The 54,508-nt window shown below is 74.5% G+C and carries 60 protein-coding genes, 1 pseudogene and 1 riboswitch (2 of these 62 running past the window's edge); of the genes and pseudogenes, 23 read left to right on the top strand and 38 right to left on the bottom strand.

Annotated elements, in window-relative coordinates; genetic code table 11:
- Positions 1-79: the 3' portion of a Ppx/GppA phosphatase family protein gene (locus EMA09_RS16035; RefSeq protein ID WP_129841707.1), read on the top strand. Its footprint begins 860 nt before the window's first position; the window shows 79 of its 939 coding nt (coding positions 861-939); the start codon falls outside the window, past its left edge; the stop codon is at positions 77-79.
- Positions 80-102: 23 nt separating this feature from the next.
- On the opposite strand, the gene EMA09_RS16030 is transcribed toward EMA09_RS16035, so the two are convergent.
- The gene (locus EMA09_RS16030; RefSeq protein ID WP_129841706.1) at positions 103-840 is read right to left on the bottom strand and encodes an ABC transporter permease; all 738 of its coding nucleotides are present in this window, start codon (positions 838-840) and stop codon (positions 103-105) included.
- Entirely contained in the window at positions 837-1,607 is a 771-nt protein-coding gene (locus tag EMA09_RS16025; protein ID WP_129841705.1) for an ABC transporter ATP-binding protein, read from the bottom strand. The genes EMA09_RS16030 and EMA09_RS16025 overlap by 4 nt, the downstream gene beginning before the upstream one ends.
- 71 nt (positions 1,608-1,678) lie before the next feature.
- On the opposite strand from EMA09_RS16025, the gene EMA09_RS16020 reads away from it, so the two are divergent.
- Together EMA09_RS16020 and EMA09_RS16015 are read left to right on the top strand one after the other, a co-directional pair.
- Positions 1,679-2,512, top strand: a complete 834-nt coding sequence (locus tag EMA09_RS16020; protein ID WP_129841704.1) for a sugar phosphate isomerase/epimerase — start codon at positions 1,679-1,681, stop codon at positions 2,510-2,512.
- A complete protein-coding gene (locus EMA09_RS16015; RefSeq protein ID WP_129841703.1) occupies positions 2,509-3,147 on the top strand; it encodes a TetR family transcriptional regulator in 639 nt (212 codons plus the stop codon). The genes EMA09_RS16020 and EMA09_RS16015 overlap by 4 nt, the downstream gene beginning before the upstream one ends.
- A 721-nt stretch (positions 3,148-3,868) precedes the next feature.
- Here the strand turns inward: EMA09_RS16015 and EMA09_RS16010 are convergent.
- Positions 3,869-5,509 (bottom strand): BACON domain-containing protein, encoded by a 1,641-nt coding sequence (locus EMA09_RS16010; protein WP_129841702.1) that lies wholly within the window; start codon positions 5,507-5,509, stop codon positions 3,869-3,871.
- A gap of 183 nt (positions 5,510-5,692) precedes the next feature.
- Here EMA09_RS16010 and radA point away from each other — a divergent pair, with 183 nt between their 5' ends.
- Together radA and disA are read left to right on the top strand one after the other, a co-directional pair.
- A complete protein-coding gene (radA, locus tag EMA09_RS16005; protein WP_129841701.1) occupies positions 5,693-7,105 on the top strand; it encodes a DNA repair protein RadA in 1,413 nt (470 codons plus the stop codon).
- Positions 7,106-7,150: 45 nt separating this feature from the next.
- Positions 7,151-8,263, top strand: coding sequence for a DNA integrity scanning diadenylate cyclase DisA (gene disA, locus EMA09_RS16000; protein WP_129841700.1), 1,113 nt, complete (start codon positions 7,151-7,153; stop codon positions 8,261-8,263).
- Between the two features lie 30 nt (positions 8,264-8,293).
- Here disA and EMA09_RS28395 read toward each other — a convergent pair whose 3' ends face one another.
- Positions 8,294-9,157, bottom strand: a complete 864-nt coding sequence (locus EMA09_RS28395; protein ID WP_168220736.1) for a hypothetical protein — start codon at positions 9,155-9,157, stop codon at positions 8,294-8,296.
- 122 nt (positions 9,158-9,279) lie between these two features.
- Between EMA09_RS28395 and EMA09_RS15985 the strand changes: the two genes are divergently transcribed.
- Positions 9,280-10,236, top strand: a complete 957-nt coding sequence (locus EMA09_RS15985) for an A/G-specific adenine glycosylase (RefSeq protein ID WP_129841698.1) — start codon at positions 9,280-9,282, stop codon at positions 10,234-10,236.
- Here EMA09_RS15985 and EMA09_RS15980 read toward each other — a convergent pair.
- Complete coding sequence (locus tag EMA09_RS15980; RefSeq protein ID WP_129841697.1) at positions 10,212-10,880, bottom strand: NAD(P)-binding domain-containing protein; 669 nt, start codon at positions 10,878-10,880, stop codon at positions 10,212-10,214. The genes EMA09_RS15985 and EMA09_RS15980 overlap by 25 nt on opposite strands.
- A gap of 149 nt (positions 10,881-11,029) precedes the next feature.
- On the opposite strand from EMA09_RS15980, the gene EMA09_RS15975 reads away from it, so the two are divergent.
- A complete protein-coding gene (locus EMA09_RS15975) occupies positions 11,030-11,455 on the top strand; it encodes a helix-turn-helix domain-containing protein (RefSeq protein WP_129841696.1) in 426 nt (141 codons plus the stop codon).
- Here EMA09_RS15975 and EMA09_RS15970 read toward each other — a convergent pair.
- The 18 genes and pseudogenes from EMA09_RS15970 to EMA09_RS15880 all read right to left on the bottom strand — a co-directional run bounded on the left by EMA09_RS15970 (position 11,379) and on the right by EMA09_RS15880 (position 27,079).
- Entirely contained in the window at positions 11,379-11,804 is a 426-nt protein-coding gene (locus tag EMA09_RS15970; RefSeq protein WP_129841695.1) for an ATP-binding protein, read from the bottom strand. The two genes, EMA09_RS15975 and EMA09_RS15970, sit on opposite strands and share 77 nt — an antisense overlap.
- Before the next feature lie 209 nt (positions 11,805-12,013).
- Complete coding sequence (locus EMA09_RS15965; RefSeq protein WP_129841694.1) at positions 12,014-12,808, bottom strand: NAD(P)H-binding protein; 795 nt, start codon at positions 12,806-12,808, stop codon at positions 12,014-12,016.
- Between the two features lie 77 nt (positions 12,809-12,885).
- The gene (locus EMA09_RS15960) at positions 12,886-13,377 is read right to left on the bottom strand and encodes a tetratricopeptide repeat protein (protein ID WP_240796426.1); all 492 of its coding nucleotides are present in this window, start codon (positions 13,375-13,377) and stop codon (positions 12,886-12,888) included.
- A 31-nt stretch (positions 13,378-13,408) separates the two neighbouring features.
- A complete protein-coding gene (locus EMA09_RS15955) occupies positions 13,409-13,999 on the bottom strand; it encodes a DNA-3-methyladenine glycosylase I (RefSeq protein ID WP_129841693.1) in 591 nt (196 codons plus the stop codon).
- A gap of 60 nt (positions 14,000-14,059) precedes the next feature.
- A complete protein-coding gene (locus tag EMA09_RS15950; protein ID WP_129841692.1) occupies positions 14,060-14,284 on the bottom strand; it encodes a hypothetical protein in 225 nt (74 codons plus the stop codon).
- Positions 14,285-14,422: 138 nt separating this feature from the next.
- On the bottom strand, positions 14,423-16,942 hold the full coding sequence (locus tag EMA09_RS15945; protein ID WP_129841691.1) for an ATP-dependent Clp protease ATP-binding subunit: 2,520 nt from the start codon (positions 16,940-16,942) through the stop codon (positions 14,423-14,425).
- Positions 16,943-17,479: 537 nt separating this feature from the next.
- Positions 17,480-17,818, bottom strand: a complete 339-nt coding sequence (locus EMA09_RS15935; protein ID WP_129841690.1) for an Lsr2 family protein — start codon at positions 17,816-17,818, stop codon at positions 17,480-17,482.
- Between the two features lie 162 nt (positions 17,819-17,980).
- Positions 17,981-18,450 (bottom strand): annotated as a pseudogene (locus EMA09_RS15930) (amino-acid N-acetyltransferase).
- A 60-nt stretch (positions 18,451-18,510) separates the two neighbouring features.
- On the bottom strand, positions 18,511-18,909 hold the full coding sequence (locus EMA09_RS15925) for a BlaI/MecI/CopY family transcriptional regulator (RefSeq protein WP_129841689.1): 399 nt from the start codon (positions 18,907-18,909) through the stop codon (positions 18,511-18,513).
- Positions 18,910-19,021: 112 nt separating this feature from the next.
- Entirely contained in the window at positions 19,022-19,201 is a 180-nt protein-coding gene (locus tag EMA09_RS15920; RefSeq protein WP_129841688.1) for a hypothetical protein, read from the bottom strand.
- A gap of 58 nt (positions 19,202-19,259) precedes the next feature.
- Positions 19,260-19,499, bottom strand: coding sequence for a hypothetical protein (locus tag EMA09_RS15915; protein ID WP_129841687.1), 240 nt, complete (start codon positions 19,497-19,499; stop codon positions 19,260-19,262).
- Between the two features lie 90 nt (positions 19,500-19,589).
- A complete protein-coding gene (locus tag EMA09_RS15910; protein ID WP_129841686.1) occupies positions 19,590-20,387 on the bottom strand; it encodes a type III pantothenate kinase in 798 nt (265 codons plus the stop codon).
- A gap of 2 nt (positions 20,388-20,389) precedes the next feature.
- The gene (gene nadC / locus EMA09_RS15905) at positions 20,390-21,412 is read right to left on the bottom strand and encodes a carboxylating nicotinate-nucleotide diphosphorylase (RefSeq protein ID WP_240796672.1); all 1,023 of its coding nucleotides are present in this window, start codon (positions 21,410-21,412) and stop codon (positions 20,390-20,392) included.
- A gap of 118 nt (positions 21,413-21,530) precedes the next feature.
- On the bottom strand, positions 21,531-23,228 hold the full coding sequence (locus tag EMA09_RS15900; protein ID WP_240796425.1) for an L-aspartate oxidase: 1,698 nt from the start codon (positions 23,226-23,228) through the stop codon (positions 21,531-21,533).
- Positions 23,225-24,091 carry a pantoate--beta-alanine ligase gene (gene panC, locus EMA09_RS15895; protein ID WP_129841684.1) on the bottom strand — a complete coding sequence of 289 codons (867 nt, stop codon included), beginning with the start codon at positions 24,089-24,091 and terminating at the stop codon, positions 23,225-23,227. The genes EMA09_RS15900 and panC overlap by 4 nt, the downstream gene beginning before the upstream one ends.
- Complete coding sequence (locus tag EMA09_RS15890; protein WP_129841683.1) at positions 24,088-25,023, bottom strand: DUF2520 domain-containing protein; 936 nt, start codon at positions 25,021-25,023, stop codon at positions 24,088-24,090. The genes panC and EMA09_RS15890 overlap by 4 nt, the downstream gene beginning before the upstream one ends.
- 105 nt (positions 25,024-25,128) lie before the next feature.
- Positions 25,129-25,806, bottom strand: a complete 678-nt coding sequence (locus EMA09_RS15885) for a response regulator transcription factor (protein ID WP_129841682.1) — start codon at positions 25,804-25,806, stop codon at positions 25,129-25,131.
- Positions 25,807-25,870: 64 nt separating this feature from the next.
- A complete protein-coding gene (locus EMA09_RS15880; RefSeq protein WP_129841681.1) occupies positions 25,871-27,079 on the bottom strand; it encodes a histidine kinase in 1,209 nt (402 codons plus the stop codon).
- A gap of 145 nt (positions 27,080-27,224) precedes the next feature.
- Between EMA09_RS15880 and EMA09_RS15875 the strand changes: the two genes are divergently transcribed.
- Complete coding sequence (locus tag EMA09_RS15875; protein WP_129844067.1) at positions 27,225-28,163, top strand: SAM-dependent methyltransferase; 939 nt, start codon at positions 27,225-27,227, stop codon at positions 28,161-28,163.
- Positions 28,164-28,175: 12 nt separating this feature from the next.
- Here the strand turns inward: EMA09_RS15875 and EMA09_RS15870 are convergent, their stop codons facing one another.
- Complete coding sequence (locus EMA09_RS15870; protein ID WP_129844066.1) at positions 28,176-29,339, bottom strand: NADH-quinone oxidoreductase subunit D; 1,164 nt, start codon at positions 29,337-29,339, stop codon at positions 28,176-28,178.
- A 73-nt stretch (positions 29,340-29,412) separates the two neighbouring features.
- Here EMA09_RS15870 and EMA09_RS15865 point away from each other — a divergent pair, with 73 nt between their 5' ends.
- From EMA09_RS15865 to EMA09_RS15855, 3 genes are all read left to right on the top strand, one after another.
- Complete coding sequence (locus EMA09_RS15865) at positions 29,413-29,880, top strand: PH domain-containing protein (RefSeq protein WP_240796424.1); 468 nt, start codon at positions 29,413-29,415, stop codon at positions 29,878-29,880.
- A gap of 7 nt (positions 29,881-29,887) precedes the next feature.
- Positions 29,888-31,240 carry a PH domain-containing protein gene (locus EMA09_RS15860; protein ID WP_129841679.1) on the top strand — a complete coding sequence of 451 codons (1,353 nt, stop codon included), beginning with the start codon at positions 29,888-29,890 and terminating at the stop codon, positions 31,238-31,240.
- Between the two features lie 76 nt (positions 31,241-31,316).
- Positions 31,317-31,580, top strand: a complete 264-nt coding sequence (locus tag EMA09_RS15855; protein ID WP_129841678.1) for a hypothetical protein — start codon at positions 31,317-31,319, stop codon at positions 31,578-31,580.
- A 36-nt stretch (positions 31,581-31,616) separates the two neighbouring features.
- Here EMA09_RS15855 and EMA09_RS15850 read toward each other — a convergent pair whose 3' ends face one another.
- Complete coding sequence (locus EMA09_RS15850; protein WP_129841677.1) at positions 31,617-32,153, bottom strand: nuclear transport factor 2 family protein; 537 nt, start codon at positions 32,151-32,153, stop codon at positions 31,617-31,619.
- Entirely contained in the window at positions 32,150-33,007 is an 858-nt protein-coding gene (gene folP / locus EMA09_RS15845) for a dihydropteroate synthase (protein WP_129841676.1), read from the bottom strand. Before folP ends, EMA09_RS15850 begins: the two co-directional genes overlap by 4 nt.
- Before the next feature lie 183 nt (positions 33,008-33,190).
- Here folP and folB point away from each other — a divergent pair, with 183 nt between their 5' ends.
- From folB to EMA09_RS15830, 3 genes are read left to right on the top strand one after another with little or no spacing between them, the layout of a single operon-like run.
- Positions 33,191-33,550 carry a dihydroneopterin aldolase gene (folB, locus tag EMA09_RS15840; RefSeq protein ID WP_129841675.1) on the top strand — a complete coding sequence of 120 codons (360 nt, stop codon included), beginning with the start codon at positions 33,191-33,193 and terminating at the stop codon, positions 33,548-33,550.
- A complete protein-coding gene (gene folK, locus EMA09_RS15835; RefSeq protein WP_129841674.1) occupies positions 33,547-34,158 on the top strand; it encodes a 2-amino-4-hydroxy-6-hydroxymethyldihydropteridine diphosphokinase in 612 nt (203 codons plus the stop codon). Before folB ends, folK begins: the two co-directional genes overlap by 4 nt.
- A 53-nt stretch (positions 34,159-34,211) precedes the next feature.
- Positions 34,212-34,715, top strand: coding sequence for a DUF3180 domain-containing protein (locus tag EMA09_RS15830; RefSeq protein WP_129841673.1), 504 nt, complete (start codon positions 34,212-34,214; stop codon positions 34,713-34,715).
- 12 nt (positions 34,716-34,727) lie between these two features.
- On the opposite strand, the gene EMA09_RS15825 is transcribed toward EMA09_RS15830, so the two are convergent.
- Positions 34,728-35,903: an ATP-binding cassette domain-containing protein gene (locus EMA09_RS15825; protein WP_129841672.1), complete on the bottom strand. Its 1,176-nt coding sequence runs from the start codon at positions 35,901-35,903 to the stop codon at positions 34,728-34,730.
- 41 nt (positions 35,904-35,944) lie between these two features.
- On the opposite strand from EMA09_RS15825, the gene EMA09_RS15820 reads away from it, so the two are divergent.
- The 4 genes from EMA09_RS15820 to EMA09_RS15805 all read left to right on the top strand — a co-directional run bounded on the left by EMA09_RS15820 (position 35,945) and on the right by EMA09_RS15805 (position 39,223).
- Positions 35,945-36,694: an ABC transporter permease gene (locus EMA09_RS15820; RefSeq protein WP_129841671.1), complete on the top strand. Its 750-nt coding sequence runs from the start codon at positions 35,945-35,947 to the stop codon at positions 36,692-36,694.
- Between the two features lies 1 nt (position 36,695).
- Positions 36,696-37,397 (top strand): ABC transporter permease subunit, encoded by a 702-nt coding sequence (locus tag EMA09_RS15815; RefSeq protein ID WP_129841670.1) that lies wholly within the window; start codon positions 36,696-36,698, stop codon positions 37,395-37,397.
- A 3-nt stretch (positions 37,398-37,400) separates the two neighbouring features.
- Entirely contained in the window at positions 37,401-38,387 is a 987-nt protein-coding gene (locus EMA09_RS15810) for an ABC transporter substrate-binding protein (RefSeq protein WP_240796423.1), read from the top strand.
- Between the two features lie 104 nt (positions 38,388-38,491).
- On the top strand, positions 38,492-39,223 hold the full coding sequence (locus tag EMA09_RS15805; RefSeq protein WP_129841669.1) for a hypothetical protein: 732 nt from the start codon (positions 38,492-38,494) through the stop codon (positions 39,221-39,223).
- Positions 39,224-39,283: 60 nt separating this feature from the next.
- Here EMA09_RS15805 and folE read toward each other — a convergent pair whose 3' ends face one another.
- The 6 genes from folE to dacB form a co-directional block, all read right to left on the bottom strand.
- Complete coding sequence (folE, locus tag EMA09_RS15800; protein WP_240796422.1) at positions 39,284-39,925, bottom strand: GTP cyclohydrolase I FolE; 642 nt, start codon at positions 39,923-39,925, stop codon at positions 39,284-39,286.
- A 135-nt stretch (positions 39,926-40,060) separates the two neighbouring features.
- On the bottom strand, positions 40,061-42,064 hold the full coding sequence (gene ftsH / locus EMA09_RS15795) for an ATP-dependent zinc metalloprotease FtsH (RefSeq protein WP_129844063.1): 2,004 nt from the start codon (positions 42,062-42,064) through the stop codon (positions 40,061-40,063).
- 122 nt (positions 42,065-42,186) lie between these two features.
- Positions 42,187-42,741, bottom strand: a complete 555-nt coding sequence (gene hpt, locus EMA09_RS15790) for a hypoxanthine phosphoribosyltransferase (RefSeq protein ID WP_129841668.1) — start codon at positions 42,739-42,741, stop codon at positions 42,187-42,189.
- A 61-nt stretch (positions 42,742-42,802) separates the two neighbouring features.
- Positions 42,803-43,879 (bottom strand): tRNA lysidine(34) synthetase TilS, encoded by a 1,077-nt coding sequence (gene tilS, locus EMA09_RS15785; RefSeq protein ID WP_129841667.1) that lies wholly within the window; start codon positions 43,877-43,879, stop codon positions 42,803-42,805.
- Positions 43,880-44,039: 160 nt separating this feature from the next.
- On the bottom strand, positions 44,040-45,164 hold the full coding sequence (locus EMA09_RS15780; protein WP_129841666.1) for a zinc-dependent metalloprotease: 1,125 nt from the start codon (positions 45,162-45,164) through the stop codon (positions 44,040-44,042).
- 56 nt (positions 45,165-45,220) lie between these two features.
- The gene (gene dacB, locus EMA09_RS15775) at positions 45,221-46,624 is read right to left on the bottom strand and encodes a D-alanyl-D-alanine carboxypeptidase/D-alanyl-D-alanine-endopeptidase (RefSeq protein WP_129844062.1); all 1,404 of its coding nucleotides are present in this window, start codon (positions 46,622-46,624) and stop codon (positions 45,221-45,223) included.
- A gap of 108 nt (positions 46,625-46,732) precedes the next feature.
- On the opposite strand from dacB, the gene EMA09_RS15770 reads away from it, so the two are divergent.
- Together EMA09_RS15770 and EMA09_RS15765 are read left to right on the top strand one after the other, a co-directional pair.
- Entirely contained in the window at positions 46,733-47,227 is a 495-nt protein-coding gene (locus tag EMA09_RS15770) for an inorganic diphosphatase (protein WP_129841665.1), read from the top strand.
- Between the two features lie 32 nt (positions 47,228-47,259).
- A riboswitch (guanidine-III (ykkC-III) riboswitch) is annotated at positions 47,260-47,321 on the top strand.
- Between the two features lie 14 nt (positions 47,322-47,335).
- Complete coding sequence (locus tag EMA09_RS15765; RefSeq protein ID WP_129841664.1) at positions 47,336-47,650, top strand: multidrug efflux SMR transporter; 315 nt, start codon at positions 47,336-47,338, stop codon at positions 47,648-47,650.
- Between the two features lie 15 nt (positions 47,651-47,665).
- Here the strand turns inward: EMA09_RS15765 and EMA09_RS15760 are convergent, their stop codons facing one another.
- Positions 47,666-49,279: a threonine/serine exporter family protein gene (locus tag EMA09_RS15760; protein ID WP_240796421.1), complete on the bottom strand. Its 1,614-nt coding sequence runs from the start codon at positions 49,277-49,279 to the stop codon at positions 47,666-47,668.
- Between the two features lie 146 nt (positions 49,280-49,425).
- Between EMA09_RS15760 and EMA09_RS15755 the strand changes: the two genes are divergently transcribed.
- Complete coding sequence (locus EMA09_RS15755; protein ID WP_129841662.1) at positions 49,426-50,028, top strand: PadR family transcriptional regulator; 603 nt, start codon at positions 49,426-49,428, stop codon at positions 50,026-50,028.
- An 85-nt stretch (positions 50,029-50,113) separates the two neighbouring features.
- Here EMA09_RS15755 and EMA09_RS15750 read toward each other — a convergent pair whose 3' ends face one another.
- Positions 50,114-50,953 (bottom strand): helix-turn-helix transcriptional regulator, encoded by an 840-nt coding sequence (locus EMA09_RS15750; protein WP_129844061.1) that lies wholly within the window; start codon positions 50,951-50,953, stop codon positions 50,114-50,116.
- A 368-nt stretch (positions 50,954-51,321) separates the two neighbouring features.
- On the opposite strand from EMA09_RS15750, the gene EMA09_RS15745 reads away from it, so the two are divergent.
- Positions 51,322-51,837 carry an ATP-binding protein gene (locus tag EMA09_RS15745; RefSeq protein WP_129841661.1) on the top strand — a complete coding sequence of 172 codons (516 nt, stop codon included), beginning with the start codon at positions 51,322-51,324 and terminating at the stop codon, positions 51,835-51,837.
- Positions 51,838-51,862: 25 nt separating this feature from the next.
- Here the strand turns inward: EMA09_RS15745 and EMA09_RS15740 are convergent, their stop codons facing one another.
- The 3 genes from EMA09_RS15740 to EMA09_RS15730 form a co-directional block, all read right to left on the bottom strand.
- Positions 51,863-52,099 (bottom strand): DUF397 domain-containing protein, encoded by a 237-nt coding sequence (locus EMA09_RS15740; protein WP_129841660.1) that lies wholly within the window; start codon positions 52,097-52,099, stop codon positions 51,863-51,865.
- A gap of 245 nt (positions 52,100-52,344) precedes the next feature.
- Positions 52,345-53,496 (bottom strand): GTP-binding protein, encoded by a 1,152-nt coding sequence (locus tag EMA09_RS15735; RefSeq protein WP_129841659.1) that lies wholly within the window; start codon positions 53,494-53,496, stop codon positions 52,345-52,347.
- The gene (locus EMA09_RS15730) at positions 53,496-53,750 is read right to left on the bottom strand and encodes a type B 50S ribosomal protein L31 (RefSeq protein ID WP_129841658.1); all 255 of its coding nucleotides are present in this window, start codon (positions 53,748-53,750) and stop codon (positions 53,496-53,498) included. Before EMA09_RS15730 ends, EMA09_RS15735 begins: the two co-directional genes overlap by 1 nt.
- A gap of 292 nt (positions 53,751-54,042) precedes the next feature.
- Here EMA09_RS15730 and EMA09_RS15725 point away from each other — a divergent pair, with 292 nt between their 5' ends.
- Positions 54,043-54,508, top strand: partial view of a rod shape-determining protein gene (locus tag EMA09_RS15725; protein WP_129841657.1) — the 5' portion only. It continues 719 nt past the right edge of the window; only the first 466 of its 1,185 coding nucleotides appear in the window; the start codon lies at positions 54,043-54,045; the stop codon falls past the right edge of the window.

Genomic DNA, 54,508 nt, shown 5'->3' with positions numbered 1-54,508 from the left:
GCTCGACGTGTGCCCGTGGGCGCTGCGGGAGGGCGTGATCCTGCGGCGGCTCGACGGGATGCGGACGGCGGAGGGCTGACGCCGGCGCCGCCCGCGGCGCGGTCAGGCGGTGCGGCGGCGCAGCGTCGCGGCACCGAGCGCGAGGAGCCCGGCGGCGAAGGCGGCGACGACGAGGGCGTCACGCACCCAGTCGCCGGTGAGGTCGGTGTGGCGCAGGACCTGCTCCATGCCGTCGACCGAGTACGACATCGGCAGCACGTCGGAGGCGTACTCCAGGACCGGCTGCATGGAGTCGCGCGGCGCGAACAGCCCGCACAGCAGGATCTGCGGGAAGAGCACGGCGGGCATGAACTGCACGGCCTGGAACTCCGATGCCGCGAACGCGGAGACGAACAGCCCGAGCGCGGTGCCCAGCAGGGCGTTCAGCAGCGCGACGACGAGCAGCAGCCACGGCGAGCCGGCGACGTCCAGGTCGAGGAACCACAGCGCGACCCCCGTGGCGACACCGGCCTGGACGGCGGCGAGCGCGCCGAACGCGAGGGCGTAGCCGAGGATCAGGTCGCCCTTGCCCAGCGGCATGGCGAGGAGCCGTTCCAGCGTGCCGGAGGTGCGCTCCCGCAGTGTGGCGATGGAGGTGACGAGGAACATCGTCACCATCGGGAAGATGCCCAGCAGGGATGATCCGATGCGGTCGAAGGCACCGGGGTCGGAGTCGAAGACGTAGTACAGGAGCACCAGCAGCAGCACCGGGATGAGGAGCAGCAGCGCGATGGTGCGGGGGTCGTGGCGGAGCTGGCGCAGTACGCGCTGCGCGGTGGCGAGGGTACGGGTGGCGTTCACCGGTGGTCTCCGTCCTTGGCCCTGTCCTGGTCCACGAGGTGCAGGAACGCGTCCTCGATGGTGTCGGCGCGGGTGCGTTCCCGCAGGTCGTCGGGTGTCCCCTCGGCGAGGAGGCGTCCGTCGCGCAGGAGCAGGAGGCGTCCGCAGCGGTCGGCCTCGTCCATGACGTGCGACGAGACGAGGAGGGTGGCGCCCCGCTCGTCGGCGAGGCGGTGGAAGAGGTTCCACAGGTCGCGGCGCAGCACCGGGTCGAGACCGACGGTCGGCTCGTCCAGGACGAGCAGGTCCGGCGTGCCGAGCAGCGCGACGGCCAGGGAGACGCGCGAGCGCTGGCCGCCGGAGAGCGCGGTGGTGAGGGCGTCGCCGTGCCGGGTGAGGTCCACGTCGGCGAGGGCGCGCTCGACCCTGTCGCGGCGGGCGGCGCGGTGCACCCCGAGGACGGCGGCGAAGTAGTCGAGGTTCTGCCGGACGGTCAGGTCGAGGTAGACGGACGGCGCCTGGGTGACGTACCCGATCCGGACGCGCAGCCCGGCGCTGCCCGCCGGGGCGCCCAGCACGTCGAGGGTGCCGGTGACCCGCGCCTGGGCGCCGACGATCGCGCGCATGAGGGTCGTCTTGCCGCAGCCGGACGGGCCGAGCAGCCCGGTGACACTGCCGGCCGGGACGGTGAAGTCGAGCCCCTTCAGGACGGACACGACACCGCGCCGTACCGCGAGACCGCGCGCGACGACGGCGCCGGGCGGCGCGCCCGATGATTTATTAATCATGCGTTTAATTAAGCACCGGCCGGACCGCGCGTCAAGCCGCGCTGCGCACGCGGAGCCGTAGGCTTGGCGCCGTGGCACATCAGGTACGCGTCCCGGAGGCGAAGGTGGCGCTCTCGACCGCCTCCGTGTATCCGGAGAACACGGCGGCGGCCTTCGAGATAGCCGGCCGGCTCGGCTACGACGGCGTCGAGGTGATGGTCTGGACCGACCCGGTGAGCCAGGACCTCGACGCGCTGCGGCGCCTGTCCGACGAGCACGGCGTCCCCGTGCTGGCCGTGCACGCGCCCTGCCTGCTGGTGACGCAGCGGGTGTGGTCGACCGACCCCTGGCGCAAGCTGACCTTGGCCCGTGCCGCCGCCGAACGGCTCGGCGCCTCCACCGTGGTGGTGCACCCGCCGTTCCGCTGGCAGCGCTCCTACGTCCGGGACTTCGTCACGGGCATCCACCGGCTCGCCGAGGAGACGGACGTCCGCTTCGCCGTGGAGAACATGTACCCCTGGCGCTACCGGGACCGCGAGATGCAGGCGTACGCCCCCGGCTGGGACCCGACCGACGAGGACTTCCCCCACTACACCCTCGACCTCTCCCACACGGCGACCGCGCGGACCGACACCCTCGCCATGGCCCGCCGCATGGGCGACCGCCTCGGCCATGTGCACATCGCGGACGGCAGCGGCTCGGGGAAGGACGAGCACCTCGTGCCGGGGCGCGGGTCGCAGCCGTGCGCCGAACTGCTGGAGGGGCTCGCCGCCGCCGGCTACACCGGGCACGTCGTCGCCGAGATCAACACGCGCCGCGCCACCTCGTCGGCGCAGCGCGAGGCGGACCTCGCCGAGGCCCTGGCGTTCACCCGGCTGCACCTGGCCACGCCGGCGGGCACGCCGCGCGGGGACAGCCGGCCGTGACGGCCGCCCCCGGGCACGGCGGGCGCCCGCGGCGCGGCCCCGGCCGCCCGCCGCGCGCCGCGGCGGCGGACGGCACGCCGGACACGCGGCAGCGCATCCTGGCCTCGGCGCGCGCCGCGTTCGGGGAGCACGGGTACGACAAGGCGTCGATCCGCGCCATCGCGCGCGGCGCCGACGTCAACCCGGCGCTCGTCCACCACTACTTCGGCACCAAGGAGGGCGTCTTCGCCGCGGCGGTCGCGGCGGCCGCCGAGCCGGCGGTCCGGCGGCTGCCGGAGGAGGCGCGGTTCCCGGTGGCGGAGTTCGGACTGCGGTTCACGCGGCTGTTCTTCCGCGTGTGGGAGGACCCGGTGACCCGCAGTCCGCTGCTCGCGGTGGTCCGCTCGGCGGTGGTGAACGAGACGGCGGCGCGCATCTTCCGCGCCTACGTCGGCACGGAGCTGCTGGGCCGGATCGCCGGCGGCCTCGACGCCCCGGACGCCCGGCTGCGCGCCGAGCTGGCGGCCGGGCAGCTCGTGGGCGTCGTCCTGCTGCGCTACGTGCTCCAGGTGGAGCCCCTGGCCGGCGCCGACGTGGAGGACCTGATCCGCCGCCTGGCCCCGGTCGTCCAGCAGCACCTCACCGGCACGCCCTGACACGGCGGACGGACCGGACGGCGGCTGCCGTTCCGGCCTCCCGGACCCGCACACCGGCGGCACGGTGGCCGGCTTCCCGGCCGACAGCGCCGCCGGAGCGCCGGACGACGGTCCTCGTGTTCGCGCCCGACCGCCTCGGCCTGCCGGGCGACGCGCACGGCCGCCTTGCCGAGCCGCCGGGCGACCGGGTGCGGCAGCCGGGGCACCCGCCCGCGTCCCGGGGTGGCCGCGGTTGTGCGGGCCTCGGCCGGCCGGTCGGACGGCCCGAACGATCGGGTACTCCGTGTGCCCGGGGCCGGCAGGCGGTACGCGGAGCGGCGCACCGGATGCCTGCCGTGTCGCGCGCGGCCCGATGCCGAGGTTCCGGGGGCCACCGGCCAGGGCGTGATGGTCGCGCGGCGGTGCCTTTGGGAAGCGGTCCCGGGAACACGGTGTCGCGGACGCGCGCCGGGCGCTGACCGGGCCGAACCGCCGGTGACTGCGGAGCCGACAGGCCGGCAGAGCCGCAGCGACGGGACGCGCACGAGCACGGGCGGCAGGCACCCGTACAACCGGCCCGCCGCCCCGAGCGGCGGACCACGGCGCCCCCGAGGCGGAAACGGCCTGCGCCTGACGGGGACGCGCGGGGAGCAGCGGGCTCCCCGCGCGTCCGGTCCGACGCCCCTGTCGGCCTCGGCACCGGCACGACCCGGCCGCCGGGGAACCGGGCGGCCGGTCCCGGTCAGGACTCGGGCGGTGCCTCCTCCGTGGCCGGGTCGTCGGTCGGCGCCGGCGGGTCCGGCGTCTCCTCCGGCGGGGCCGGCGGATCCGTCGGTTCCGGGTCCGTGCCGGCCGGCTCGCCCGAGCCCTCGACGGTGATGACGGCCGCCGCCGGCTGCACCGAGATCCGGCCCTGCCACGGCCCCTCCGGCTCCCGGGACGCGTCGACCGTGACCGTGATGACCTCGCTCTCGCCCGGCGCGAGCGTGCCCGAGGTGCTGCTGAGCAGGAGCCAGTCGGCGTCGGACACGGCGCTCCAGGTCACCGGCCCGCCGCCCGACGCGGTGAGCGTGACGGTCGTCCCCGCGTCCGTGACGACGGCGTCCGCGGTGAGCGACCCGGGTCCCGCGTCGGCGCCGCCGTCCGCTCCCCCGTCGGCCCCCTCCGTGCCGTCCGCCGCCTCGCCGGTCTCCTCGTCGGAGGACGGGTCCGACCGCTCATCGGTGCCAGGACCCGCGTCGGCGCCGGTACGGTCCCCCGGCCCGGCGGTGCCATCCTGCGGCTCGGTGCCCGCGCCGCCGTCCGTCGTGTACGCGACGCCGCCGTCCGCCGCGCCGGCGCCGTCGAGCGACCTGTCCTGGGCCGTCGCGGCCGTGTCCTCGGTACGGCCGGCGTCGCCGGTGTCGGGCGCGCCCTCGTACGCCGCCCACAGCGCGAGGACCGGCGCCGCGACCACGGCGGCCACGGCCGACGCCGTCAGCGCACGGCCGCGCAGCCGCTCCCGGCGCGCGGCCCGGTCCCCGTCCGCCAGCGGGAACCCGGCCCGGTCGAACCGCGGCGCCTGCCGCCCCCCGGCCCGCCGGGCCGCCAGCCGCGCCGCCGCCACGGCCGTCCGGGGCGCGGGCAGCACCGTCAGCCGCGTCCCCACGGCCGGGCCGCCGTCCGGCCGCGGCACCGCGGCCAGCGCCCGCTGCGCCACGAGGCGGCAGGACGCGCACGCGTCGACGTGGCGGAGGAGTTCGCGGCGCAGCCCGGGACCGAGGAGCAGCCCCGGGTCGTCCCCGGCGAGCGCGGCCGTGGCCGGACAGCCGGCCGACTCGACGGCGGCCAGGGCGGCACGGGTCCGCTCGACCTCGCGGGCGCCCGTCGTCACGAGGGTGTGGGCGGCGCTCTCCGTCAGCCGCAGGACCCGCGCCGTCTCGCGCACGCCGAGCTGGTGGCGGACGGCGAGTTCGAGTGCCTCGCGCTGCGCGCGCGACGCGCCCGCCGCCTCGGGCCACGACAGGGCGGCCAGGTCGCGGCGGCGCCGCCGGTCCTCGGTCTCGTCGCCGGTCGGACGGGGCGCGGTCGCCGGGCCGGCCGCGCCGCCGTCGGCCGCGAGCCGCCGCGCGCACGCCCAGCGGGCGAGGGCGTAGAACCAGGACCGGAGCTGCGCGGGGTCCCCCGGGGCGCGACCGCGCTCCGTGCGCCGCTCGGCGAGGGCGAGCGCCTCGCCGAGCGCGGCCGTCGCGCCGTCGTGCTCGCAGACGAGGGACAGGCAGTACGTGAACAGGCCGTCGAGGTGCGCCTCGCCGTCCGCGCCTGAGCCGGCGTCGGGCACCGGTCCGCCGGGGAGGGTGCGGGGGATGGTGTGCGCCGTTCGGTCACGACTGCTGGTGCTCACCCGCCGACCGTAGGCACCCGGCGGAGCAGCGGCGTGCCCGCTGCCGGGAGGTTCCCTCGAACGGGTGAGGCCAGGGGGAAACGGGGGAAGCGCGCCGTGTACGGTACGCGCGCCGGCGGGTCCCGAAGGGCGCGAACGGCCGCGCCGGAGGGGATGTCAGTGGCCGGCGGTAGCGTTCCCGTCATGGCCTCCCGCAAAGCAGATCGACCCGCGTACCGGTGCACGGAGTGCGGCTGGTCCACGGCCAAGTGGCTCGGCCGCTGTCCCGAGTGCCACGCGTGGGGCACCGTCGAGGAGGTCGGCGGCGCGCCCGCCGTCCGCACGGCGGCCGTCACCCGTGTTGCGTCGCCCGCCGTGCCGATCGCCCAGGTGGACGGCCTGTCCGTGAGCGCCAGGGGCACGGGAGTGCCGGAGCTCGACCGGGTGCTCGGCGGCGGCCTGGTGCCGGGCGCCGTCGTGCTGCTCGCGGGCGAGCCGGGCGTCGGGAAGTCCACGCTCCTCCTCGACGTGGCGGCCAAGGCGGCGTCCGCCGAGCGGCCGACGCTGTACGTCACCGGCGAGGAGTCGGCGGGTCAGGTCCGGATGCGGGCGGACCGCATCGGCGCCCTCCACGACCACCTGTACCTGGCCGCGGAGACGGATCTCGGCTCGGTCCTCGGCCAGCTCGACGCGGTGAAGCCGGCGCTCCTCGTCCTGGACTCGGTGCAGACCGTCGCGTCCGCGGAGATCGACGGGGCGCCGGGCGGGATGGCGCAGGTCAGGGAGGTCGCGGGGGCGCTGATCCGGGCGTCCAAGGAGCGCGGCATGTCGACGATCCTCGTCGGCCACGTCACGAAGGACGGCGCGATCGCGGGCCCGCGCCTGCTGGAGCACCTCGTCGACGTCGTCCTCCACTTCGAGGGCGACCGGCACGCGCGCCTGCGCATGGTCCGCGGCGTCAAGAACCGGTACGGCGCCACCGACGAGGTGGGCTGCTTCGAGCTGCACGACGAGGGCATCACGGGTTTGGCCGACCCGTCCGGCCTGTTCCTGACGCGGCGCGACGAGCCGGTGCCCGGCACCTGCCTCACGGTCACGCTGGAGGGGCGGCGCCCGCTGGTCGCCGAGGTGCAGTCGCTGACGGTGGCCAGCCAGATCCCGTCGCCGCGCCGCACCACCTCGGGCCTGGAGACGTCCCGGGTGTCGATGATGCTGGCCGTCCTGGAGCAGCGCGGCCGCATCTCCGCGCTCGGGAAGAACGACATCTACACCGCGACGGTCGGCGGCGTCCGCCTGTCGGAGCCGGCGGCCGACCTGGCCGTGGCCCTCGCCCTCGCGAGCGCGGCGAGCGACACCCCGCTGCCGAAGAACCTCGTGGCCATCGGCGAGGTCGGGCTCGCGGGCGAGGTGCGGCGCGTCACCGGTGTGCAGCGGCGGCTCGCGGAGGCGTCACGGCTCGGTTTCACGCACGCCCTGGTGCCGTCCGACCCGGGGCGGACGCCGGCGGGGATGCGGGTGCTGGAGGTCGGCGACATCGGGGAGGCCCTGCGCGTCCTGCCCGCGCGGGCGTCCGGGCGGGGCGCCGACGACAGCGGGCGCCAGGAGGCGCGCCGGTAGACTCGTGCGCGACGTAAGCGCCGATCCGTCCTCCGGAGGGTTCCCATGGCAGCCAGCGACCGGCCGGCGGGCCCCGGCAGGCCGGGGGGCGAGGGCCTGGTGCGGGCGGCGCTCAGCGCGGTCGCGCCCGGCACCGCGCTGCGCGACGGCCTGGAGCGCATCCTCCGCGGCAACACGGGCGGCCTCATCGTCCTCGGCGTGGACCGCACCGTGGAGTCGCTGTGCACGGGCGGTTTCGTGCTGGACGTCGAGTTCACGGCCACCCGGCTGCGGGAGCTGTGCAAGCTGGACGGCGCGGTCGTCGTCGACCGGGACATCTCCCGCATCGTGCGCGCGGGCGTGCAACTGGTGCCCGACCCGAGCATCCCGACCGAGGAGACGGGCACCCGCCACCGCACGGCGCAGCGCGTGTCCATCCAGACGGGGTTTCCCGTGGTGTCGGTCAGCCAGTCGATGCGCCTGGTGGCGCTCTACCTGGACGGGCAGCGGCGCGTCGTGGAGGACTCCGGCGCGATCCTGTCGCGGGCCAACCAGGCGCTGGCCACCCTGGAGCGGTACAAGCTGCGGCTCGACGAGGTCACCGGCACGCTGTCCGCGCTGGAGATCGAGGACCTCGTCACGGTCAGGGACGTCGCGGCCGTCGCACAGCGCCTGGAGATGGTGCGCAGGATCGCCGCCGAGATCGCCGAGTACGTGGTGGAGCTCGGCACGGACGGGCGGCTGCTGTCGCTCCAGCTCGACGAGCTGATCGCCGGCGTCGAGCCGGAGCGGCACCTCGTCGTCCGCGACTACCTGCCCGAGGCGGCCGGCAAGCGGTCCCGGAAGGTCGGCACGGCCCTGGCCGAGCTGGACGGCCTCGGCCACACCGATCTGCTGGAGCTGCCGGCCGTCGCCCGCGCCCTCGGGTACGGCGCGGCGCCCGAGGCCCTGGACACGACGGTCTCGCCGCGCGGCTTCCGCCTGCTGGCGAAGGTGCCGCGGCTGCCCGGCCTGGTCATCGACCGGCTGGTGGACCACTTCGGCGGGCTGCAGAAGCTGCTCGCGGCGAGCGTGGACGACCTCCAGCAGGTCGACGGCGTCGGCGAGACGCGTGCCCGCTCGGTGCGGGAGGGCCTGTCGCGGCTCGCGGAGTCCTCGATCCTCGAACGGTACGTCTGACCCGGCGCGGCACCGGGCCGCGCGCGGCCGTCAGTCGTCGTCGAGGCGGAACGACGTCTGCACCACCGGGTAGTCCCCGAGAGTGGCCTCGGCGAGGTACGTCCCGGCCGGGGCGAGCGGTCCTGGTTCCGCGTCGCAGTCGTCGGCCGAGCGGTGCCGGTCCCAGGTCAGCGAGTGGATGACGGTGCCCCCCGGCGCGATGCCGACCGGGGCGCTCGCCGGATCCGTCGAGCACTCGTCCGTCCAGACCCGGTCGTCGGCGGCGTCGGCGAGGGTGACGGCCAGGGCGTCGGTGCCGAAGTCGACGGCGCACGCGGCGCCCGACTCGTTCCGCACGCTGAGGCGGAGTTCGGGTTCCTCGTCGGCAGCGTAGTCGTTGGCGTCGCTGCGCAGGGACAGGGTGACGGCCTGGGGGAGGCAGACGGGCAGCCCCGACGCGTCCACGGCGCCGTCGCTGCCGCCGTCCGTGCCGGCGGCACCGCTGTCCGCGCCGATCTCCCCGGCGCCACCGCCGCCGGCCCCGGACGTGCCGCCGGACGTGCCGCCGCTCCCGGCGCTCCCCCCGCCACCGGTGTCAGCGCTGTCGTCCGCGCCGCCGTCACCGGCCTCGTCACCGGCCTCGTCGCCGGCTTCGTCGTCGGACGACTCCTCGCGCCCGCCGGGGCGTTCGTCGATCAGCGACTCCGATGGGGTGGGGCCCGGCGTGATCTCCTCGGCCGGTCCCTCGGTGTCCTGGCCGTGGCCGGCCGTGTCCGACCCGCCGCCCCCGCCGCCGGACCGCACGGCCCACAGCACGAGCAGCGCGACGATCGCGAGCAGCAGGAACACAACTGCCCTGCGCCGCCAGTAAATGGCGGACGGCAGCGGCCCGACCGGAGTGCGCAGAGATCCCACGCGGAAACCTTACGAGACTTCCGTCACGTGCCCGCGCCCCACCCTTCGCTTCGGTCCTCCCCAACACGCGCGGCGCGGACCGCTTTGTGCCGTGCTTCCGACATGCCAGGATCGCCTTTGCCATGACTGCGACGACTGCGACGACAGCCACCACGCCGGCGACGACCGTGCCGGCCACGACATCCGAGGGGCCCGCCCCCGATCACACGGCCCTGCACCTGCCGGTCATCGACTGGTTCGACAAGCACGCCCGCGACCTTCCGTGGCGCCGCCCGGAGGCGGGCGCCTGGGGGGTCATGGTCAGCGAGTTCATGCTCCAGCAGACCCCTGTCAGCCGTGTGCTGCCGGTCTACGAGGAATGGCTGAAACGCTGGCCCCGCCCCGCCGACCTCGCGGCCGAGGCGCCCGGTGAGGCGGTCAGGGCCTGGGGCCGGCTGGGCTACCCGCGCCGTGCCCTCCGTCTCCACAATGCCGCCGCCGCCATAGCGGAACGGCACGGCGGCGAGGTCCCGACCGACCACCACCAGCTCCTCGCGCTGCCCGGGGTCGGCGAGTACACGGCGGCGGCGGTGGCGTCGTTCGCCTACGGGCAGCGGCACGCCGTCCTCGACACGAACGTGCGGCGCGTCTTCGCCCGCGCCGTCACCGGTACGCAGTACCCGCCGAACGCCACGACCGCGGCCGAGCGCAAGCTCGCCCGGATGCTGCTGCCCGCCGAGGCCGCGACGGCCGCGCGCTGGGCCGCCGCCACGATGGAGCTGGGCGCACTGCTGTGCACGGCGCGCGCGCCGGAGTGCGCCCGGTGCCCGATCGCCGAACTGTGCGCCTGGCGGGGCGCCGGCTCCCCCGCGCACGAGGGTCCGCCCCGGCGCGGGCAGACGTATGCGGGGACGGACCGGCAGGTGCGCGGGAAGCTGCTCGCCGTGCTGCGGGAGGCAGTCGGGCCGGTGCCGAGGCCGGTCCTCGACCGCGTGTGGCACGAGCCCGAGCAGCGCGCCCGCGCGCTGAACGGGCTGGTCGCCGACGGCCTCGCCGAGCGCCTCCCGGACGGCCGCTACCGGCTGCCCGGCGCCGACTGAGCCGGCCGGCGGCCGAGCGTGGGCCGCGCCGCGCCCGTCCCCGCGGTGCGCGGCAGGGCCGTACGGGCGTCGGCGCCGGTCGCCCACAGCCCGATCAGGAACGCGGCGGTCGCCTCGGCGAGGCCGGCCCGCTCCAGGCCGCCGGCGGGCAGCGGGACGGCCCCGAGGTCGGTGACGAGGCGCCCGGCCGTCGCGAGGGCCGCCGGGTCGTCACCGCACAGGGGGACGCCCAGCGGGTCGCCGTCGAAGACCGGCGTATCGAGGGTCCACACGTCGGCCGGGGCGAACGTGAACGCCTTGACGACCCCGGCGCCCGGCGCGGCGGCGGCGATCCGCTCCGCCATGGAGGGGCCGCCGGCCGTGGAGAGGGTCACCGTGCCGGGGACGAGCGGGACGGTGCAGTCGATGACGGCCCGGCCGCGCAGCGCGCCGTCCCCGGCGCCCGCCTCGGCGAGAACGGCGAGGGCCGCGTGGTCGGGGACGGCGACGACCACGGCGTCGGTGCCGTGGGCCGCGGCGGCGGCGAACCCGTGGCCGGTCCGCGCGGGGGTGCGTCCGCCGGCGACGACATCGTGCCCGGCCGTCCGCCACCGTGCGGCGAGGGCGGTGGACAGGGAGCCGGCGCCGAGTATGCCGATGCGCATGGGGTGGGATCCTCTCGTGTCGCGGAGCCGCGCCCGGGGCGCGGGGGCCGTGCGGCAGGCCCGTGGCGACGGTAGAGAATCCGTTGCACACCGGACGGTGCCCTTCGGACCGTTCCGGGGGGGGACGACGAGCGGAGGGGGTGCGGCGGATGCCGGAGTTCCTGGCCGACTGCCGCGCGCGGCTGGCGTTCGACCTGCTCGCGCACACCTGGGACGGCGTGGTGCTGTGGGCGCTGCGCGACGGGCCGTGCCGCCCGCGGGAACTGCGCCGCCGCGTCGGCGGCATCAGCCCCAAGGTTTTGACCGGGACGCTGCACCGGCTGCGCGACAGCGGCCTCGTGTCGAGCCGCCGCCACCGCGAGGCGCCGCCCCGCGTCGAGTACGCCCTGACGCCGCTCGGGCGCTCGCTCCTCGGCCCCCTGGAGGCGCTCGGCGCGTGGGCGGCTGAGCACGGCGACGAGGTGGCGCGTGCCAGGGAGGACGCGTGCGCCGCCCGGCTCAGAGCTGGAACGACACCCGCTTCCCCGGCCCCGGGGCGTGCCGGCAGACCTCCCAGCGGCGGGCGCAGCGGGTGAGCAGCAGCAGGCCGCGGCCGTGCTCGGCCTCCGTGGCGGGGGCACGCTCCGGTGGCTGCGGGGTGCCGGGGGCGCGGTCCTGGACGACGACCTGGAGCGCGCCCTCGGGCGACCAGCACGCGTGGACGTCGACGGGCGGCGGGGTGGGGCAGTGCAGCGAGGCCGTCACCGCGTTGCTCACGATCTCCGAGGTGAGGAGGACGGCGGTGTCGATGAGTTCGCCGTTGCGCGGAACCGTTCCTCCGAGGGCGGTGCGCATCGCCTGCCGGACGTTGCGCACCCATGCGGGGTCGGCCGGGAAATGCAGCGCGAAATCGGCGCTGCCGGATCGCTCGGGCACCAGACACATGGCCCTGCTCCTCCCGTGGTGGGTGATGTCGGGCTCTCCTTACGGGTTCCTTCTCCCGGGCCGCCTCAATCGGGCCCGGGGCGGTCCCGTGCGGAATTTCCGGGGTTCTTGGCGGAGTTCACGCACCACAAAGGCCCCATGCGCCACAAAGGCACCGCAACACACCGTCCCCCGGGCCTCCTTCTGACGGCCGGCACGAAAGGGGGAGTTCACAGGAAGAGGGAGATGTGCCGCTGCGCCCAGCGCTCGAAGTTCTGGGGCGGGGCACCGGTGACCGTCTCGACCGCCGGCAGGACGGCGGACGCGTCGCCGTCCGCGGGATGGGCCTCCCCCGGTTCCAGCGGCGGGTGCGGTTCGGGCAGCGGCTCGCAGCGCAGCTCGCGCCCGAGGACGGTGCCGAGCGTCGCCACCAGGTCGCGGGGGAAGAGGGCTTCCGGCCCCGTGATCTCGTACGTCCTGCCGGCGTGGCCGTCCACGAGGAGGGTGCGGGCGGCGACGGCGGCCACGTCGGACGGATCGACCACGGCGGCCGCGACGTCCGGGAACGGGACGCGCACCACGTCGCCCCGGCGGAGCTGCGGGAGCCAGCGCAGGGTGTTCGTCATGAGCGGGCGTGCCCGCAGGAGCGTCCAGGGCAGGCCACAGGCGCGCACGGCCCGTTCGGCGCCGGCCACCCGGCGTGCGAACTCCGAGGCCGGCCGGGGCGCCGCCGCGGCATGACTGGACAGCAGGACGACGTGCCGTACGCCGACCGCACGCGCGCGGGCGAGGAGCCCGGGCACCTCGGCGAACCACGGCAGCAGGAACACGCCGTCGACCCCGTCGAGCGCCGCTGCGAGGGTCGCGGGACGGGTCGGATCACCGGTGACGGCCTCGGCGGTCGCGGGCAGGCGCGTGAGCGCGCCCGGCCGGCGGCTCAGGGCGTGCACGCCCTCGCATGCCTCGGTCAGCTCGCCGATCAGGTCGGACCCCACACTGCCGGTGGCACCGGTGACCAGGATCATCGAGTACCCTCCTCGGACGACGGCCCCCAGGGGGCATCGTGCCGCACGGGAGGGGACGCGCCGCGCCGGGCGGGCCGCTACAGCGGCAGTTCGTCCGCCGAACGGGCGATCGCCTCGGTGTACCGCGGCAGGTGCGGCGAAAGGGTCTTCAGCAGCAGCGAGACGGCCTCGCGCTCCTGCCCCGCCTCGGTCAGGGAGAGGGCGAGGAACGCGACCAGGGCGTCGTCCAGGTCGTCGGAGACGAGGGCGCGCTCGGCCCGCAGCAGCCCGACGCTCTCCTCGGCCCGGCCGAGCCGCCGCAGCGTCCCGGCGAGCTGGAGCACGGCGCGCCGCCGCCGGACGCCCGCCAGGCCGGCGGCGAGCGCCCGCCGGTACAGGTGGGCCGCCTCCGAGTCGCACGCGGTCGCGTCCAGCGCGGACGCCAGCTCGAACAGCGCGGCCGGATCGTCCGGGGGCCGCAGCGCCACCAGGTCCTTCATCGCGGCACGGAACGCCGGCCCGTCCAGGGACCCGGACGCCTCCCACAGCCGCCGGACCCGCCGCTCCCAGTCCTCCTCGCTCGTGATCACCGCAGCATCCTCGCAGTTTCCTGACCGGCCGTCACCGGACGGGAGCGCGGAAGCGGCAATCGGCGAGGTGGTCGTTGACGAGACCGCAGGCCTGCATCAGCGCGTGCGCCGTGGTCGGGCCGACGAACCGGAACCCGCGCCGCCGCAGCTCACGGGACAGGGCGGTCGACTCGGGGGTGGTCGCCAGGACGTCGCCGACGCCGCGGGGCGCCGGCCTGGTGGCCGGATCGGGCGCGTACGACCAGATGAGGTCCGTCAGCTCCCCGTCGGCCAGATCCGCGGCGACCCGCGCGTTCGCCACGGTGGCCTCGATCTTCTGCCGGTTCCTGATGATGCCGGGGTCCCGCAGCAGGCGCGCCACGTCCTCCTCGGTGAAGGCGGCGATCCGCGCGGTGTCGAAGCCGGCGAACGCCGCCCGGAAGCCCGGCCTGCGGCGCAGGATCGTCAGCCACGACAGGCCCGACTGGAACGCTTCGAGCGTCAGCCGCTCGAACAGCGCCCGGTCACCGCGGACCGGGCGCCCCCACTCCTCGTCGTGGTAGGCGCGGTAGTCGTCCGGCGCGACGCCCCACGGGCAGCGGAGCAGCCCGTCGGGTCCCGCCACGGCCAGTGTCTCTCCCATGGGATGCAGTGTGCCCGACGGCACTGACATCAGGCCCGGGAGCCGGTGGACGGCCGCCCGTCAGGACGACTCCCGCAGGTACAGCGCGCCGCATGTGTGGCACATCGGCTCGTCCGTCGTCCCCCAGCGGTCCTCGGACAGCGCGGCGGCCTCGGCGCGCAGCCGCTTCCCGCACAGGGCCGCCGTGTCGCCGCCCTCGCCCCGCACCATGTGCCACGTCTTCACGTCGGGCGTGTGCCCGCCGCCGGTGTCCTCCGCGTACTCCGCGCGCAACGTGTGCCGCACCGCCGTCACCTCCGGTCCCTCGGCTCCTCTCCCATCCTGAGCCCGTTCACCGGTATCGGCGACCGAACGGCCCCCGGGCATGCGCGTGCCCCCGGGACCGCACGGGTCCCGGGGGCACGGCTCGGGGGCCTGCTGCCGTCACTCCTTGGTCAGGTTCGGGCCGCCGCCGGCCGCCTGCTCGACCGGGGGGGCGTCCGGCAGGGCGGACTTCTCCTCACCGCGGAAGGTGAAGGTCTTGTCCGGCCCGTCGCCCTCGGTGTCCACGACCACGATGTGGCCGGGGCGCAGCTCGCCGAACAGGATCTTCTCCGACAGGACGTCCTCGATGTCCCGCTGGATCGTCCGGCGCAGCGGCCGGGCGCCGAGCACCGGGTCGTAGCCGCGCTTGGCGAGCAGCAGCTTGGCCTCGCGGCTCAGCTCGATCGCCATGTCGCGGTCCTTCAGCCGGTCGTCCACCTGGGCGACCATCAGGTCGACGATCTTGATGATGTCGTCCTGGGTGAGCTGGTGGAAGACGACGGTGTCGTCGACACGGTTCAGGAACTCGGGGCGGAAGTGCTGCTTCAGCTCGTCGTTCACCTTGGCCTTCATGCGGTCGTAGCCGCTGGCGACATCGCCGGCGACGGCGAAGCCCATGTTGAAGCCCTTGGAGATGTCACGGGTGCCGAGGTTCGTCGTCATGATGATGACGGTGTTCTTGAAGTCCACGACACGGCCCTGGGAGTCGGTCAGGCGACCGTCCTCCAGGATCTGGAGCAGCGAGTTGAAGATGTCCGGGTGGGCCTTCTCCACCTCGTCGAACAGGACGACGGAGAACGGCTTGCGGCGCACCTTCTCGGTGAGCTGGCCGCCCTCCTCGTACCCGACGTAGCCGGGCGGGGAGCCGAACAGCCGCGACACGGTGTGCTTCTCGCCGAACTCCGACATGTCGAGGGAGATCAGCGCGTCCTCGTCGCCGAAGAGGAACTCGGCCAGCGTCTTGGACAGCTCCGTCTTACCGACGCCCGAGGGGCCGGCGAAGATGAACGAGCCACCGGGCCGCTTCGGGTCCTTCAGGCCCGCGCGGGTGCGCCGGATGGCCTGCGAGAGCGCCTTGATGGCGTCCTCCTGGCCGATGACGCGCTTGTGCAGCTCGTCCTCCATGCGGAGCAGGCGCGAGGACTCCTCCTCGGTCAGCTTGAAGACCGGGATGCCCGTGGAGGCGGCGAGGACCTCGGCGATGAGCTCCTCGTCCACCTCGGCGACGACGTCCATGTCGCCGGACTTCCACTCCTTCTCCCGCTGGGCCTTCGCCGACAGGAGCTGCTTCTCGTTGTCCCGGAGGGAGGCGGCCTTCTCGAAGTCCTGCGAGTCGATCGCGGACTCCTTCTCCCGGCGCACGCTCGCGATCTTCTCGTCGAACTCGCGCAGGTCCGGCGGCGCGGTCATCCGGCGGATGCGCATCCGGGAGCCGGCCTCGTCGATCAGGTCGATCGCCTTGTCGGGCAGGAAGCGGTCCGAGATGTACCGGTCGGCGAGCTGGGCGGCGGCGACCAGGGCGGCGTCCGTGATGGAGACGCGGTGGTGCGCCTCGTACCGGTCGCGCAGGCCCTTCAGGATCTCGATCGTGTGGGGCAGGGACGGCTCGGCGACCTGGATCGGCTGGAAGCGGCGCTCCAGGGCGGCGTCCTTCTCCAGGTACTTGCGGTACTCGTCGAGCGTCGTGGCGCCGATGGTCTGCAGTTCACCGCGGGCCAGCATCGGCTTCAGGATGCTGGCGGCGTCGATCGCGCCCTCGGCGGCGCCGGCACCCACGAGGGTGTGCAGCTCGTCGATGAACAGGATGATGTCGCCGCGGGTGCGGATCTCCTTGAGGACCTTCTTCAGGCGCTCCTCGAAGTCACCGCGGTAGCGGGAGCCGGCGACCAGCGCGCCCAGGTCGAGGGTGTAGAGGTGCTTGTCCTTCAGGGTCTCGGGCACCTCGCCCTTGACGATGGCCTGCGCCAGGCCCTCGACGACGGCCGTCTTGCCGACGCCGGGCTCACCGATCAGCACCGGGTTGTTCTTGGTGCGGCGGGAGAGGACCTGCATGACGCGCTCGATCTCCTTCTCGCGCCCGATGACCGGGTCGAGCTTGGATTCGCGCGCGGCCTGCGTGAGGTTGCGGCCGAACTGGTCGAGCACCAGCGAGGTGGACGGCGTCCCCTCGGACGGCGCGCCCGCCGTCGCGGTCTCCTTGCCGGAGTAGCCCGACAGGAGCTGGATGACCTGCTGGCGGACCCTGTTCAGGTCGGCACCCAGCTTGACCAGGACCTGGGCGGCGACGCCCTCGCCCTCGCGGATCAGGCCGAGCAGGATGTGCTCGGTGCCGATGTAGTTGTGGCCGAGCTGCAGCGCCTCGCGGAGCGAAAGCTCCAGGACCTTCTTGGCCCGGGGCGTGAAGGGGATGTGGCCGGACGGCGCCTGCTGGCCCTGCCCGATGATCTCCTCCACCTGCTGGCGGACCGCCTCAAGCGAGATCCCGAGGCTCTCCAGGGCCTTAGCGGCGACACCCTCACCCTCGTGGATCAGGCCAAGAAGGATGTGCTCGGTGCCGATGTAGTTGTGGTTGAGCATCCGGGCTTCTTCCTGAGCCAGGACGACAACCCGCCGCGCGCGGTCGGTGAACCTCTCGAACATCGTTAATCGCTCCTCAGAGCGGTCAGGCAGTAAAGGGGTCGGTCCCCTCCCTGTCCTTCCGCAGCTTAGTCCCGCAACGGGGGACCGCTCATTCCAACTGTCTGCTCCTGTCCCCGGCGCCTTGCCCCGAACAGGCGACATCAGTTCCAACCCGATGGTGCGAGACGATGTTCCCGCAGGCCAGGTATCGGCCCCCGGAACGGCTACGCCGTCGGCGAACGCCCCGGGGGGACAGCACCGGACCCACTCGCACCGCCCCCTCGTCCATTGGGGTCCATCGTCCTCAAGGAACTGCCTACCCTTCAAGGCTGACACTCCATGCCGGACCCGCGGCGAACATCCGCTACAGGCGAACGCGGGAACCCGCCGCGACCGGGCCGGGACCGGGCGTAACTCTTCCGCATGGGACACCGCGCGCCGCGCCGGGACACTCGGTCACGGCGATACGACCCCGGGGGGTCGCCCGTGCGGGCGACCCCCCGGACTGGGGCGCGGTGCGGCCGGGGCGCGGGGACACCCGGCAGGACGGCGGCGCGCTCAGGCGCCGGCCTTCTTGTAGGCCTCGAGCACGTCGGCGGGGATGCGGCCCCGGTCGTTGACCTTGTGGCCGTTCTCGCGCGCCCAGGCGCGGATCGCGGCGGTGTCCTGGTTCGACCCGCCGCCGGACGAGGCGGCACGGCCCCGGGCGCGGGAGGCGCGGCCGCCGGCACGGCGCCCGGCCTTCACATACGGGTCGAGGGCGTTGCGGAGCTTGTCAGCGTTTTCCGCGTTGAGGTCGATCTCGTACGTCCTGCCGTCGAGGGCGAACGTGACGGTCTCGTCCGCCTCGCCGCCGCTGAGGTCATCGAGGAGAAGGACCTGAACCTTCTGTGCCACCGGGCTGCTCCTCATCCTTTTGTCGCTGAAAAACGTGAGTGCGTACTGCGCTGGTCATCAAACCGCCATTCCGGGAAAAACTCAAACCCCGATCCTCCGGATTACCGCGCACTCGATAAGACAGGGAGGGACGATTCGGACATAAGCACCTCCGGGCTTCTTCTATCGGAGATGCAGCAGCATCCGAGTGTTACCCAATGTGTTGGGCTTCACTCGCTCCAGTCCCAAGAACTCGGCGACGCCCTCGTCATAGGAACGCAGCAGCTCGCTGTACACATCACCGTCGACCGGCGCTTCGCCGATCTCGGTGAAGCCGTGGCGGCCGAAGAAGTCCACTTCGAAGGTGAGGCAGAAAATACGCTGTACGCCGAGCCAGCGCGCCGTCTGGAGCAGCTTCTCCAGCACCCTGTGCCCCACCCCTGGCCACGCGCCCGGGAATCCACGGCCAGGGTCCGGACCTCGGCGAGGTCGTCCCACATGACGTGCAGCGCACCGCAGCCGACCACCTCGGCGTCGTGATCGCGTTCGGCCACCCAGAACTCCTGAATGTCCTCGTAAAGCGTCACGGTGGCCTTGTCGAGGAGGATGCCGTCACGGGCGTAGGAGTCGATGAGCCGCCGCACCGACGGCACATCCGTAGTCCTGGCGCGGCGCACAGTGACTTCTGCTGGGGTTTTGGACACAAGGCGAGGCTAACCCGCTGTCTGTTCACCGCCGCCATGGGGGGCACCGCTCACATCGACGACCCGCAACGCGTCGCGCAAAGCGGCGGTCTGCTCCGGTGACATCATTCCGAAGAAAGCGACGAGGGCCGCAGCCGCGTTGTCACTCTCGGCCCATGCGTCATTCATCAAAGCGGCCGAGTACGCGGCCCGCGTGGAGATCGCCTCATAGCGATAGGCACGGCCCTCCTGATCGCGGCGGACCCAGCCCTTCTGATGCAGGTTGTCGAGGACGGTCATCACCGTCGTATAGGCGATCGAGCGCTCCCGCCGCAGATCCTCCAGGACCTCCCGCACGGTGACCGGGCGGTTCCACTCCCATACGCGGGTCATCACCGCGTCTTCCAGCTCTCCCAGTGGTCGAGGCACAGGGGAAGAATAACCGCACGGCGGCACTGGCGCGACAAAACGGACGAAGAGCGCACCTTCGGCGAAACGGCCCGGCCGTCACGGCGGCCGGGCCCGGCGGGGGCCGGGCCGGTCAGGGGCGCGGCGCCGCCGGCCCGTCCGCGTGCTCGGCACGGGCGGCCAGGGCCGCGTCCACGGCGGCGTCCTCCTTGAACTTGTTCGCGCCCCCCTGGGACCGGACGATCGTCACGATCAGCCAGGTGAACGCCACGGCCATCACCGCGGGCGGGAAGAGTGCGGCGATGTAGTCCACAACGATCGGCCTCCTTGGACGCGCCCGCCGCGGTCTGTCCGGCGGGCCGTCCCCCACCTTACCGACCGCTCTGCGGCGGGTTCTCCCCACTCCTCCCGTCGGCGGCGCCGTCGCCGCCGTCCGCCGGGCCACCGCCGGACGTGTCCCGGGGCGGCCGGGCGGGGCGGCGCCCGCCGCGCGGCGGGAAGACGTCCGCCGGCGTCGGCACCGGGCGCGGCGCCCGCTGCCCGCGCTGCTGCTGCTCACCGTTCTCGTCCCCGTCACCACGCGGGGCGGGGGAACCCTGGGGCGTAACCATAAACCGACATTAAGTGGTAAACAGACAATGCGCAGCGATTGCAGGGCAACCGGGCGTGTTCACCGGGCGCGGCGGACGGGGCCGACGCGGTCAGGACCGCGAGACGTTCCGCTCGTACACGAGGCGCAGGCCGATCAGGGTGAGCCACGGCTCGTGCTCGTCGATCACCGTCGACTCGCGCAGCACCATCGGCGCGAGACCGCCGGTCGCGATCACCGTCACGTCCTCCGGGTCGTCCGCCAGCTCGCGGGACATGCGCTCCACCATGCCGTCCACCTGGCCCGCGAACCCGTACAGGATGCCGGACTGCATGGACTCGACCGTGTTCTTGCCGATGACGTGGCGCGGCCTCGCCAGCTCCACCTTCCGGAGCTGCGCCCCCCGCATGCCGAGCGCCTCGACGGAGATCTCGATGCCCGGCGCGATGGCCCCGCCCGCGTACTCGCCGCGCGCCGACACCGCGTCGTACGTCGTGGCTGTGCCGAAGTCGACGACGATGCAGGGGCCGCCGTACAGCTCGACGGCGGCGACCGCGTTGATGATGCGGTCGGCGCCGACCTCCTTCGGGTTGTCCGTGAGGATCGGGACGCCCGTCTTGACGCCCGGCTCCACCAGGACGGCGGGGATGTCGCCGTAGTACCGCCGGGTGACCTCCCGCAGCTCGTGCAGGACGGACGGGACGGTCGAGCAGATCGCGATGCCGTCGATGCCGTCGCCCAGCTCGTCGCCGAGCAGCGGGTGCATGCCCATCAGCCCCTGCAGCAGCACGGCCAGCTCGTCGGCGGTGCGGCGGGCGTCCGTCGAGATGCGCCAGTGCTCGACGATCTCCTCGCCGTCGAAGAGGCCGAGGACGGTGTGGGTGTTGCCGACGTCGATGGTGAGCAGCATGGTCAGCCGTGCCTTCCCCGGTCGCCCGTCCCGGAGCCGGCGGGGCGCAGGTCGAGGCCGATGTCGAGGACCGGGGCCGAGTGGGTGAGCGCGCCGACCGCGAGGTAGTCGACACCGGTCGCGGCGTAGGCGGGCGCGGTCTCCAGGGTGAGGCTGCCGGACGCCTCCAGGGTGGCGCGGCCGGCGACGAGGCGGACGGCCTCGGCGGCCTGCTCCGGGGTGAAGTTGTCCAGGAGGATCAGGTCGGCGCCCTCGGCGATGACCGGCTCGATCTGGTCGACGCGGTCGACCTCCACCTCGATCGGCACACCGGGGAACTCCGCCCGCACCGCGCGGAACGCCTCGGCGACCCCGCCGGCGGCGATCACGTGGTTGTCCTTGACGAGGGCGGCGTCGGACAGGGACATGCGGTGGTTGACGCCCCCGCCGCAGCGCACGGCGTACTTCTCCAGCGCGCGCAGCCCCGGCGTCGTCTTGCGGGTGTCCCGGACGCGGGCCGCGGTGCCCGCGAGGGCGTCGGCCCAGGCGCGGGTCAGGGTCGCGATGCCGGAGAGGCGGCACAGGAGGTTGAGGGCGCTGCGCTCCGCCGTGAGGAGGTCGCGGGTGCGGCTGGTCACGGACAGCAGGACCTGGCCGGGCCGTACCGTGTCGCCGTCCTCGACGTGCCGCTCGACCTCGAACTCGGCGGTGCAGACGACCGACAGGACGGCCTCGGCGATGTGCAGGCCGGCGACCGTGCCGGCGGTGCGCGCGGTGAAGTCGCCGGTGGCGACGGCGTCCTCGGGGACGGTCGCGACGGTCGTGACGTCCACGCCGTTGTCGAGGTCCTCCTCGACGGCCAGGTGCGCGATGTCCTCGACCTGCACCGGGTCGAGCCCGGCGGCGGCGAGCAGCTCGGCGAGGTCGGGGTCGAGCCCGCACTCCATCGGGTCGAACGCGTCGTCGTGCGCGTCGCCGCAGCCGCAGCCCGCGCCGCAGCCGCCGGCGGCGTCGTCGGCGCCCGGGCGCGCGCCGATCGGCAGCAGGGTCAGCTCGACGCGCTGCGACGGTGGGGTCGGGGGGGTGGTCACGGGATCTCCTCGGTAGCTTCGGATGCCGCCGCGCGGGAACGGGCGGGCCGGGGGGCGGCCGTACGCGTGCCGCTCACCGGAAGGCGGTGGTCCGGGTGGCCCGGATCGTCAGGTCGACGCCGTCGCCGGCCGGGCTCAGGGTGCCGACCAGGTGGCGCCGCCACCGGTCGTCGTCCCGCTCGGGGTGGTCCTCACGCCAGTGGCTGCCGCGGGTCTCCGTGCGGTGGAGCGCGGACACCACGAGCACCCGGGCGACGAGATGCAGATTAGCCGTCTCCCACGCCTCCGTGCCGGGCTCGGCCGGTTTCCCGCCGTCGTCGGCGGTGAGGGCGTCCAGGGCGCGGGCCGCCTCGGCGAGGCCGTCGGCGGACCGCAGGACGCCGGCGCCGAGCGTCATGACGCGCTGGATGGCGGCCCTGGCCCCGGACGGCAGCACGGGGGCGCCCGCGGGGGCGCGGCCGGCGGCCGGGCGCGCGCCGGTGCCCGCCGTCCGGTCGGCGAGGACGGCGGCGGCGATCCGCTCGGCGAAGACGAGCCCTTCGAGGAGGGAGTTGGACGCGAGCCGGTTCGCGCCGTGGACGCCCGTGCACGCGGTCTCGCCGCACGCGTACAGGCCCGGCACGGTGGTCCGGCCGGACAGGTCGGTGCGGACCCCGCCGGACGCGAAGTGCGGCCCGGGGGCGATGGGGATCGGGGCCGTGACCGGGTCGATGCCGTTCGCGCGGCAGCCGGCGAGGATCGTGGGGAACCTGCGCTCCCACATCGCGGCGCCGAAGTGCCGGCCGTCGAGGAACATGTGGTCGGCGCCCTGCTCCCGCATGCGGTGGGTGATGGCCTTGGCGACGACGTCGCGGGGCGCCAACTCGGCCAGCTCGTGCAGGCCCCGCATGAAGCGCGTGCCGGCGGCGTCCACGAGGTGCGCGCCCTCGCCGCGCACGGCCTCGGATATGAGCGGCTGCTGACCCTCCGCGTCCGGCCCGAGCCACAGCACCGTGGGGTGGAACTGCACGAACTCCAGGTCGGCCACCTCGGCGCCGGCCCGCAGCGCGAGGGCGACACCGTCGCCGGTGGAGACGGGCGGGTTGGTGGTGATGGAGAAGACCTGGCCCATGCCGCCGGTGGCGAGGACGACGGCCGGCGCGCGGACGGCGCCCACGCCGTCGTGCACGCCCTGGCCCATCACGTGCAGGGTGACGCCGGCTGCGCGGCCCGCGGCGTCCTTCAGCAGGTCGAGCGCCAGGGCGTCCTCGATCGTCTCGATGCCGGCGGCCCGGACGGCGGCGACCAGGGCGCGGGAGATCTCGGCGCCCGACGCGTCACCCCCCGCGTGGACGATACGGCGGCGGTGGTGGCCGCCCTCGCGGGTCAGGGAGAACCGGCCGTCGGCCTCCGTGTCGAAGCGGGCGCCGTCGGCGACGAGGCGGCGCACCGCGTCGGCCCCCTCGGTGACGAGGACACGGACGGCCTCCTCGTCGCACAGCCCCGCGCCCGCGACGAGGGTGTCGGCCAGGTGCTGCTCGGGTGTGTCGCCCTCGCCGAGCGCGGCGGCCACACCGCCCTGCGCCCAGCGGGTCGAGCCGTCGTCGAGGCGGGCCTTCGTGACGATGACCGTGCGCAGGCCGGCCGCGGCGCAGCGCAGGGCCGCGGTCAGCCCGGCGACACCGGAGCCGACGACGACGGCGTCCGCGTCGATCGCCCAGCCCGGCTCCGGGGCGGGCAGGGCCGCGGACTGGGCCAGGTGGACGGTCGCGAGCGGGGCGGCGGCGGTCACGCGGCACCCCCGAGGGCGATGCGGACGTTGTCGATGAGACGGGTGGTGCCGACCCGGGCGGCGACGGCCATGACCGCCTCGCCCGTGAACCCCGCGCCGGCCTCGGTGAAGCCGGCCGGGTCGACCAGCGCCAGGTAGTCGAGCGCGAGCGGTGGATCGGCCGCCGCCGCGGCGTCGAGCACGGTCCGCGCGGCGGCGCGCCGCTCGTCCGGGCCGCCGGGGGTGTCCCGGGCGGCGAACAGGGCGCGCGAGAGGGCCAGCGCGGTCGTGCGCTCGGCCGGGGAGAGGTAGCGGTTGCGGCTGGAGCGGGCGAGGCCGTCCTCGTCGCGCAGCGTCGGCACCGGGACGATCTCGACGGGAAAGTCCAGGTCGCGGACCATGCGCCGGACGAGCGCGAGCTGCTGCGCGTCCTTCTCCCCGAACGTCGCGTAGTCGGGGCGCGTGAGGTGCAGCAGCTTGGCGACGACGGTCAGCATGCCGTCGAAGTGCCCCGGCCGGGAGGCGCCCTCGTACCCCGCGCCCATCGGGCCGGCCGTCACCGTGACGCGGGGCCGGCCGTCCGGGTACATCTCGGCGTCGGACGGCGCGAAGACGATGTCGGCACCGGCCCGGCCGGCGAGCGCGAGGTCCGCCTCCAGGGTGCGCGGGTACCGGTCGAAGTCCTCGCCGGGGCCGAACTGCAGCGGGTTGACGTAGACGGTGACCACGAGCTGGCCGAGCGGCGACAGGCGGGCGCGGGCCGCCCGTATGTTGGCGGCGTGCCCCTCGTGGAGAGCGCCCATCGTCATGACGACGGCCCGGTCGGCGCCGGGCGCGTACAGGTTCCGCAGCTCGTCGGCGGTGCGGGCCAGGGAAGTCGTCATCGTTCTCCTTCGTCGGCGGCGCCGTCCGCGAGGACGTCGAGCAGCGCCTCGGCCTGCTCGGGACGGAGCAGGCCGTGGTCCAGCGCCCGGTCGGCGGTGACACGGGCCATGGCGAGGTACCCGGCGAGCGCGCCGGCGTCGTGGGCGCGCAGCTCGGCGAGGTGGGCGGCCACCGTGCCGGCGTCACCGCGGGCGACGGGGCCGGTCAGGGCGGCGTCGCCGGAGCGCAGGGCGTTGTCCAGGGCGGCGCCCAGCAGCGGGCCGAGCATGCGGTCCGGGGCGGCGACACCGGCGCGGCGCAGCAGTTCGAGGGACTGCGCGACGAGGGTGACCAGGTGGTTCGCGCCCAGGGCGAGGGCCGCGTGGTACAGCGGGCGGTCGCGCTCGTCGATCCACTCCGGCTCACCGCCCATCTCGATGACGAGCGCCTCGGCGGCCATCCGCAGCTCCGGCGGCGCCGTCACGCCGAACGAGCAGCCCGCGAGCCGCTGCACGTCCACCGGGGTGCCGGTGAACGTCATCACCGGGTGCAGGGCGAGCGGCAGCGCGCCGGCCCGCAGCGCCGGATCGAGGACGGCCGTGCCGAAGCGGCCCGAGCAGTGCGCCAGCAACTGGCCGGGGCGGACCGCGCCCGTCTCGGCGAGGCCGCGCACGAGGCCGGGGAGCGTGTCGTCGGGGACGGTGAGCAGGACCAGCTCGCAGCGCGCCAGGACCTCGTCGGGGGTCACGAGGGGAACGCCGGGCAGCAGCGCCTCGGCGCGGCGGCGCGACGCGTCGGAGACGCCGGAGGCGGCGACCGGGCGGTGGCCGGCCAGGGCGAGGGCGGCGGCGAGCGCGGGGCCGACCCGGCCCGCGCCGACGACGCCGACCGTCAGGCGTGCCGGGCGGTCGGGCGCCCCGGCGGCCCGGGGTGGGGGCGCGTCGGCGTTCACGGCGGGGATGCCTCTTTCGTTCCGCGTTCCGGTCCGTGCGGTACCGGACGTCCCGCCAATGCTAGGCCCTGTCCGCCCGAACCGGTCGTGCCCGCGCGCCTCCGGTCAGCGCCCGCCCGCGCGGACGAGACCCGTCTCGTACGCGAGGACCACCGCCTGCACCCGGTCCCGCAGGCCGAGCTTGCCGAGGATGCGGCCGACGTGCGTCTTCACGGTCGCCTCGGAGACGAAGAGCTGGGCGGCGATCTCCCCGTTCGACAGGCCCTGCGCGATGAGCAGCAGGACCTCGCGCTCCCGGTCCGTGAGGAGGTCGAGCTCGGGCCTCGGGGCGCCTGGCGCCGACGGCAGCAGGTCGACGAAACGGTCCAGCAGCCGCCGCGTGGTGGACGGCGCGACGACGGCGTCGCCGCTGTGGACGGCGCGGATGGCGCCGAGCAGCTCGTCCGGCGGCACGTCCTTCAGCATGAACCCGGCGGCGCCCGCCTTCAGGGCGGAGAACGCGTACTCGTCGAGGTCGAACGTCGTCAGGATCAGCACCTTCGGGTCGCCGGGACCGCCGCCGCCCTCCTGGCATATCCGCCGCGTCGCCTCCACGCCGTCGAGCCGGGGCATGCGGACGTCCATCAGGACGACGTCGACGGCCGTGGAGCGCAGGACGTCCAGGGCCTCGGCGCCGTCGCCCGCCTCCGCCGTCACCTCCATGTCGGGCTGGGCCGACAGGACCATCTTGAAGCCGGTCCGCAGGAGGGCCTGGTCGTCCACCAGCATCACTCGGATCGCCATTGCGTCGTCAACCTCTCGGGGCCTGTCGGGGGGCGTGCGGGGCGTGGGCAGGGGCACGTGCGGGTCACTCGCCGCCGGTGAGGGGGAGGGTGGCGCTGATGCGGAAGCCGCCGCCGGGCCGGGGACCCGCCACCAGGACGCCACCGACCATACCGACCCGCTCGCGCATGCCGATGAGCCCGTGCCCCAGGCCGTCGGCACCGCGCTCCGCGTACGAGCCGTCGTCGGCGCCCCTGCCGTCGTCGTCGGCGAGCACAGTGAGGGTGTCGCGCCGGTAGCACAGCCGTACGGTGGCGCCGACGTGCGGGCCGCCGTGCTTGCGGCTGTTGGTCAGGGCCTCCTGCACGATGCGGTACGCGGTCAGCGCGACGCCGCTCGGCAGCGGCTGCGGGGTGCCCTCGACGCGGAAGTCCACCGGCAGCCCGGCGTCCCTGACCTGGTCCACCAGGTCGCCCAGCTCGTCCACGCCGGGCTGCGGCACGTAGTCACCGGCCGCGGCGCCGCCGTCCTCGCCGCGCAGGACGCCGAGGAGCCGCCGCATCTCGGTGAGGGCCTGGCGGCCGGTGGAGGAGATGGTGCGCAGGGCGGTCCGCGTCTGGTCGGGCGCGGAGTCCAGGACGTACGCGGCGCCGTCCGCCTGGACGACCATGACCGACACGTTGTGGGCGACGACGTCGTGCAGTTCGCGGGCGATGCGGGCGCGCTCCGCGGCGACGGCCATGGCCGTGCGGGTCTCCCGCTCGCGCTCCAGGCGTTCCGCGCGGCGCTCCAGCTCCGCGTAGTACGCGCGGCGGGTGCGCAGCGAGTCGCCGAGGACCCAGGCGAGGCAGAACAGGACGGTGAGCAGGCCGGTGCCGAACACGACCGCGAACGTGCTCTCCGCCGCCCGGTCCGGCCAGCGGAGCTGGGAGAGGGCAGGGGCGGTCAGGCAGCCGCCGAGGGCGAGGCGCGACCAGCGCCGGTCGGGGCGCGAGGCGATGGTGAACACGACGACGAGGAACGTCCCGTTCCCGACCAGCGGGGGCACGCCGAGCACGAGCTGCGCGGCGCCGATGACGAAGCAGGCGACCAGCACGCGCTCCGGCCGGCGGCGGCGCAGCGTCCCGGCGACGGCGAGCGCGAGGGCGACGACGCCGGTGGCCGCCTCCGAGGCGCCTTCGAGGTACTGGGAGGGAGATGCGAGGGTGACCAGCGAGAGGACCAGCAGGACGGCCGACCAGCTCCCGTCCACCCCGGTGGGGTGGCGGCGCAGGAGGTCGTAGAGCCGGTTCACGTCACCCAGCGTAGGCATGGTGTGCGGCTGGGGAGTCAACCGGACGGCCGATACGTGAAGCTCTCAACTACTCCTCTGGGTGGACGGTGCGTCGGAAGGCGGTGGGACGGTGACCCCGAAGCGGCCGGTGGGCTGGCGGGTGGCGATGGAGCGTGCCCTGTACGGGCCTGGCGGTTTCTTCGTACGGGAGGCGCCCGGGGCGCACTTCCGCACGTCGGTGCACGCGTCGGGGCTGTTCGCGCGGGCGGTCGCCGAGCTGCTCGCGCGGGTCGACACGGCGCTCGGGCACCCGGCGGAGCTGGCGTTCACCGACCTGGGGGCGGGGCGCGGCGAGCTGGTGACGGGCGTCCTGGCCGCGCTGCCCCCGGCGGTACGGCGGCGGGTGCGCGCGTACGCGGTGGAGCGCGCCGCCCGGCCGGACGGCCTCGGCCCGGACATCGAGTGGTGCGCCCGGCCCCCGGCGGGGGCGACCGGGCTGCTGTTCGCGAACGAGTGGCTGGACAACGTGCCGCTCGACGTCGTGGAGGCGGACGCGGCGGGCGTCGTCCGGCGCGTGCTGGTCGCCCCCGACGGGCGGGAGGAGCTCGCCGGGCCGGTGGACGGCGCGGACGCCGCGTGGCTGCGGCGCTGGTGGTGGCCGCTGCCGCCGGGCGCGCGGGCGGAGATCGGCAGGACGCGCGACGCCGCGTGGGAGGCGGCGGCGGGCTCGCTGCGCCGGGGGGTCGCGGTGGCCGTCGACTACGGGCACACGCGGGCCGGCCGGCCGCCGTACGGCACCCTGACGGGGTACCGGGAGGGCCGGCAGGTGCCGCCGGTGCCGGACGGCCGCGGCGACCTGACGGCGCACGTGGCGCTCGACGCGTGCGCCGCCGGGGGCGGGGAGCTGCGCACGCAGCGGGCGGCGCTGCGTGCCCTCGGCGTGACCGGCACACGCCCGCCGCTCGCCCTGGCGACGGCGGACCCGGCGGCGTACGTGCGCGCCCTCGCGGCGGCGGGCGAGGCGGCGGAGCTGACGGACCCCGGCGGGCTCGGTGCGTTCACCTGGCTCCTGCGCCCGGTGGGCGTGCCGTGCCCGCTGCCGTGACCCCGCGCGGCGCTACTTGTCGATGTCGCCGACGACGAAGAAGAACGACCCGAGGACGGCGACCATGTCGGCGACCAGGGTGCCCGGGAGCAGGGCGCCGAGTGCCTGGATGTTGTTGAACGACGCGGAGCGCAGCTTGAGGCGGTAGGGGGTCTTCTCGCCCTTCGAGACGAGGTAGTAGCCGTTGAGGCCGAGGGGGTTCTCGGTCCAGGCGTAGGTGGCTCCCTCGGGGGCCTTGAGGACCTTGGGGAGGCGCTGGTTCACCGGCCCGGGGGGCAGTTCGGCGAGGCGGTCGAGGCAGGCGTCGGCGAGGTCGAGGGCGTTGCGTGTCTGGTCGAGCAGCACCTCGAAGCGGGCCAGGCAGTCGCCGGCCGTCCTGGTCGGGACGCGCAGGACGCCGGCGAGGTCCCCGTAGGCGAGGTACGGCTCGTCGCGGCGCAGGTCGAAGTCGACGCCGCTGGCGCGCGCGATCGGCCCGGACACCCCGTACGCGTGGACCGCCTCCGGGGTGAGGACGCCGACGCCGCGGGTGCGGGCGCGGAAGACCTCGTTGCCGAGGACGAGGTCGTCCAGGCGCGGCAGGCCGGCCCGTACGGCGGCGACGGCGCCGCGCGCGCGGCCCGTCCAGCCGGCGGGCAGCTCGTCCTTGAGGCCGCCGACGCGGTTGAACATGTAGTGCATCCGGCCGCCGGAGACCTCCTCCATGACGGTCTGGAAGGTCTCGCGCTCGGTGAAGGCGTAGAAGATCGGGGTCAGGCCGCCCAGTTCGAGGGGGTAGGAGCCGAGGAACATCAGGTGGTTCAGCACGCGGTTCAGCTCGGCGAGGAGCGTCCTCAGCCAGACGGCGCGCTCCGGGACCTCCATGCCGAGCATGCGTTCGACGGCGAGGACGACGCCCAGCTCGTTGGAGAACGCCGACAGCCAGTCGTGCCGGTTGGCCAGCACGATGATCTGACGGTAGTCACGGGCTTCGAACAGTTTCTCCGCGCCCCGGTGCATGTACCCGACGACCGGTTCGGCGCGGGTGATGCGCTCGCCGTCCAGCACGAGCCGCAGGCGCAGCACGCCATGGGTGGACGGATGCTGCGGCCCGATGTTCAGCACCATGTCGGTGCCCCCGTCGAACCCCGCTGTCGCCCCGCCGACCCCGACCACGGTCTCCGTCATGGGCGCCAGTCTGTCACCCCGCCCGCCCGGCGGCCCACCGCGTCGGGTCCGGTCCGGGCCCCCTGCCTCTAAGCTCGTCCGCATGGACAGGGAGACCTGGCACGCGGTCAGGCCCGGACTGCTGACGATGCGGCGTCTCGTCCTGCTCTGCTCGCTCCTGCCGCCCGCCGCCGCGGCCGCCGTTCTGCCGCCGCTCCTGGGCGGCGCGGTGTGGTCCGTCCTCCTCCTGCCCGTCCTCGGGGTGGCCGGCTGGGGCTGGTGGGCGCTGGGGCGCAACTGGCGCTCCTGGCGCTACCGCGAGCGCGACGACGACCTCCTCATCCAGCGGGGCGTGCTGTGGCGGCAGCTCACGGTCGTGCCGTACGGCCGCATGCAGCTCGTCGAGGTCACCTCGGGGCCGCTGGAGCGGTGGTTCGGACTCGCCCGCCTCCAGCTCCACACCGCGGCGGCGGCCACCGACGCGGCCATCCCCGGCCTGTCCCCCGACGAGGCGGAACGACTCCGCGACCGCCTCACCGAGCTGGGCGAGGCCCGCTCGGCGGGGCTGTGAGACGGCGGTGAGCGGCGGCACGGAGGACACACCCGCCCCGGCAGGACGGGGCCGGCGCCTCCACCCGCTCACCCCTTGGCGCCGCGCCTGGGCACCGCTGGCCGGCGCCTTCGCCGTCGTCGTGCAGAACCCGGACGAGGCCGGCCGCTGGCTCGGCGGCATCGCCGTCGGCTGGCTGCTGCTCGCCACCGCCGCCGGACTGCTGCTGGCCGGCCTGTACGGATACCTCTCGTGGCGGGCCACGCGCTACCTCGTCACCGACACCGAGCTGCGCATCAGGACGGGGCTGCTGTTCCGGCGTTCGGCGCACCTGCGTCTTGACCGCATCCAGGCCGTCGACGTCAGCCGCCCGCTGCTCGCGCGCGCCCTGGGCGTCGCGAAACTGCGGATGGACGTGGTGGGCTCCCGGTCCGCCGACGAGCTGGCGTACCTCGGCGAGACGGAGGCCCGCGCGCTGCGCGCCGAACTCCTCGCCCGCGCCGCAGGCATCGCCCCCGAGGCCGCGCCGACCGCCGGTGAGGCCCCGGCGCACGTCCTGCACCAGGTCGATCCGGGGACGCTCGCGTGGTCCCTCGTCCTGCGCGGCCGCACCTGGGCGGCGCTGCTGCCGGCCGCCGCCCTGACCCCGGTGGTGTGGCTGACGACGGAAAGCCCCGTCGCCGGCCTCCTCGTCCTGCTGCCGCTCCTGGCCGCGGGCTGGCGCGCCGGCGTCGGCAGCTACCTGACCCTGTACGGCTGGACGGTGAGCGAGTCGCCCGACGGGCTGCGCCTGGACCACGGGCTGCTCCAGCGGGACCACGCCACGGTCCCGCCAGGCCGCGTGCAGTGCGTGCGCGTCATCGAACCGCTGCTGTGGCGCCCGCGCGCGTGGACACGGGTGGAACTCGAGGTCGCCGGCACCGGGGCGGAGGGCGGCGGCCACGGCGGGCTGCTGCTGCCGGTCGCGACGCGGGACGCGGCGGTGGCGCTGCTCGCCCGGATCCTGCCGGAGGTGGACATCGCGGCGACGCTGGCCGCGGTCGAACCGGTCCCGCGCCGGGCGCGGTGGGCCGCACCGGTGTGGCGCACGGGCTACGGGTACGCGGCCACCGGAGCCGTCTTCGTGACGCGGCGGGGCAGGCTGCGGCGGGTCCACGAACTGGTGCCGCACGCCAAGGTGCAGAGCGTCCGCCTCACGCAGGGGCCGCGCGCCCGCCTGCTGCGGCTCGCGGACGTCCGGGTGGACCACGGCGCGAACGGGACGGTGTCCGCGCGCCTCCTGGACGCGGAACGGGCGGCCCACGAGGTGGCCGCCCAGGCGGAACGTTCCCGCATCGGCCGCCGCACGGCACCTCCGGAACGCTGGCTGACCGGCACCTGAATCACCGGGGCACCGAGGACCGCCGCCGCGCCGTGCCAGTATCGTGCTTCCCGGTCCGGACAGGGGAGGCAGCCAGATGATCGACACCGAGACGGCCGGGATCCTGGTCGCCGGCGCCGTGCTTCTCGCCGCAGGCGGCACCCAGCGGTCCCGCGCACGGGCGCACCGGCGGCGGTTCGCGAGTTTCGCGGCCTTCAGCGCCGCGGTGGACGGCGACGCGATCCGCGCCGTCCGTGACCGCGAGGGCGAGATCCGGGCCGTCAAGGCGGTGCGCGACGCCCACCCGGGCGCGCCACTGGCGGACTCCGTCCGATACGTCAGGAGCCTGCGCACCCGCTAGGGTCTGTCCGCACGCGCGGTCGGGCGCCGTACGCGGTCAGGCCGGGCCGGGGTCCTCCCGGGGGCCGGGCTCGCCGGGTTCCGGACGTTCGCCCTCCACGGCGCCCGCCTCCGGCGCCGCCGCGGCCTCCTCGTCGTCCCGGTCCACCAGCACCGGCGAACCGTGGTGCGACCACAGGCGCCAGCCGCCGCCCGGGGCGCGGCGGAAGACGTTCGTCGCGACCACGAGGCCGCCGACCAGCGGCCCCATGGCACCGCCGTCCTCCGCCGGACCGCCGCTCAGGATGTTCTCGGTGCACGTGGCGACGGCGGTGCCACCGCGCACGGACACCTCGACGTCCGTCAGGAAGAACTGGATGTACTCGGTGTTCGCCATGATCAGCGCGTAGCTGCGCAGCACCTCGCCGCGCCCCCGGATCACCGGCCAGCCGGGGTGGACGACGGAGATCTCCTCGTCGTCCAGCCACAGCGCGTCAAGCAGGTCGATGTCGGCCCGCTCGACGGCCTCGTAGAACGCCGTGTTGGCGGCCGCGACGGCCGCGGCGTCGGACTCCGCGCCGCCCCCGGGCGTCACGCGGCGGCCCCGACGGCGCGGACGACCCGTACCGCGTCGGCGCTGGCCCGCACCTCGTGCACCCGGACCGCCCAGGCGCCGGCGGCCGCGGCCAGCGCGGTGACGGCCGCCGTGGCCGCGTCCCGCTCCCTGGCGCGCGGCGGCTCGCCGTCCGGGCCGGCCAGGACGCGGCCGAGGAACCGTTTCCGCGACGCCGCGACCAGCAGCGGCCTGCCGAGCCCGGCGCGCAGGCGGGCCGTCGCCGCGACGAGCGCCAGGTCGTGGTCCGCCCGCTTCGCGAAGCCGAGCCCGGGATCGGCGATCAGCCGGTCGGCCGCGATGCCCCCGGCGACGGCCGCGTCCAGGGCGCGCCGCAGCTCGTCCGTCACCTCGGCGACGACGTCCGTGTAGCGGGCGCGGTCGTTCATGTCGATGCTCTGGCCGCGCCAGTGCATGACGACGAACGGGACGCCCGCCGCGGCGACGGCCGGCACCATCGCCGGGTCGGCGCGCCCGCCGCTCACGTCGTTGACCAGGCGCGCGCCGGCCGCCACCGACCGCTCGGCGACGGAGGCGCGCATGGTGTCCACGCTGACCACGAGGCCCTCGGCGGCCAGCGCCCGCACGACCGGGACGACGCGCCGCAGCTCCTCGTCCTCGTCCACCCGGCTGGCGCCCGGCCGCGTGGACTCGCCGCCGACGTCGATGAGGTCGGCGCCCTCGCCGGCGAGGTCGAGCCCGTGCTTGACCGCCCGCCCGGTGTCGAACCAGCGGCCGCCGTCGGAGAACGAGTCGGGGGTGACGTTGACCACCCCCATCACCGCGCAGCGGTCCCACGCGGGAAGTCCTGTCACCTGGCCGTGCGCGCTGCTCATGCGACCAGGGTAGGGGCTTCGGTCCGCACCGCCGCGCGGCCGGGCGGGAACATCGCGCGGCCGGGCGGCGCTGACGGAGGGCGTCGGCCCCTCGCAGGTAGATTCGAATGCCGTGGGGGCCGCACCGGCCGCCGGGACCGACGGCCGGGAGGCCGGTGAGCGGAGTGAGAGGAAGTGAGCGCCGTGGACCGTATCGCCCTGCGCGGACTGCGAGGCAGAGGCTTTCACGGGGTCCTTCCGAGGGAACGTGAGGAAGGACAGACGTTCGTCGTCGATGTCGTCCTCGGCCTCGACACCCGCCCGGCCGCCGCGTCCGACGACCTCGCGCGGACCGTGGACTACGGCGTGCTGGCCGAACAGGTCACCGCCGTCGTCACCGGCGAACCCTGTGACCTGCTGGAAACGCTGGCCCAGCGGGTGGCCGACCGGTGCCTCGCCCACGAGGCGGTCATCGAGGCCGAGGTCACGGTGCACAAGCCAGAGGCGCCGATCACCGTTCCCTTCGACGACGTGACCATCACCATCAAGCGGAGCCGAGCATGACCCCCCAGAATGCCGCCTCATCCCCCGACCCGACCGTCCAGCCGGTGCCCGCGTCCGTCGTCCGGCAGGTGGATGCCGCCGACGCGACCCTGCACAACCCGAAACGCGCCGTCCTCTCCCTCGGGAGCAACCTCGGCAACCGCCTGGACACCCTCCAGGGAGCCCTGGACGCCCTGGAGGAGACGCCCGGCGTACGGGTCAAGGCCGTCTCACCGGTCTACGAGACCGAGCCGTGGGGCGTGGACCCGGGCAGCCAGCCCACCTACTTCAACGCCGTGGTCCTCGTGAAGACGACCCTGCCGCCCGCCTCGCTGCTGGAGCGCGCCCACGCGATCGAGGAGGCGTTCAAGCGGATCCGCGACACCCGGTGGGGGCCGCGGACGCTGGACGTCGACATCGTCGCGTACCAGGGCGTGACGTCGGGCGACCCGGCGCTCACGCTGCCCCATCCCCGCGCGCACGAGCGGGCGTTCGTTCTCGTACCCTGGCTTGACGTCGATCCGGACGCGGAGGTGCCGGGGCACGGTGCGGCGGCGGCGCTGCTCGCGGCGCTCGGCGCCGAGGGCGTACGGCCGCGTCCCGACCTGACGCTGGTCGTCCCCGACTGAACCGGCCGGACGACGCATCCCCGACGCGACGACCGAGGCAGGCACGGAACGCTGTGAACCAACTGCGGATCAGGACGCTCGCCGGCCTGTTCGCCGGCGCCCTCGTCCTGGCCTGGGCCGTCGCGGGGCTGTGGGACTCGCTGGACCGGACGCTGCCGGCGGTGCCGCTGCTCGCGCCGGTGGTGCTCGGGATGGTCGCGGTCGTGCTGCTGATCACGGCGCTGTCGCTGCGGTCCCGGCTGCGGGCGCAGCGCGAGCGGCGGCCGGACGCGCGGCCCGTCGACCGTCTGATGGCGGCGCGTGCGGTGCTGTTCGGGCAGGCGAGCGCGCTGGTGTCGGCGCTCGCGGGCGGCGTGTACGGGGGGTTCGGGCTGTTCCTGCTGATCCACCGGCTGGATGTCGCGAACCGCCGCGACCAGGCGGTGTACGCCGGGCTCGCGGTGCTCGCGGCGGCCGGTGTCGTGGCCGCCGCGCTGCTGCTGGAGCGGGTGTGCCGCCTGCCGGACGGTGACGACGACGAGGACGGCGGGCACGGCCCGATGCGGTCGCCCGTGTGAGGCGCCGGGTGGTCAGCGGAGCGACGCCACGGTGTCGAGGGTGACGTCGGCGCGGTCCACCGCGCGGGCGTCGGCGCCGACGGACCTGCGGAGCGCCTCGTGCAGCCCGGTCGGTGTGAGGACGCCGACGAAGCGGTCGCCGTCGTCCGGGTCGAGCACGGCGATCCAGCCGGCGTCGTACTGGAGCATCGTGGCGAACGCCTGCTTCAGGGACGCGCCGAGCGGCAGCCACGCCTCCATGCGGCGTGCGTGGGCCGACACCGGCCCGTCGGGCGCCTTCCCGGCGCCGTCGGGCAGGGGCACCCAGCCGTGCAGCCCGTCGTCGGTGTCGAGGACGACGGCCCAGCGCGCGCCGGCCTCGCGCATCCCGGCGGCGGCAGCGGCCATGGTGTCGGTGAGGCGGACGACGGGCGGCACCTCGATGTCGCCGGGTTCGACGGGGGTGACGGACAGCCGCTTCAGCCCGCGGTCGCTGCCGACGAACGACGCCACGTAGTCACTGGCGGGCGCGCCGAGCACGGCGGCCGGCGTGTCGAACTGTTCGACCCGGCCCTGCCCGAACACCGCCATGCGGTCGCCGAGCCGTACGGCCTCCTCGATGTCGTGCGTGACGAACAGGACGGTCTTGCGCATCTCCGACTGGAGCCGCAGGAACTCGTTCTGCAGCCGCTCGCGCACCACCGGGTCGACGGCGCCGAACGGCTCGTCCATCAGCAGGACCGGCGGGTCGGCGGCCAGGGCGCGGGCGACGCCGACGCGCTGCCGCTGGCCGCCGGAGAGCTGGTCGGGGTAGCGGCCGCCGTACGTCGTGGGGTCGAGGCCGACGAGGTCGAGGAGTTCGGCGGCGCGGCGCCGGGCGGCGGCGCGGCGTTCGCCCAGCAGCACCAGGACCGTGGCGGTGTTGTCGAGGACCGTGCGGTGCGGGAAGAGGCCGACCTGCTGGATGACGTAGCCGATGCGGCGGCGCAGCCGCACCGGATCGAGGCCCGCGATGTCCTCGCCGTTCAGGAGGATGCGCCCGGAGGTGGGTTCCTCCAGGCGGTTCACCATGCGCATCGTGGTGGTCTTGCCACAGCCCGAGGGGCCGACGAGGGTCACGATCTCGCCCTCGGCGACCGTCAGGTCCAGGTCGTCGACGGCGAGGGTGCCGTCCGGGTAGCGCTTGGAGACGTGCTCGAACTGCAGCATGTTCATCATCCTGTCAGATTTACGGGCTAGGGTCGTTTCCCATGAGTACGGCGAGCGGGGCGGACTGCCTGCGGGCGAACGCGTGGATCTGCGGCGAGTACGTCCGCGACCGCGCGGACGAGTTGACCGACGCCACCCTCGAACACATCGTCATCGCGGCCACCGCCGTCGGCATCGCGCTCGTCGTCTCGTTCCCCCTCGCGCTGCTGGCGCGCCGGGGACGCCTGGCCGCCGGCGGCATCCTCGGTCTCACCACCGTCCTCTACACCGTGCCGTCGCTCGCCATGTACGCCCTGCTGCTGCCCTTCTTCGGGATCTCGGCGTCCGTCGTCGTGTGCGGCCTCGTCCTCTACTCGCTCACCGTCCTCGTGCGCAACACGCTGGAGGGCCTGCGCGCCGTCCCCGAGGAGGCGAGGGAGGCCGCCCGGGGCCTCGGCTACGGGCGGACACGGCTCCTGCTCACCGTCGAACTGCCCCTCGCCCTGCCGGCCATCGTCGCCGGCGTGCGGATCGCCGCCGTCTCGGCCGTCTCCCTCACCACCGTCGGCGCCATCGTCGGCCACGGCGGGCTCGGCGACCTCATCTACAGCGGCATGGACAGCTACTTCAAGGCCCAGGTCCTCACCGCGTCCGTCCTGTGCGTGCTGCTCGCGGTCGCCGCCGACCTCCTGCTGCTGCTCGTGCAGCGCCTCCTCACGCCCTGGACCAGGGCCGGACGGCGGCGCGGACGACGCGGACCCGCCGCGCCCGACACACCCACCGCCACCGCCACGACCGCGGGGACGGTGTGACATGGGAGCGATCAACGACGCCTGGAACTGGCTGACCGACGGCGCCAACTGGTCGGGACCCGCCGGCATCACCCACCGCCTCGCCGAGCACCTCCAGCTCACCGTCCTCTGCCTCGCCGTCTCGTGCGCCATCGCCCTGCCCCTCGCCCTGTGGCTCGGCCACGGCGGCGGCCGGAGGTTCGGCGGCGCGCTCGCCGTCAACCTCTCCAACGCCGGACGCGCGGTCCCCACCTTCGCCGTCCTCGTCGTGCTCACCATCGGCCCGCTCGGACGCCACGGGGACCTGCCGACCGTCATCGCGCTCGTCCTGTTCGCCGTGCCCCCGCTGCTGACCAACGCGTACGTCGGCGTCTCGACGGCCGACCGGGACGTCGTGCAGGCCGCCCGCGGCATGGGGATGACGCGCGGTCAGCTCCTCGCCCGCGTCGAGGTCCCCCTCGCGTTCCCGATGATCATGACGGGTGTCCGTACGGCCGCCGTCCAGATCGTCGCGACGGCCACCCTCGCCGCACTGCCCGGCGGCGGCGGCCTCGGCCGCATCATCACCGCGGGCTTCGCCACCTACCGCACCGGACAGGTGGTCGCCGGGGCCGTCCTCGTCGCCCTGCTCGCCCTCGCCGTCGAGGGCGTCCTCGTCCTCGCGCAGCGCCTCCTGGCGCCGCGCCGCAGCACTCCCACGCCCGAACCCACCGGACGGAGATAACACGTGATCCCGACACCCGGACGCCGCAGCCGCGCCGCCCTCACGGCCATCGGAGCCGTCACCGCGCTCACCCTGGGCCTCGCGGGCTGCGGCAGCGAGAGCCTGGAGGAACAGGGCGGTGGCGACGGCGGGACATCCGGCGGCGACACGTCACGCGGCTCGCTGACCATCGGCGGCGCCAACTTCACCGAGGCGGCCCTCATGGCCGAGCTGTACGCCCAGATCCTCGCGGACGCCGGCTACGACACCGAGGTGACCACGGTCGAGGCCCGCGAGCTGTACGAGCCCGAGCTGGAGAGCGGCGGCATCGACATCGTGCCCGAGTACGCCGCGACATTCACCGAGTTCCTGAACGCCAAGGTCAACGGCCCCGACGCCGAGCCCGTCGCCACCTCCGACGCGGACGCGACGGTGGCGGCGCTGCGCGAGCTGGCGGAGCCCCGCGGCCTCACCGTCCTGGACGCGGGCGAGGCCGTCGACCAGAACGCGTTCGCCGTCACGGAGGAGTTCGCGGCCGAGCACGACCTCGAAACCCTCACCGATCTGGGTGAAACCGGCCTGCCCATCCGGCTCGCCGCCGGCGACGAGTGCGCGGAGCGGCCGTTCTGCGAGCCGGGTCTTGAGGAGGTCTACGGCATCGACATCACCGAGATCGACCCGCGCGGCGTCGGCACCGTCCAGTCGAAGCAGGCCGTCGCGGACGGCGAGGACGACATGGCCCTCGTCACCACGACCGACGCGACGCTGGAGGACTTCGGCCTCGTCCTGCTGGAGGACGACCAGCGGCTCCAGCTCGCCGACAACCTCCTGCCCGTCCTCAACACGGAGTCCGCCGGCGACCCGGAGATCGCCGAGGCGCTCGGCCGCCTCACCGGGACGCTCACCACCGAGGACCTCATCGGCCTCAACCGCCAGGTCGACGCCGAACGCCGCCAGGTCGAGGACGTCGCCCGCGACTACCTGACCGAGCAGGGGCTGGTGAACGGCTGAGCCGCCGCCGCACCGGGCGCCCCGGCCGGCCCGTTGATAACCACCAGGGAACAACCGGCCGGGGCCACTCCCCCGGCCCGTTCCGATCCGGGTAGGTTTCGACCATGGCCCGTGGACGTCACCGTCATTCAGCGCTGCACCGTGTGCTGATCCCGGCCGCGCTCGGCGGCGGGGCATTGCTGTGCGCCGCCGCCACATGGCTGGTCGGCGACATCCTGGCCGCGCGCGTCCTGGCGGCGGTGGCCGCGTTCGCCGCCGTCTCCGGCGCGGCCCTGCTGCGCCGCTGGGACGTGGAGGCGAGCCGCCGGGTCGCCCGCGAGAAGGCGTCCGCCGCGTCCCTGAGCTGGCAGCTGGAGGAGCGGCAGGCCGAGGTCGAGGAGTCCCGCGAGCTGGTCGCGGCCATGGAGGAGAAGGTCGGCGCCAAGCGCGCGGAGCTGGGGAGGCTGCGCACCGAGCACGCCGACCTGCTGCGCCGCTACGCCACGGCCGAGAGCGAACGCGCCCGCGCCCTGGAGGGCCGCCGCCGCCTCGCCCTGGAGGCCGCGGAACCGGCCCGCGCCCTCACCACGGGCGCGGCCGACCACCGCACCCGGGCCGGCGCGCCCACGCCGCTCACCTACCTCCAGGCCCACGAGGCGCTCCGCCGCCTCGGCCGGCCGGCGCCCGCCCCCGAGCCGGTTCCGGCCCCTGCTGCCGGGGAACGCCGCCAGCTCCCCCCGTCCCCCCGCGTCACCACGCCGATCCAGCGCACCGGCGGAGGCTTCGACTTCTTCGGCACGGGCGGCGGTGCCGGCCCCCGCAAGAACGCCGGCGCCACCGCGCGCGACCACCACTGACCGGCCGCCCCTCCTCCTCGGGCGAGCCCCCTTCCCGGCAGGCGGGTTCAGCGGCCCGGATCAGCGGGCGAGGATGAGGCTCATGGCCTCCGCCCGCGTCGCCGGGTCGCGAAGCTGCCCCCGCACGGCGGACGTGGTCGTCTTCGCGCCGGGCTTGCGCACCCCGCGCATCGTCATGCACATGTGCTCGCACTCGACCACGACGATCACGCCGCGCGGCTCCAGGATGCGCATCAGCGAGTCGGCGATCTGCGTCGTAAGCCGCTCCTGCACCTGCGGGCGGCGCGCGAAGACGTCCACCAGGCGGGCCAGCTTCGAAAGACCCGTGATCTTGCCGTTGGTGGACGGGATGTACCCGATGTGCGCCTGACCGACGAACGGCACCAGGTGGTGCTCGCACGACGACATCACCTCGATGTCCTTGACCAGCACCATCTCGTCGTGGCCCAGGTCGAACGTCGTCGTCAGCACGTCCTCGGGGCGCTGCCACAGACCGGCGAATATCTCCCGGTACGCGCGCGCCACCCGCGCCGGGGTGTCGCGCAGCCCCTCGCGGTCGGGGTCCTCCCCGACCGCGATCAGCAGCTCGCGGACGGCGCTCTCGGCACGCTTCTCGTCGAACTCGCCGACGGCGCTGCCCAGGGACTCCCCCTCCGCGGCGGGCACCGGGCCGGTCACCTGGTCGGTCACCTGGTCGGTCATCGCGTTCCTCGCTCATTGTCGTGCGGCGTACGGGGGCGGTGACCCGCCGTACGCGGGTTGTGGACGGTCCGCACCGGAATACGGCCGCGCCCCCCACGGTAGAACGTGGGGGGCGCGGCAGGCATTCCGGACGGGTCAGTCCTCGGGACGGCGGTCCTCCACCGCCGGCGCCGGGGGCGTGCCCTTGTCGAGGCTGCCGTTGGCCAGGTTGATCTCCTTGGTGGGGAAGGTCACCGGCGGCCGGGTGGACGGCGTACGGCGGGCGGACCCCGTCCACGCCGGGCGCGGCGGGCGCCGGACGACCGGCGCGAAGATCTCCGCCAGCTCCTCCTTGTTCAGGGTCTCCTTCTCCAGGAGGGCGAGGACGAGGTTGTCCAGGACGTCGCGGTTCTCCACCAGGATCTCCCACGCCTCGTTGTGCGCGCCCTCGATGAGCTTCTTGACCTCCTCGTCCACCAGGCCGGCGACCTCCTCGGAGTAGTCGCGCTGGTGGGCCATCTCCTTGCCGAGGAACGGCTCGGAGTTGTCCTGGCCGAACTTGATCGCGCCGAGCCGCTCCGTCATGCCGTACTGGGTGACCATCGAGCGGGCCGTGGAGGTGGCCTTCTCGATGTCGTCGCCGGCACCCGTGGTCGGGTCGTGGAAGACCAGTTCCTCGGCGGCGCGGCCGCCCATCATGTACGCCAGGCGGTCGAGCATCTCGTTCCGCGTGGTGGAGTACTTGTCCTCCTCGGGCAGCACCATCGTGTAGCCGAGGGCGCGGCCGCGCGAGAGGATCGTCACCTTGTGGACCGGGTCGCTGTTCGGAGAGGCCGCCGCGACCAGGGCGTGTCCGCCCTCGTGGTACGCGGTGATCATCTTCTCCTTCTGGCTCATGATCCGGGTGCGCTTCTGCGGCCCCGCGACGACGCGGTCGATCGCCTCGTCGAGGAACTTGTTGTCGATGAGCTTGGCGTTGCCGCGGGCGGCGAGGAGGGCCGCCTCGTTCAGCACGTTGTTGAGGTCGGCGCCGGTGAAGCCCGGGGTACGGCGGGCGACGGCCGTCAGGTCCACGTCCGGCGCGACGGGCTTGCCGCGCTGGTGCACCTTGAGGATCTCCAGGCGGCCCTGCATGTCCGGACGGTCCACGGCGATCTGCCGGTCGAAGCGGCCGGGGCGCAGCAGCGCCGGGTCGAGGATGTCGGGCCGGTTCGTGGCGGCGATGAGGATGACGCCGCCCTTCACGTCGAAGCCGTCCATCTCGACGAGGAGCTGGTTCAGCGTCTGCTCGCGCTCGTCGTGGCCGCCGCCCATGCCGGCGCCGCGGTGCCGGCCCACGGCGTCGATCTCGTCCACGAAGACGATGGCCGGGGCATTCGCCTTGGCCTGCTCGAACAGGTCACGGACGCGGGAGGCGCCGACACCGACGAACATCTCGACGAAGTCGGAGCCGGAGATCGAGTAGAAGGGGACCCCGGCCTCGCCGGCGACCGCGCGGGCCAGCAGCGTCTTGCCGGTGCCGGGCGGGCCGTACAGCAGCACGCCCTTCGGGATCTTCGCGCCGACCGCCTGGAACTTCGCGGGCTCCTGCAGGAACTCCTTGATCTCCTGGAGCTCCTCCACCGCCTCGTCCGAGCCGGCGACGTCGGCGAACGTCGTCTTCGGGGTGTCCTTGGTGATCAGCTTGGCCTTGGACTTGCCGAAGTTCATCACACGGGAGCCGCCGCCCTGCATCTGGTTCATCAGGAACAGGAAGATGATGACGATGAGCAGGATCGGCAGGATCGACAGCAGCATGCCGACGAGCGGGTTCTGCGACTTCGGCGAGACGGTGTACCCGTCCTCGATCTGCCCGTCCTGGAACTTCGACTGCAGCGACTTGGCCAGCTCCTCGCCCTGGCCGTCGATGTAGTTGGCCTGGACCCTGCTGCTGCCCTCGATCTCCTGCCCGTCGGCGAGCTCGACCCGGATGGTCTGCTCGTCGCCCGTGGTCAGCTCGGCGGACCGCACGTGGTTCTGGCTGATCGCCGCGACCACCTTGGCGGTGTCCACCTTCTTGTAGCCCTCGGACGAGCTGAACACCTGCATCAGCAGAATCACGGCGAGGACGGCCAGCACGATCCACATCACTGGCCCGCGGAAATAGCGCTTCACGTCTATCCATACGGGGCTGCGAGGCCCCGTCCCTCCTGCCACATCTAGGCACAGCCCCCGGTCGGGATCTGCTGTGCGGGCGGTGTCCTTGTCATCTCCAACGGTAGGGGATGGGTCCCGGTTCCCGGCTATCCGCTGTAGACGTGCTGCGCGAGCGTACCGACAAAGGGCAGATTGCGGTACTTCTCCGCGTAGTCGAGACCGTAGCCGACGACGAACTCGTTCGGGATGTCGAAACCGACCCATTCCACGTCGAGGTCGACCTTCGCGGCGTCCGGCTTGCGCAGCAGGGTGCAGATCCGCAGCGACGCCGGCTCGCGGGAGCCCAGGTTCGACAGCAGCCAGGACAGCGTGAGCCCGGAGTCGATGATGTCCTCGACGATCAGGACATGCCGCCCCTTGATGTCGGTGTCGAGGTCCTTCAGGATGCGCACCACGCCGGAGGACTGGGTGCCGGCGCCGTACGACGACACCGCCATCCAGTCCATCGTGACCGGGGATGACAGGGCGCGTGCCAGGTCGGCCATGACCATGACCGCGCCCTTGAGTACCCCCACGAGGAGGAGGTCCTTGCCCGCGTACTCGGCGTCGATGGCACCGGCCAGCTCACGGAGCCTGGCATCGATCTCTTCCTTGGTGATGAGCACCGACTCCAGGTCGGCCCCCAGGTCCGTCTCGTGCACCCGTTCGACTGCTTCCTGCTGGCGTGGTGGCGGTCCGCCGCCCGGCCTCCTCGGCCGTGGCTCAGCGGTCGGCCTGTTGCAGCACCAGTCTGCCACCCTGCCTGCTGGCCTCGACGCGGCCGGGCAGGTTCAGCGGGCGCTGGCCGTGCCAGGCGGTGATCAGGCGGTCCGTCTCCTCGATGTGCCGGGCGAACAGCGACCCGGCCGGCGCGCCCGCGGCGATGGCGGCGCTGCGCAGCACACGGCGGCGGACGGCGGGGGGCAGGGCGTGGAGCGCGGCGACGTCCAGCGTGCCGTCGGGCCGGGTCACGGAACGCTCGGCCTCGCGCGCCCAGGTGTCGAGCGCGTCGGCGTCGTCGCGGGAGAGCTGGGCGGTGCGGGCGAGGGCCTCGACGACGCCCCGGCCGAGCGCCTTCTCCAGCACCGGGAGCGCCTCGTGGCGGACGCGGGAGCGGGTGAAGGAGGGATCGGAGTTGTGGGGGTCGTCCCAGACGGGGATGGCCTGGACGAGGCACGCCTTGCGGGTCGTCTGGCGGTCGATGGCGAGGAACGGCCTGCGGTAGCGGCCGATGGCGGACGCGGCGCCCGACAGGCCGCCGGAGACGGCCGCCATGCCGGCGAGCGAGCGGGTGCCGGAACCGCGGGCGAGGCCGAGGAGCACCGTCTCGGCCTGGTCGTCGCGGGTGTGGCCGAGGAGGACGGCGGCGGCGCCGTGGCGTTCAGCGGCGGCGTCGAGTGCGCCGTACCGGGCGGAGCGGGCCGCCGCCTCGGGGCCGCCGTCCCGGCCGACGGCGACGGCGGTGGTCTCGACCGGGGAGAGTCCGAGATCGGCCAGCCGCTCGGCGACCTCGCGTGCCCGCTCGGTCGAGCCGTCCTGCAGTCCGTGGTCGACGGTGACGGCGCCCGCGCGGACGCCGATGCGGGGGGCCTCGAAGGCGAGAGCGGAGGCGAGGGCCATGGAGTCGGCGCCGCCGGAGCAGGCGACGAGGACGAGGGGGGGCGGGGCGGCGGCCGGGGACCGGGGGACGCCGACTGCGGCGGGCGCACGGGGGATGTCGCCGTCGACGGCGGCGAGGACATCGTGCAGAACGCGGCGGACCGCCAGGCGTATTGCGGCGACCGCGGGGTGGGGACCCATATCCGAATCACTTCTTTCTGCAGGAAGCGCTGTCACGCAGGGTGCGTAAATGGTGACAGAGAAGGTCTGTTACCCGAGCATCGCACGCCAAGCATGCGGTGAAGGTCCCTCGTACGAGTGATTTTGGGGGCGTTTCGCCCCCCGCGCCGCCCGGTCGGGGTCACCCCGCGGTGGGGTGCACCCGGGCCACCCAGCGCTCCGGGCGGGAGATCTCCTCGGCGGTCGGCAGGGTGTTCGGCGAGGTCCAGACGCGGTTGAAGCCGTCCATCCCGACCCGCTCGACGGCGGTGCGGACGAAACGTTCGCCGTCCCGGTACTGACGCAGCTTGGCGTCCATGCCGAGGAGCCGGCGCAGCACCCGGTCGGCGCGGCCCGCGCCGGTCTGCCGGCGGCGGGTGAACTTCTCCCTGATCTCCGCGACCGACGGCACGACCGCGGGGCCGACACCGTCCATCACGTAGTCCGCGTGGCCCTCGAGCAGCGACATGACGGCGGTGACACGGCTCAGGATCTCGCGCTGGCGCGGGCTCCCGACGAGGTCGACGACGCCGTTCCCCCGGCCGCCGTCCTCGTCGCCGTCGCCGCGCCCCGCCATCGCCTGCGCGGCCTGCCGCACCCGCTCCACGAGGGTCGCCGGATCGACGTCCGCCTCGGTGACGAAGGACTGGATCTCGCTCTCCAGGTGGTCGCGCAGCCACGGCACGGCCGTGAACTGGGTGCGGTGCGTCTCCTCGTGGAGGCAGACCCAGAGGCGGAAGTCGTGCGGGTGGACGTCGAGTTCGCGCTCGACGGAGACGATGTTCGGGGCGACCAGGAGGAGCCGTCCCGGCCGGCCCGCCGCGTCGCCGCCGGGGAGCCGGCCGTCCGGCGGGGCGAACGTCTCGTACTGCCCGAGCACACGGGAGGAGAGGAACGCGAGCAGCAGCCCCACCTCGACACCGGTCACCTTGCCGCCGACGGCCGCGAGGGCGGCCGCGCCGCCCGAGGCCGCGCGGCGCTCGCGCATCCGGGCCATCAGCGGGCGCAGGACCTCGCGGAAGCCGGCGACGTTGGCCCGGGCCCAGCCTGGCCGGTCCACGACCAGCACGGGCGTGTCGTCCGTGCCGGGGTCGAGGCGGGTGAAGCCCCGCACGTGCCCCTCGGCCGCGGTGGCGTGCCGCCGCAGCTCGGCGACCACGGCGCGGGCCTCCGCGCGGCTGACCTCGGGGCCCGGCCGGGCGACGCGGGTCGCCGTGGCGACCGCGAGGTTCCAGTCGACCAGGTCCGTCTCGCCGTGACTCGTCATGCCGTCCACCGTACGGCGCGGGAGCCGGAAGCGGATACCGGGCGGAGCGGCCCGGGTCAGCCGCAGCCGCAGCCGGCGAGCGCGCTCGCCGCCCGGTCGAGGGCGGCCTCGGCGGCGTCGGCGTCGGTCGTGCCCGAGGCGAGGAAGGCGAACGCGAGGACGTGCCCGTCCGGGGTGGCCGCGGTGCCGGCGAGGGTGTTGACGCCGGTGAGGGTGCCCGTCTTGGCGCGGACGACGCCGGCGCCCGCCGCGTCGCCCGGGTCCGCGTAGCGGTCGGTGAGGGTGCCGCTGAAGCCGGCGACGGGCAGGCCGGTGAGGGCACTGCGCAGTTCGGGGTGGTCCGGGTCCGCGGCGGCGACCAGCGTCCGGGTGAGGACGTCGGCGGTGAGCCGTCCGTCGCGGTCGAGGCCGCTCGCGTCGGCGAACCTGACGCCGTCGTGCGGGATGCCGAGGGCGTCGAGCCCGGCGGTCATGGCGCGGCCGAGGCCGGCGGCGTCGGCCGCCTCGCCGGCGGCCAGCGCCGTGTGGCGGGCCAGGGCCTCGGCGAGGTCGTTGTCGCTGTTGGTGAGCATGCGCTCGACCAGGGCCGACAGCGGCGCGGAGCGGGCGGCGGCGAGCTGCTCGGCGTCGTCGGGCGCGGTGTGTTCCCGCGGGTCGCCCGCCACGTCGGCACCGGCGTCCGCCAGGGCGTCGGCGAAGGCGCGGGCCGCATCGGCGGCGGGCTCGTCCGAGCGGGGGGTGGGGCCGTGCGTGCTGCCGTCGAGACGGCCCTCGTTGATCTGGAGCGGGGTGATGTACGCGATGTTGTCGTTGACGCCGATCGGGTGACGCTCCCCGCCGTTGCGGTAGAGCGACACGTCGTAGGCCACGCCGACGGTCCCCGCGTCCCGGTCGGCGAGCGCGCCGGCGGTGCGCTCGGCGAGGTCGCGGAGGGCGTCCTCGGTGAGGGTGGGGTCGCCGCCGCCGACGAGGACGACGCGCTCGTGCTCGGCGTCCCAGCGGACGGTGGTGGTGAGCCGGTGGTCGGGGCCGAGGGCGTCGAGCGCCGTGACGGCGGTGACGATCTTGACGGTGGACGCGGGCGCGCGGCCGGTGCCGGCGTGGTCGGTCCACAGCGCCTCGCCGGTCGCGAGGTCCACGACGGCGGCCGCCGCGCCCTCGCCGAGCGCTCCGTCCTCCAGCGCCGGGTCGAGGGCGCGGGCCAGGCCGTCGGCCGTGTACCGGGGACCCGTGCCGTCCACGGGATCGAGGACCGCGACGCCGCCCGTGCCGCCCGCGACGGCGGCGGAACGTTCCCGCTGGGCGTCCGCGGCGGCGGCCTGCTCGCGCTCCGCCGCGCGGCGGCCGGCGTCCCACGGGCCGGTGAGCGCGACCGCGACGGCGGCGGCCACGAGCCCCACGGCGGCCGCGCCGACGACGAGGCGCCAGGTGGAGCGGTGCCGGCGCAGGGCCTCCAGCACTTGCGCAGCTCTTCGCACGGTACGGACCAGCCCCTTTCGCGAGCGGACACCTGCGTGAGAGACACTTAACCACCACACGCGCGCATTGATCGGTTAAGGAGTGCCTCCGTGGAGTTCGACGTCACCATCGAGATCCCGAAGGGTTCGCGGAACAAGTACGAGGTGGACCACGCCACCGGACGCGTCCGGCTGGACCGGCACCTGTTCACCTCGATGGCCTACCCCGCGGACTACGGCTTCGTCGAAGGCACGCTGGGCGAGGACGGCGACCCGCTGGACGCGCTGGTGCTGCTGGACGCCCCCACGTTCCCCGGCTGCCTGATCGAGTGCCGCGCGGTCGGCATGTTCCGGATGACGGACGAGGCCGGCGGCGACGACAAGCTGCTGTGCGTGCCGGCCGGCGACCCGCGCTTCGACCACCTCCAGGACGTCGGCGACGTCAGCGAGTTCGTCCGCGGCGAGATCAAGCACTTCTTCGAGCGCTACAAGGACCTGGAGCCGAACAAGCACGTGCAGGGCGCCGACTGGGTCGGGCGTGCCGAGGCCGAGGCGGAGATCGAGAAGTCGATCAAGCGCGCCGCGGAGGCCGGCGAGGGCCACTGAGCCGTGCCGCGCCGGCTGTGAGACCCTGGCCGGCAGAGCCCCACCCGCTCCTGGACGAGGCGCGCCGTACCCAGTCATGACAAGACGGCGCGGAGGAGTGAGTCCGCGATGGCATGGATCGTTCTGGTGGTCTCCGGTGTGCTGGAGGCCGTGTGGGCGACGGCCCTCGGCAAGTCGGCCGGATTCAGCCGGCCCTGGCCGACCGTCGTCTTCGGGGCCGGTCTGCTGCTGAGCATGGCCGGCCTGGCGTACGCCCTGCGGAGTGTGCCCGTCGGCACCGGTTACGCCGTGTGGGTCGGCATCGGCGCGGTCGGCACGACGGCGTACGCGATGGCGTCCGGCGGGGAGCCGGTGAGCGGCCTCAAGATCGCGCTGCTGGCCGGCATCATCGGCTGCGTGGTCGGCCTGAAGCTGGCCCACTGAGGTCCGGCGGACGGTTCAGAAGCCCCTGGTGCGCTTGGCGCCGCGGCGGCCCCCCGTGGGCGCCGCGGCGCCCGGCGTCGGGATGAACAGGCGGGCCATCTCGCCGCCGAGGTTCACGCCGATCGCGATGGCGAGGGCGAGGGTCGCCGCGGTCAGGAGGTTCTGCCCGCCGGTGGCCACGTTCCCCTGGGCGAAGCCGAGCAGGCCGAGGTAGACGGCGCTGCCCGGCAGCAGCGGGCCGATCGCGGCCGTGACGTACGGCAGCGAGGACGTGTACCGGTAGCGGGACATGAGCTGCCCGAAGAGGCCGACCATGCCCGCCGCGACCGCCGTCGCCGCGAACGGGGACAGTGCCGCCACGTCGTGCATCGCCCCGTAGACCAGCCAGGCGACGCCGCCGTTGAGCGTGGCGGGGATGACGGTGCTCCTGGCCTGCTGCAGCAGCACGCAGAACGTGATCGACAGCAGCAGCGCCGCCGCGAGCTGGATGCCGGGGCGTGTGGCGCGGTCCAGCACGTCCGGGTCGAGGCTGACGCCGGACACCTCGCCGAAGTACAGCACCGCAAGCACCCCGCAGACGATGCCGACGCTGAGGTAGACGACCTCCAGCAGGCGCGCGGACGCCGTCAGGTAGTAGCCGGTGAGGCCGTCCTGCACGCCGGCGACGAGCGCGCGCCCCGGGATCAGGGCGAACAGACCGCCGGTGATCATCGCCGCGGCCTGCCGCTCGCCCACCCCGGACGCGTGGCTCGCCGACCAGGCGACGCCCACCAGCGCCGGCGCCATCGCCGCCGCCACGAACTGGTAGAACTCCGGCAGCCCGCGGCCCGCCGCCAGCCAGGCCAGCCGGTCGCCCAGCATCGCGCCGAGCGCCGCCAGCAGGAACACCTGCCAGCCGCCGCCCACGAGGGTGCTCGCCGCCGACGCCAGCAGGCCGCTGGCGACCGTGAGCTGCCACTTGCTGAACGGGTGCCGGTTGCGCCGGATGGTGGCCAGCCGGCCGTACGCCTCCTCCAGCGTGACCTCGCCCGCCGAGATGTCGTCCACGAGCTGGAAGACGGCGACGAGCCGCGTGTAGTCCGTGCCGCGCCGCCTGACCGTGCGGTCCAGGGAGACCGGCGCGTCCACCAGCGACGGCTGGTGCGAGACGGACAGCAGCGTGAACGTGACGGTGACCTCGCACCGGTCGAGCCCGTACGCATGGGTGACGCCGAACATCGCCGCCTCCACGTCCTCCGCGCCCTCGCCGCCCGCGAGCAGCAGCTCGCCGATGCGCAGCGTCAGGTCGAGGACGCGCGGGACCGGCGGCGGGGACTCGTCCTCGCCGCGCGGCACGTACTCGGGCGCGGGGCGTTCCGCCAGGGGGAGGCGGACCATGGAGCGCATGCGGTCCTGCCAGGGCGCGCCCCGGGTGAGCTGGAGGGCCGGTATCCCCTCGGCGGGCGTGAACTCGCTGTGCGGCAGCGGCCTGGCCGGCACCGACAGGCCCTCCGGCACGGAGAAGCCGGACGCGGTCTGCTCGCCCTCCGGCGCGGGCGGCGGTTCGAGCCCCTCGGGGACGGCGAAGCCGGAGGTGGTCTCCGGGTCCCACGGCTCCTCGCCGCCCGGCCGTCCGCTGTCCCCGGTCACGTCCTGATCCCGCTCCTTCGGCTCCGCGCGTCCCACCCGTGTACCCGGGCAGCATAGGGTCATTCGGGACGAGTCGGCCGGTCGGGGCACGGCCGTGGCGGGGTGGGAAACTGGGCGGCCCGAGATGAGGAAGAGGGGGACGGACGGTGTCGGTGATCCGGCTGCTGGTCCTGGGCGCGATCCGGCAGCACGGCCGGGCGCACGGCTACCAGGTGCGGGCCGACCTGGACTTCTGGGGAGCCCACGAGTGGTCGGGCACGAAGCCGGGGTCGATCTACCACGCGCTGCGGCAGATGACGAAGGAGGGGCTCCTGCTCGCGCACGGGGTGGAGCCGAGCACCGCGGGCGGCCCGCCGCGGAGTGTGTACGAGCTGACGGCGGCCGGCGAGGCGGCGTACCTGGCGCTGCTGCGGGCGTCGCTGCGCGCCCACGACCAGCGGATCGAGGTGCTGACGGCGGCGGTCGGCTTCCTGGTGGACCTGCCGCGGGGGGAGGCCGTCGCGCTGCTGCGGGAGCGTGTCGCGGCGCTGGAGGCGTGGCGGGACGAGGTCGTCCGGCAGTGGACGCCGGACGGCGGGACCCACATCACCGAGATCATGCGCCTGTGGGTGCACCGCGCCGAGAGCGACGCCGCGTGGACCCGTGACCTGATCGGGCGGCTGGAGGGCGGTGCCCACGTGATGGCCGGGGAGGGCCCCCGGACGTCCGAGGTGCTGCCCGCCGAAGCGTGCGACGACGGCCGGCGCTGATCGCACGGGGCGATCGGCGCCGGTCGGCGTACCCGGGCCGCGCGTGTCAGTGGCATATGCCACGGCCGCGTGAACGGCCCGTGCGTCACAGCCGGTCGCGCAGCCACATGAGGTGGTCGCGGGTGGCCTTCTCGCTCATCGCGGAGCGGCTCAGCCTGCCGAGGACGCCCTGGTACGCGGCGACGTCCTCCTGCTTGTCGAGGTACAGGGCGCCGGTGAGCTGCTCCAGGTAGACCAGGTCGGACAGCTCCTCCTCCGCGAACCGCAGCAGCGTGAACGCGCCGGACTCCGCCACGTGCCCGCCCTGCGCGAACGCCACGACCTGGAGGGTGACGTTCGGGTACTCGGAGAACTCCAGGAGCGTCCGAAGCTGCTCGTCCATGACGTCGAGCCCGCCGTAGGGCCGGCGCAGGGCCGCCTCGTCGAGGATGCAGTGGAGATGCGGAGCGCTCTCCGAGACGAGGAGCTTCTGGCGGGCGAGCCGCAGCGCGATGCGCCGGTCGACCTCGCCGGCCGGGAGTCTGCCCTTGTGGCCGTTGAGCATGACGGCCTGGGCGTACGACTCGGTCTGGAGCAGTCCGTGGACGAACTGCAGCTCGTAGGTCGAGATCCGCTCGGCCGCCGCTTCGAGACCGATGTAGGTCTGGAACCAGCTCGGCAGCACGTCGTTGAAGCTGTGCCACCAGCCCGAGCGCCCCGAGGACCGGGCGAGGCTCATCAGCGGCTCCCGCTCGGTCGGGTCGGTGACGCCGTACAGCGTCAACAGGTCCGCCACGTCACGCTGCTTCACGCTGACGCGGCCCAACTCCATTCTGCTGATCTTGGATTCCGAGGCTCGGATCGAGTAGCCGGCCTCCTCGCGGGTCACCCCGCACGCCTCGCGCAGCCGCCTGAGCTGCGAGCCGAGCAGGATTCGGCGGACCATGGAACCGCCGGCCGCGTCCGGGGCCGTCCCGGGCACGCCCGTGACCCCGGTGATGTCGGTATCGGCCGCTATCCCCTGAGTACTCATGCGCGTCACTGCCCTCCACTTCGCACCGTGGGGAAGTCTGCCATCTCCGCGTGTCTTTGGGTGCCCGCATGATTACAGTGCTCGAAAAAATTTCGTGCACGTGCATCTGCCCTTGCATTTGCCGGGGTCGCCCGGAAGCATGGACGCGTGCGCCGTCACCGGTGCGCCAGCACGGTCCTGCCCGCGTGCGTCCGCGGGGCCGGGCACCCGGGGGACGGGGCCTCGCCGCCGTACGGATCCCCACGTCAGCAGTGCCGCAGCTACGCCAGGAGAACCGCGTCATGGGGAACGACGGTCCGCCCGCGTCCGACACGTTGCGGCGCGTGCCCGTCCCGCGTCACGCGCCCCCCGCGGACCTCGGCACACTGTCCGGCACCGCCTCCGTCACGCTGGCCGCACGCCCCGAGTCCGTGCGGCGCGCCCGTGACTTCACCCGGGACACGCTGAACGGCTGGCGCATGACCGACCGGTTCGACGCCGTCGCCCTCGTGGTCTCCGAACTCGTCACCAACGCCCTGCGGCACGGGCTCGGCGTGCTGCCGCCCGTCCCCGTGGCCGCCGCGCCCGGCACCGGCGGCGCGGCCGTCGAACTGGAGCTCATGCGGTGCGCGCGGCGGCTCGTGTGCGCCGTCCAGGACCCGGACGGCCGCCCGCCGCGCGTGGGCGAGCTCGACGGCGTCACCGAGTGCGGGCGGGGCCTGCACCTGGTGGACTGCTTCAGCGACGGGTGGGGCTGGCGCCCGCTGTCGGGGAGCCGCACCGGCAAGGTCGTGTGGGCGGTCTTCCGCACCGCCTGAACGGTGCCGCGGGCGCCGCGGCCGCTCAGCGCACGAGGTGGTCGAACTCGCCGTCCTTCACGCCCGCGAGCAGCGCGCGGATCTCGGCCGGGGTGTAGACGAGTGCGGGCCCGTCGGGGAAGCGGGAGTTGCGCAGGGCCACGTCGCCGCTGGGCAGGAGGGCGAACTCCGCACAGGTGCCCTGCGAGTTGCTGTGGCTGCTCTTGAGCCATTCCACGTTCCGGAGTTCGTGTGCGGCAATGCCGTTGTAAGCGTCGGCCACCGTTCTCTCCCGGGTCGTGCGATGTGGGGGCGATGCGTGGGCGCACGGCGGGATGCCGGGAACCCAACTGGCAGAGATCATAACGTCGTTCACGTGCATCTGCACGGGACTATGCACGTGCACGACACCGCGTCGCCCCCCTGTGTGCGGAACGTGACGACCGGCGGGAACGCCGCAGGCCCGGCGCGCGTCCCCGAGTGGGACGCGCGCCGGGCCTGATCGGTTCCCGTCCGGCGGGACGGTTCTCAGCGCGGGACGGGGTCGAGGAGGGCGTCGAAGGCCGAGGCGAGGCGCCGCCAGGCCGGGCGTCCCGCCGCGTACTCGGCGTCCGTGAGCAGACAGCCCGCGAGCCGGTCACGCAGGGCGACGACGTCGAGCCCGGGTCCGGTGAAGACCAGGTGCTGCGTACGGTCGCCCAGCGCGTCGTCCCAGTCGAGCGCCGCGGCGACGCGCCGCTCGGCCGGCACCAGGTCCCAGGCCGCCGCGGGGAGCGCGGCGAGCCAGGGACCCGCGTTGTCCACGGACAGGGCGCCTCCTGCCGCGTCCCACCCCAGCAGGGTGTCGGGGCGGTCGGCGAGCCAGAAGCGGCCCCTGCTGCGCGGCGCGGCGCAGGTGAGGTCCTCCAGGGCCGCGTACAGCCGCTCCGGGTGGAACGGCCGCCGGTGCCGCCAGACGGTCGTCGCCACGCCGTGGGCGGCGGCATCCTGGGGCAGCAGGGCCGTCGCCGGGTGCTGGCGGGCCGTCGCGGCCGCGGGGTCGAACGCGCCGCCCGTCACGGCCGCCGCGAAGCCGGGGTCGGTCACCCCGATCCGGCGGGCGGTCGGGTGGAGCTGGTCGAGCAGCTCGGCGTCGGCGGCGTCGGCCGGCTCGGGACCCGGCGCCAGCGCGAGCACCGGGGCGTACTCGATCTGGCGCGCCCAGGTGTCCGCGACCGTGCGCTGGTCGGACGCGGCGGCGGCGAGGCCCGCCTCTGCCAGGTCGTCGCCGCACGCCAGGTACCGCAGGGCCAGGGCCGGGTCGACCGCCGTGACGACCTGGGTGAGCCGCAGCCGGCCTGCGCCGTGGGCCGTCAGCACCTCGGCCATGGACCGGGGCTCGACGGAGTCCCACAGCTCGACGACGGCGAGCCGGCAGCGGGCGTCGTCGGCCAGCCGCAGCAGCTCGGGCACGAGGTCGGCGCGCAGGGCGCAGCAGGCGCAGTCGTTCACGAGGCCGGTCTCGCCGCCGCGCAGGACGCCGCCGGCGTGGCGGACCGTGCGGACGACGCGGCCGTGGGCGGCCGCGCCCGTCAGGTCGTGGTGCAGGGCGACGCTGCCCGGCACCCCGTGCAGCAGTCGTCGGACGGCGCTGCGGCGTGCGTCCGCGTGCAGCCCGCCGACGAGGGCGACGGGCAGCATCAGCGCTCCGCGCGCTTCCCGTAGCGGCGCTCGAAGCGCTCCACGCGGCCCGCCGTGTCGAGGACGCGGGCGGTGCCGGTGTAGAACGGGTGGCTGGCCGACGACGTCTCGACGTCGATGACCGGGTAGGTGTTGCCGTCCTCCCACTCGATGGTCCGGTCGCTGGTCGCGGTGGACCGTGTGAGGAAGGCGTAGCCGGCGGCGCGGTCGCGGAAGACGACGGGACGGTAGGCGGGGTGGATTCCGGACTTCATGGTGGTGCTCCTCGCTCCTTCCGCCGTGGGGCACGGCGCCAGGCGGTCGGGATCGTTCCTTCGGCCCCAGCGGGCCGGGGACGAGTACCCGGTCACGGGCGACTGTCCCAGCCGGGGCCGGACACGCCAGTCTACGGAATCGGTAATCATTTTCAAAAGACCGGCCGGAGCGACCACGGCCGGTCACGATCACGGGTCAAGGGTTCACGCTGCGCGGAGACCTGACGCCCCGTCTCCTCCGGTCGGCCCTCCCCGACGGGCGCTCCGACGCGCGCCTCCACAGCATGATCGTATGACCATCAGCCATGATCATCTGCGGCGCTGCTCGGTGGCCGCGGATCTCGGTGCCGCCCGTACCCGCATCTACCTGAAGAACTCCGGCCTGGTCGTCGACGAGCCCTCCGTCGCCGCCGTCAACATCAAGACCGGCGCCCTGATCGCCGTCGGCACCCCCGCCGAGCGGATGGCGGGCCGCACCCCCGACACGATCCGCGTGATCAAGCCGATCATCGGCGGCACCGTCGTGGACATCGACATGGCGCAGCGCATGCTGCGGGCCATGGTCGGCACCAGGCTCCGCCGCGCCTGGCGCCGCAACCCGCTGCTGCGCGCCGCCGTCTGCGTCCCCCACGACGCCGACCCGCTGGCCCGCCGCGCCGCCCTGGAGACGCTCGTCGGCGTCGGCGCGCGGCGCGTCGAACTGGTGGACAGCCTCGTCACCGCCGGGATCGGCTGCGGCCTGCCGGTGGAGGAGCCGG

Origin of the sequence: Streptomyces sp. RFCAC02, assembly GCF_004193175.1 — a bacterium.
Classification (GTDB): domain Bacteria; phylum Actinomycetota; class Actinomycetes; order Streptomycetales; family Streptomycetaceae; genus Streptomyces.
The sequence above is the reverse complement of the archived record's forward strand: the minus strand, read 5'-3'. Positions and strand labels throughout refer to the sequence as shown.

Excerpts from the sequence above, each read along its gene's own strand:
- EMA09_RS16025 (WP_129841705.1), bottom strand. The coding sequence starts at position 1,607 with ATGATTAATAAATCATCGGGCGCGCCGCCCGGCGCCGTCGTCGCGCGC.
- radA (WP_129841701.1), top strand. The coding sequence starts at position 5,693 with ATGGCCTCCCGCAAAGCAGATCGACCCGCGTACCGGTGCACGGAGTGC.
- disA (WP_129841700.1), top strand. The coding sequence starts at position 7,151 with ATGGCAGCCAGCGACCGGCCGGCGGGCCCCGGCAGGCCGGGGGGCGAG.
- EMA09_RS15985 (WP_129841698.1), top strand. The coding sequence starts at position 9,280 with ATGACTGCGACGACTGCGACGACAGCCACCACGCCGGCGACGACCGTG.
- EMA09_RS15980 (WP_129841697.1), bottom strand. The coding sequence starts at position 10,880 with ATGCGCATCGGCATACTCGGCGCCGGCTCCCTGTCCACCGCCCTCGCC.
- EMA09_RS15975 (WP_129841696.1), top strand. The coding sequence starts at position 11,030 with ATGCCGGAGTTCCTGGCCGACTGCCGCGCGCGGCTGGCGTTCGACCTG.
- EMA09_RS15970 (WP_129841695.1), bottom strand. The coding sequence starts at position 11,804 with ATGTGTCTGGTGCCCGAGCGATCCGGCAGCGCCGATTTCGCGCTGCAT.
- EMA09_RS15965 (WP_129841694.1), bottom strand. The coding sequence starts at position 12,808 with ATGATCCTGGTCACCGGTGCCACCGGCAGTGTGGGGTCCGACCTGATC.
- EMA09_RS15955 (WP_129841693.1), bottom strand. The coding sequence starts at position 13,999 with ATGGGAGAGACACTGGCCGTGGCGGGACCCGACGGGCTGCTCCGCTGC.
- EMA09_RS15945 (WP_129841691.1), bottom strand. The coding sequence starts at position 16,942 with ATGTTCGAGAGGTTCACCGACCGCGCGCGGCGGGTTGTCGTCCTGGCT.
- EMA09_RS15915 (WP_129841687.1), bottom strand. The coding sequence starts at position 19,499 with ATGGTTACGCCCCAGGGTTCCCCCGCCCCGCGTGGTGACGGGGACGAG.
- EMA09_RS15910 (WP_129841686.1), bottom strand. The coding sequence starts at position 20,387 with ATGCTGCTCACCATCGACGTCGGCAACACCCACACCGTCCTCGGCCTC.
- panC (WP_129841684.1), bottom strand. The coding sequence starts at position 24,091 with ATGACGACTTCCCTGGCCCGCACCGCCGACGAGCTGCGGAACCTGTAC.
- EMA09_RS15885 (WP_129841682.1), bottom strand. The coding sequence starts at position 25,806 with ATGGCGATCCGAGTGATGCTGGTGGACGACCAGGCCCTCCTGCGGACC.
- EMA09_RS15875 (WP_129844067.1), top strand. The coding sequence starts at position 27,225 with ATGGAGCGTGCCCTGTACGGGCCTGGCGGTTTCTTCGTACGGGAGGCG.
- EMA09_RS15865 (WP_240796424.1), top strand. The coding sequence starts at position 29,413 with ATGGACAGGGAGACCTGGCACGCGGTCAGGCCCGGACTGCTGACGATG.
- EMA09_RS15855 (WP_129841678.1), top strand. The coding sequence starts at position 31,317 with ATGATCGACACCGAGACGGCCGGGATCCTGGTCGCCGGCGCCGTGCTT.
- folP (WP_129841676.1), bottom strand. The coding sequence starts at position 33,007 with ATGAGCAGCGCGCACGGCCAGGTGACAGGACTTCCCGCGTGGGACCGC.
- folK (WP_129841674.1), top strand. The coding sequence starts at position 33,547 with ATGACCCCCCAGAATGCCGCCTCATCCCCCGACCCGACCGTCCAGCCG.
- EMA09_RS15825 (WP_129841672.1), bottom strand. The coding sequence starts at position 35,903 with ATGCTGCAGTTCGAGCACGTCTCCAAGCGCTACCCGGACGGCACCCTC.
- EMA09_RS15820 (WP_129841671.1), top strand. The coding sequence starts at position 35,945 with ATGAGTACGGCGAGCGGGGCGGACTGCCTGCGGGCGAACGCGTGGATC.
- EMA09_RS15815 (WP_129841670.1), top strand. The coding sequence starts at position 36,696 with ATGGGAGCGATCAACGACGCCTGGAACTGGCTGACCGACGGCGCCAAC.
- EMA09_RS15805 (WP_129841669.1), top strand. The coding sequence starts at position 38,492 with ATGGCCCGTGGACGTCACCGTCATTCAGCGCTGCACCGTGTGCTGATC.
- folE (WP_240796422.1), bottom strand. The coding sequence starts at position 39,925 with ATGACCGACCAGGTGACCGACCAGGTGACCGGCCCGGTGCCCGCCGCG.
- tilS (WP_129841667.1), bottom strand. The coding sequence starts at position 43,879 with ATGGGTCCCCACCCCGCGGTCGCCGCAATACGCCTGGCGGTCCGCCGC.
- EMA09_RS15780 (WP_129841666.1), bottom strand. The coding sequence starts at position 45,164 with ATGACGAGTCACGGCGAGACGGACCTGGTCGACTGGAACCTCGCGGTC.
- EMA09_RS15765 (WP_129841664.1), top strand. The coding sequence starts at position 47,336 with ATGGCATGGATCGTTCTGGTGGTCTCCGGTGTGCTGGAGGCCGTGTGG.
- EMA09_RS15750 (WP_129844061.1), bottom strand. The coding sequence starts at position 50,953 with ATGGTCCGCCGAATCCTGCTCGGCTCGCAGCTCAGGCGGCTGCGCGAG.
- EMA09_RS15745 (WP_129841661.1), top strand. The coding sequence starts at position 51,322 with ATGGGGAACGACGGTCCGCCCGCGTCCGACACGTTGCGGCGCGTGCCC.
- EMA09_RS15735 (WP_129841659.1), bottom strand. The coding sequence starts at position 53,496 with ATGCTGCCCGTCGCCCTCGTCGGCGGGCTGCACGCGGACGCACGCCGC.
- EMA09_RS15730 (WP_129841658.1), bottom strand. The coding sequence starts at position 53,750 with ATGAAGTCCGGAATCCACCCCGCCTACCGTCCCGTCGTCTTCCGCGAC.